Annotated in this window: 53 protein-coding genes, 1 other RNA gene and 4 pseudogenes (2 of these 58 running past the window's edge); 35 read left to right on the top strand and 23 right to left on the bottom strand. The window is 36.3% G+C overall.

Annotated elements, in window-relative coordinates; translation table 11 throughout:
* On the bottom strand, positions 1-476 hold the 5' end (the start) of the coding sequence (lnt, locus tag CQA43_RS01665; protein ID WP_115550940.1) for an apolipoprotein N-acyltransferase. It extends 856 nt beyond the left edge of the window; 476 of the gene's 1,332 nt are visible here — the first part of the coding sequence; it begins with the start codon at positions 474-476; its stop codon lies beyond the left edge, outside the window.
* 62 nt (positions 477-538) lie between these two features.
* Positions 539-1,042 (bottom strand): YajQ family cyclic di-GMP-binding protein, encoded by a 504-nt coding sequence (locus CQA43_RS01660; RefSeq protein ID WP_115550865.1) that lies wholly within the window; start codon positions 1,040-1,042, stop codon positions 539-541.
* A 123-nt stretch (positions 1,043-1,165) separates the two neighbouring features.
* On the opposite strand from CQA43_RS01660, the gene CQA43_RS01655 reads away from it, so the two are divergent.
* The 5 genes from CQA43_RS01655 to CQA43_RS01635 are packed head-to-tail and all read left to right on the top strand — an operon-like array spanning position 1,166 to position 5,846.
* Complete coding sequence (locus CQA43_RS01655) at positions 1,166-1,702, top strand: CvpA family protein (RefSeq protein WP_115550864.1); 537 nt, start codon at positions 1,166-1,168, stop codon at positions 1,700-1,702.
* Between the two features lie 14 nt (positions 1,703-1,716).
* On the top strand, positions 1,717-3,228 hold the full coding sequence (gene lysS / locus CQA43_RS01650) for a lysine--tRNA ligase (RefSeq protein ID WP_115550863.1): 1,512 nt from the start codon (positions 1,717-1,719) through the stop codon (positions 3,226-3,228).
* Entirely contained in the window at positions 3,225-4,475 is a 1,251-nt protein-coding gene (locus CQA43_RS01645; RefSeq protein WP_115550862.1) for a serine hydroxymethyltransferase, read from the top strand. The genes lysS and CQA43_RS01645 overlap by 4 nt, the downstream gene beginning before the upstream one ends.
* A 23-nt stretch (positions 4,476-4,498) precedes the next feature.
* A complete protein-coding gene (locus CQA43_RS01640) occupies positions 4,499-5,044 on the top strand; it encodes a DUF1882 domain-containing protein (protein ID WP_115550861.1) in 546 nt (181 codons plus the stop codon).
* Positions 5,045-5,054: 10 nt separating this feature from the next.
* Positions 5,055-5,846, top strand: coding sequence for an SPOR domain-containing protein (locus tag CQA43_RS01635; protein WP_245944182.1), 792 nt, complete (start codon positions 5,055-5,057; stop codon positions 5,844-5,846).
* A gap of 128 nt (positions 5,847-5,974) precedes the next feature.
* On the opposite strand, the gene CQA43_RS01630 is transcribed toward CQA43_RS01635, so the two are convergent.
* A complete protein-coding gene (locus CQA43_RS01630; RefSeq protein WP_115550860.1) occupies positions 5,975-6,259 on the bottom strand; it encodes a 4Fe-4S binding protein in 285 nt (94 codons plus the stop codon).
* Positions 6,260-6,430: 171 nt separating this feature from the next.
* Here CQA43_RS01630 and CQA43_RS01625 point away from each other — a divergent pair, with 171 nt between their 5' ends.
* From CQA43_RS01625 to CQA43_RS01610, 4 genes are read left to right on the top strand one after another with little or no spacing between them, the layout of a single operon-like run.
* Complete coding sequence (locus CQA43_RS01625; protein WP_115550859.1) at positions 6,431-7,357, top strand: radical SAM protein; 927 nt, start codon at positions 6,431-6,433, stop codon at positions 7,355-7,357.
* Positions 7,358-7,411: 54 nt separating this feature from the next.
* Positions 7,412-8,194, top strand: coding sequence for an ABC transporter substrate-binding protein (locus CQA43_RS01620; RefSeq protein WP_115550858.1), 783 nt, complete (start codon positions 7,412-7,414; stop codon positions 8,192-8,194).
* Between the two features lie 14 nt (positions 8,195-8,208).
* A complete protein-coding gene (locus CQA43_RS01615) occupies positions 8,209-8,907 on the top strand; it encodes an amino acid ABC transporter permease (RefSeq protein WP_115550857.1) in 699 nt (232 codons plus the stop codon).
* On the top strand, positions 8,894-9,727 hold the full coding sequence (locus CQA43_RS01610) for an amino acid ABC transporter ATP-binding protein (protein WP_115550856.1): 834 nt from the start codon (positions 8,894-8,896) through the stop codon (positions 9,725-9,727). The genes CQA43_RS01615 and CQA43_RS01610 overlap by 14 nt, the downstream gene beginning before the upstream one ends.
* A 205-nt stretch (positions 9,728-9,932) precedes the next feature.
* On the opposite strand, the gene CQA43_RS01605 is transcribed toward CQA43_RS01610, so the two are convergent.
* Positions 9,933-10,121, bottom strand: a complete 189-nt coding sequence (locus CQA43_RS01605; RefSeq protein WP_115550855.1) for an MGMT family protein — start codon at positions 10,119-10,121, stop codon at positions 9,933-9,935.
* Between the two features lie 158 nt (positions 10,122-10,279).
* On the opposite strand from CQA43_RS01605, the pseudogene CQA43_RS01600 reads away from it, so the two are divergent.
* From CQA43_RS01600 to CQA43_RS01585, 4 genes and pseudogenes are all read left to right on the top strand, one after another.
* A pseudogene (locus CQA43_RS01600) lies at positions 10,280-11,468 on the top strand (AAA family ATPase); the annotation flags it as partial.
* 337 nt (positions 11,469-11,805) lie between these two features.
* A complete protein-coding gene (locus CQA43_RS01595; RefSeq protein ID WP_115550854.1) occupies positions 11,806-12,024 on the top strand; it encodes a type II toxin-antitoxin system HicB family antitoxin in 219 nt (72 codons plus the stop codon).
* A pseudogene (locus tag CQA43_RS09595) lies at positions 12,017-12,220 on the top strand (type II toxin-antitoxin system HicA family toxin). The gene CQA43_RS01595 and the pseudogene CQA43_RS09595 overlap by 8 nt, the downstream one beginning before the upstream one ends.
* Positions 12,221-12,222: 2 nt before the next feature.
* Positions 12,223-12,640 (top strand): annotated as a pseudogene (locus tag CQA43_RS01585) (AAA family ATPase); the annotation flags it as partial.
* A gap of 10 nt (positions 12,641-12,650) precedes the next feature.
* Here CQA43_RS01585 and CQA43_RS01580 read toward each other — a convergent pair.
* Together CQA43_RS01580 and dnaJ are read right to left on the bottom strand one after the other, a co-directional pair.
* The gene (locus CQA43_RS01580; protein ID WP_115550853.1) at positions 12,651-13,994 is read right to left on the bottom strand and encodes an SLC13 family permease; all 1,344 of its coding nucleotides are present in this window, start codon (positions 13,992-13,994) and stop codon (positions 12,651-12,653) included.
* Positions 13,995-14,009: 15 nt separating this feature from the next.
* Entirely contained in the window at positions 14,010-15,125 is a 1,116-nt protein-coding gene (dnaJ, locus tag CQA43_RS01575) for a molecular chaperone DnaJ (protein WP_115550852.1), read from the bottom strand.
* 131 nt (positions 15,126-15,256) lie between these two features.
* Between dnaJ and CQA43_RS01570 the strand changes: the two genes are divergently transcribed.
* Both CQA43_RS01570 and CQA43_RS01560 read left to right on the top strand, forming a co-directional pair.
* The gene (locus tag CQA43_RS01570; protein ID WP_115550851.1) at positions 15,257-16,042 is read left to right on the top strand and encodes a TIGR02757 family protein; all 786 of its coding nucleotides are present in this window, start codon (positions 15,257-15,259) and stop codon (positions 16,040-16,042) included.
* 597 nt (positions 16,043-16,639) lie between these two features.
* Positions 16,640-18,379, top strand: coding sequence for a P-loop NTPase fold protein (locus CQA43_RS01560; RefSeq protein ID WP_115550849.1), 1,740 nt, complete (start codon positions 16,640-16,642; stop codon positions 18,377-18,379).
* 7 nt (positions 18,380-18,386) lie between these two features.
* Here CQA43_RS01560 and CQA43_RS01555 read toward each other — a convergent pair whose 3' ends face one another.
* From CQA43_RS01555 to CQA43_RS01545, 3 genes are all read right to left on the bottom strand, one after another.
* The gene (locus CQA43_RS01555) at positions 18,387-18,653 is read right to left on the bottom strand and encodes a type II toxin-antitoxin system RelE family toxin (RefSeq protein ID WP_115550848.1); all 267 of its coding nucleotides are present in this window, start codon (positions 18,651-18,653) and stop codon (positions 18,387-18,389) included.
* Complete coding sequence (locus CQA43_RS01550; RefSeq protein ID WP_181881589.1) at positions 18,650-18,925, bottom strand: type II toxin-antitoxin system RelB/DinJ family antitoxin; 276 nt, start codon at positions 18,923-18,925, stop codon at positions 18,650-18,652. The genes CQA43_RS01555 and CQA43_RS01550 overlap by 4 nt, the downstream gene beginning before the upstream one ends.
* Before the next feature lie 110 nt (positions 18,926-19,035).
* Positions 19,036-19,542: a hypothetical protein gene (locus CQA43_RS01545; RefSeq protein WP_115550846.1), complete on the bottom strand. Its 507-nt coding sequence runs from the start codon at positions 19,540-19,542 to the stop codon at positions 19,036-19,038.
* 169 nt (positions 19,543-19,711) lie between these two features.
* Here CQA43_RS01545 and CQA43_RS01540 point away from each other — a divergent pair, with 169 nt between their 5' ends.
* The 3 genes and pseudogenes from CQA43_RS01540 (at position 19,712) to CQA43_RS10000 (ending at position 22,475) form a co-directional block, all read left to right on the top strand.
* Positions 19,712-21,262 (top strand): Na+/H+ antiporter NhaC family protein, encoded by a 1,551-nt coding sequence (locus CQA43_RS01540; protein ID WP_115550845.1) that lies wholly within the window; start codon positions 19,712-19,714, stop codon positions 21,260-21,262.
* Between the two features lie 118 nt (positions 21,263-21,380).
* A pseudogene (locus CQA43_RS10005) lies at positions 21,381-22,019 on the top strand (methyl-accepting chemotaxis protein); the annotation flags it as partial.
* Positions 22,017-22,475: a CZB domain-containing protein gene (locus CQA43_RS10000; protein WP_407918770.1), complete on the top strand. Its 459-nt coding sequence runs from the start codon at positions 22,017-22,019 to the stop codon at positions 22,473-22,475. The pseudogene CQA43_RS10005 and the gene CQA43_RS10000, both read left to right, overlap by 3 nt.
* A gap of 369 nt (positions 22,476-22,844) precedes the next feature.
* Here CQA43_RS10000 and CQA43_RS01530 read toward each other — a convergent pair whose 3' ends face one another.
* The gene (locus CQA43_RS01530; protein WP_115550843.1) at positions 22,845-23,108 is read right to left on the bottom strand and encodes a HypC/HybG/HupF family hydrogenase formation chaperone; all 264 of its coding nucleotides are present in this window, start codon (positions 23,106-23,108) and stop codon (positions 22,845-22,847) included.
* A complete protein-coding gene (gene hypB, locus CQA43_RS01525; RefSeq protein ID WP_115550842.1) occupies positions 23,086-23,778 on the bottom strand; it encodes a hydrogenase nickel incorporation protein HypB in 693 nt (230 codons plus the stop codon). The genes CQA43_RS01530 and hypB overlap by 23 nt, the downstream gene beginning before the upstream one ends.
* Positions 23,779-23,908: 130 nt before the next feature.
* Between hypB and ribA the strand changes: the two genes are divergently transcribed.
* Complete coding sequence (gene ribA, locus CQA43_RS01520) at positions 23,909-24,499, top strand: GTP cyclohydrolase II (RefSeq protein ID WP_245944187.1); 591 nt, start codon at positions 23,909-23,911, stop codon at positions 24,497-24,499.
* Between the two features lie 11 nt (positions 24,500-24,510).
* The gene (locus CQA43_RS01515) at positions 24,511-25,737 is read left to right on the top strand and encodes a molybdopterin molybdotransferase MoeA (protein ID WP_115550840.1); all 1,227 of its coding nucleotides are present in this window, start codon (positions 24,511-24,513) and stop codon (positions 25,735-25,737) included.
* A gap of 217 nt (positions 25,738-25,954) precedes the next feature.
* Here the strand turns inward: CQA43_RS01515 and hypE are convergent, their stop codons facing one another.
* From hypE to CQA43_RS01495, 3 genes are all read right to left on the bottom strand, one after another.
* On the bottom strand, positions 25,955-26,983 hold the full coding sequence (gene hypE, locus CQA43_RS01505; RefSeq protein WP_220271591.1) for a hydrogenase expression/formation protein HypE: 1,029 nt from the start codon (positions 26,981-26,983) through the stop codon (positions 25,955-25,957).
* Between the two features lie 16 nt (positions 26,984-26,999).
* Positions 27,000-27,321: RNase P RNA component class A (rnpB, locus tag CQA43_RS01500), an RNA gene on the bottom strand.
* A gap of 52 nt (positions 27,322-27,373) precedes the next feature.
* A complete protein-coding gene (locus CQA43_RS01495) occupies positions 27,374-29,608 on the bottom strand; it encodes a capsular polysaccharide export protein, LipB/KpsS family (RefSeq protein WP_115550838.1) in 2,235 nt (744 codons plus the stop codon).
* A gap of 38 nt (positions 29,609-29,646) precedes the next feature.
* Here CQA43_RS01495 and CQA43_RS01490 point away from each other — a divergent pair, with 38 nt between their 5' ends.
* The 4 genes from CQA43_RS01490 to CQA43_RS01475 all read left to right on the top strand — a co-directional run bounded on the left by CQA43_RS01490 (position 29,647) and on the right by CQA43_RS01475 (position 33,646).
* Positions 29,647-30,150 carry a helix-turn-helix domain-containing protein gene (locus tag CQA43_RS01490; RefSeq protein WP_245944181.1) on the top strand — a complete coding sequence of 168 codons (504 nt, stop codon included), beginning with the start codon at positions 29,647-29,649 and terminating at the stop codon, positions 30,148-30,150.
* Positions 30,151-30,316: 166 nt separating this feature from the next.
* The gene (locus CQA43_RS01485) at positions 30,317-31,540 is read left to right on the top strand and encodes a glycosyltransferase family protein (protein ID WP_115550837.1); all 1,224 of its coding nucleotides are present in this window, start codon (positions 30,317-30,319) and stop codon (positions 31,538-31,540) included.
* Complete coding sequence (locus CQA43_RS01480; RefSeq protein WP_115550836.1) at positions 31,522-31,764, top strand: hypothetical protein; 243 nt, start codon at positions 31,522-31,524, stop codon at positions 31,762-31,764. Before CQA43_RS01485 ends, CQA43_RS01480 begins: the two co-directional genes overlap by 19 nt.
* Positions 31,712-33,646, top strand: coding sequence for a hypothetical protein (locus CQA43_RS01475; RefSeq protein WP_115550835.1), 1,935 nt, complete (start codon positions 31,712-31,714; stop codon positions 33,644-33,646). Before CQA43_RS01480 ends, CQA43_RS01475 begins: the two co-directional genes overlap by 53 nt.
* 2 nt (positions 33,647-33,648) lie before the next feature.
* On the opposite strand, the gene CQA43_RS01470 is transcribed toward CQA43_RS01475, so the two are convergent.
* The gene (locus tag CQA43_RS01470) at positions 33,649-33,948 is read right to left on the bottom strand and encodes a YciI family protein (RefSeq protein WP_115550834.1); all 300 of its coding nucleotides are present in this window, start codon (positions 33,946-33,948) and stop codon (positions 33,649-33,651) included.
* A 9-nt stretch (positions 33,949-33,957) separates the two neighbouring features.
* Positions 33,958-34,338 (bottom strand): histidine triad nucleotide-binding protein, encoded by a 381-nt coding sequence (locus tag CQA43_RS01465; protein WP_115550833.1) that lies wholly within the window; start codon positions 34,336-34,338, stop codon positions 33,958-33,960.
* A 123-nt stretch (positions 34,339-34,461) separates the two neighbouring features.
* Between CQA43_RS01465 and pheS the strand changes: the two genes are divergently transcribed.
* From pheS to CQA43_RS01410, 11 genes are all read left to right on the top strand, one after another.
* Complete coding sequence (gene pheS, locus CQA43_RS01460; RefSeq protein WP_115550832.1) at positions 34,462-35,457, top strand: phenylalanine--tRNA ligase subunit alpha; 996 nt, start codon at positions 34,462-34,464, stop codon at positions 35,455-35,457.
* Positions 35,454-37,826 (top strand): phenylalanine--tRNA ligase subunit beta, encoded by a 2,373-nt coding sequence (gene pheT / locus CQA43_RS01455; RefSeq protein ID WP_115550831.1) that lies wholly within the window; start codon positions 35,454-35,456, stop codon positions 37,824-37,826. The genes pheS and pheT overlap by 4 nt, the downstream gene beginning before the upstream one ends.
* Positions 37,823-39,124 (top strand): 3-phosphoshikimate 1-carboxyvinyltransferase, encoded by a 1,302-nt coding sequence (aroA, locus tag CQA43_RS01450; RefSeq protein WP_115550830.1) that lies wholly within the window; start codon positions 37,823-37,825, stop codon positions 39,122-39,124. The genes pheT and aroA overlap by 4 nt, the downstream gene beginning before the upstream one ends.
* On the top strand, positions 39,125-39,949 hold the full coding sequence (locus CQA43_RS01445) for a 4-hydroxy-3-methylbut-2-enyl diphosphate reductase (protein ID WP_115550829.1): 825 nt from the start codon (positions 39,125-39,127) through the stop codon (positions 39,947-39,949).
* Between the two features lie 65 nt (positions 39,950-40,014).
* Entirely contained in the window at positions 40,015-41,694 is a 1,680-nt protein-coding gene (locus CQA43_RS01440; protein ID WP_115550828.1) for a 30S ribosomal protein S1, read from the top strand.
* A gap of 18 nt (positions 41,695-41,712) precedes the next feature.
* Positions 41,713-42,198 (top strand): hypothetical protein, encoded by a 486-nt coding sequence (locus CQA43_RS01435; RefSeq protein WP_115550827.1) that lies wholly within the window; start codon positions 41,713-41,715, stop codon positions 42,196-42,198.
* Between the two features lie 14 nt (positions 42,199-42,212).
* Complete coding sequence (gene serA / locus CQA43_RS01430) at positions 42,213-43,796, top strand: phosphoglycerate dehydrogenase (RefSeq protein WP_115550826.1); 1,584 nt, start codon at positions 42,213-42,215, stop codon at positions 43,794-43,796.
* A 204-nt stretch (positions 43,797-44,000) separates the two neighbouring features.
* The gene (locus CQA43_RS01425) at positions 44,001-45,644 is read left to right on the top strand and encodes an L-lactate permease (protein ID WP_300806437.1); all 1,644 of its coding nucleotides are present in this window, start codon (positions 44,001-44,003) and stop codon (positions 45,642-45,644) included.
* A gap of 10 nt (positions 45,645-45,654) precedes the next feature.
* Complete coding sequence (locus CQA43_RS01420; RefSeq protein WP_115550824.1) at positions 45,655-46,392, top strand: (Fe-S)-binding protein; 738 nt, start codon at positions 45,655-45,657, stop codon at positions 46,390-46,392.
* A complete protein-coding gene (locus CQA43_RS01415) occupies positions 46,389-47,831 on the top strand; it encodes a LutB/LldF family L-lactate oxidation iron-sulfur protein (RefSeq protein WP_115550823.1) in 1,443 nt (480 codons plus the stop codon). Before CQA43_RS01420 ends, CQA43_RS01415 begins: the two co-directional genes overlap by 4 nt.
* Positions 47,824-48,483, top strand: a complete 660-nt coding sequence (locus tag CQA43_RS01410; protein ID WP_115550822.1) for a LutC/YkgG family protein — start codon at positions 47,824-47,826, stop codon at positions 48,481-48,483. The genes CQA43_RS01415 and CQA43_RS01410 overlap by 8 nt, the downstream gene beginning before the upstream one ends.
* Before the next feature lie 35 nt (positions 48,484-48,518).
* Here CQA43_RS01410 and CQA43_RS01405 read toward each other — a convergent pair whose 3' ends face one another.
* From CQA43_RS01405 to secA, 7 genes are all read right to left on the bottom strand, one after another.
* Complete coding sequence (locus CQA43_RS01405; protein ID WP_115550821.1) at positions 48,519-49,067, bottom strand: gamma carbonic anhydrase family protein; 549 nt, start codon at positions 49,065-49,067, stop codon at positions 48,519-48,521.
* 19 nt (positions 49,068-49,086) lie between these two features.
* Positions 49,087-51,966 (bottom strand): FAD-binding and (Fe-S)-binding domain-containing protein, encoded by a 2,880-nt coding sequence (locus tag CQA43_RS01400; RefSeq protein WP_115550820.1) that lies wholly within the window; start codon positions 51,964-51,966, stop codon positions 49,087-49,089.
* Between the two features lie 154 nt (positions 51,967-52,120).
* On the bottom strand, positions 52,121-52,483 hold the full coding sequence (locus CQA43_RS01395; protein ID WP_115550819.1) for a diacylglycerol kinase: 363 nt from the start codon (positions 52,481-52,483) through the stop codon (positions 52,121-52,123).
* Positions 52,483-54,060 (bottom strand): phosphoethanolamine transferase, encoded by a 1,578-nt coding sequence (locus CQA43_RS01390; RefSeq protein ID WP_115550818.1) that lies wholly within the window; start codon positions 54,058-54,060, stop codon positions 52,483-52,485. The genes CQA43_RS01395 and CQA43_RS01390 overlap by 1 nt, the downstream gene beginning before the upstream one ends.
* A gap of 243 nt (positions 54,061-54,303) precedes the next feature.
* Positions 54,304-55,065, bottom strand: coding sequence for an SPASM domain-containing protein (locus CQA43_RS01385; protein WP_245944180.1), 762 nt, complete (start codon positions 55,063-55,065; stop codon positions 54,304-54,306).
* Positions 55,066-55,161: 96 nt separating this feature from the next.
* On the bottom strand, positions 55,162-56,424 hold the full coding sequence (locus CQA43_RS01380) for an ABC transporter permease (RefSeq protein ID WP_115550816.1): 1,263 nt from the start codon (positions 56,422-56,424) through the stop codon (positions 55,162-55,164).
* Positions 56,425-57,671, bottom strand: partial view of a preprotein translocase subunit SecA gene (gene secA, locus CQA43_RS01375; protein WP_181881588.1) — the 3' portion only. Its footprint extends 1,315 nt past the window's final position; 1,247 of the gene's 2,562 nt are visible here — the last part of the coding sequence; its start codon lies off the right edge, out of view; the stop codon is at positions 56,425-56,427.

Below are 57,671 nucleotides of genomic sequence, written 5' to 3'. Positions count from 1 at the left end.
GATTCTAAAATAAACCAATTAAATCCAAAAGGATGCACAAAAGACGAAAGCGTGAGTGTAACGATGCGATAAATAGGATTTTGAAAAAAGCAAAAAAGATAAAAAAGCCCACCATAACACAAGGCAAATACAGCCCAAAGAAGCGGAATAAAAGAAGTTAAATCATAGAATTTAAAGCTAAAACCAACCCAATAAAACCACAAGATTCCAATCAGTGCTCCACAAATTAACGCTCCAAAACGGGAGAGTTTAAAATAAAGAAAGATTCCAGCTAGAGCGCAAAGTGTTGAGAAAATGGGTAGATTGAATCTTTCTAAAAAATGCTCTAAATAAATAAAAGCACTAAAGAATAGTGCGCATAAAACACCGAGTAAAAATACTTGCAGTTTATTTTGTGGAATCGTGGTGCTTAAAAATAATGTTTTTAAGAAATTTTTGGAATTGATATTTTGCTGCTTGCGTGATTGTGCAAGCATCTGATGTTTTTTTGAATTTTTGCTAGAGTGTTTCTGCTTTGTTGAAAGTTTTAATTGGAGTTTCAAGCAAAATTTCCAAAACTAAGTGAGACTTCCAATTCCATTTTACGCAAATGCGCGATGACCTTTTGTAGCTCTTCAATATCTTTTGCCTTGACGCGAATCTCATTTCCTAAAATTTGCGTGCTGACTTTGAATTTTTCATTTTTAATTGCTGCGTTAATTATCTTTGTGTTTTTATCGTCTAGTACATCGTTGAGCTGATAAGTTACTTTTGTGTTGCCGCCACTCGCGGATTCTGTGTTTTTTTCTTTTAAGACTTTCAAAGAGAGGTTGCGCTTAATGAGTTTAGAATCCAAAATGTCTTTGATTGTCTTTGCTTTGTTGGTGCTTGTGGCTAGAACAATTAAAGTTTTGTCTTTTTCGTTGAAATTTAATTCTTTTGCTTTGTCCTCTTTGAAATCAAAGCGGTTTTCAATCTCTTTCTTTGCCTGTTCTAGAGCGTTTTTAAACTCTTGAATCTCTATTTTTGCTGAAATATCAAAGCTATGTTCTTTGGCTGCCATTGTGATTCCTTGTATAAAAAATAATTAAAATTCGTTAAAATTTATTTTAACATAAAATATTTTTAGGTTTCTTTTGTGTAAAATAAACATTTTATTAAAAATTTTTATTTTAAGGCATATTAAATGAATGATTTTAATTGGTTTGATTTAATAGTGGGTGCTTTGATTTTGTTATTGGCGATTCGGGGGATTATCAATGGATTTGTGCGCGAATTTTTTGGTTTTGTAGGAATCGTGGGTGGCGTGTATGGTGCCTCTGTCTATGGAGATAATGTTGGAGAATGGATTAGTGCGAATCTTTATGCTTTTCAGAACCCCTCCGCAATTTCGTTGATTGGTTTTTTGGTTTTGTTGGCACTCATTTGGGGGCTTGCCTTGATTGTGGCTGAAATTATGCAGAAAATAGTTAATTTGAGCGCATTGGGAGGAGTGAATCGGATTTTGGGATTCTGTTTTGGCGCATTAAAAGTTTTTATGATTTTTGCGATTATAATTGCCACATTAACCAATATTCAATTTGCTAAAAGTTTCATTGAAAAATACACGCAAGGAAGTTATCTTTATCCAATGTTGCGTGATACGGGAGCTGTTGTGATTAAGCTTGATGTTGTGCAAAGCAACACGTCAAAAATAGAAGATTTGCAAAATAATATATTCTAAAATAAAGGAAAAAAATGTTTGAAAATGATGCTTATGTGCTAGGCAGAATCGCAAAAGCTAACACATTGCGTGAAATGGGCATTAATCCTTATGGTAATGGAATCTCAAAAGAATGGAATACGCAGAAGTTTTTAAAGAGCTATGATTTTCTTAAATCTTTACCAGAGGGTAAACAAAAAGATGAAAGCAAATCCGCACAAGTTGCTGGACGCATTAAGTTTATTAGACTAATGGGCAAAGCGGCTTTTATTAAGATAGAAGATGTAAGCGGAATCTTGCAAGTTTATTTGTCTAAAAACGAGTTGAGTGATTCTTTTGATATGTTTAAAAAATGCGTAGAAGTCGGAGACATTGTAATGGCAAAAGGGTTTCCTTTTGTAACAAAAACGGGTGAATTAAGCTTACATGCTTTGGATTTTAGGATTCTAACCAAAGCAATTAGTCCTTTGCCAGAGAAATATCACGGGTTGGTAGATATTGAATTGCGTTATCGTCAAAGATATTTAGACTTAATTATGAATAAAGAAGTGCGCGATAGTTTTGTATTGCGTTCTAAAATTGTTTCAAATGTGAGAAAATTCTTTGAACAAAAAGGATTTTTAGAAGTTGAAACACCGATGATGCACCCGATTCCGGGTGGTGCAAATGCTAAACCTTTTGTAACTTACCATAATGCCTTAAATGTGGAGCGATATTTGAGAATTGCTCCTGAATTATATCTCAAACGTTTAATTGTTGGTGGATTTGAAGCAATTTTTGAAATCAATCGTAATTTCCGCAATGAGGGAATGGACCACTCACACAATCCAGAATTTACAATGATTGAATTTTATTGGGCGTATAAGGATTATAAAGATTTGATTCAAATTACGCAAGAATTGTTTGCGTATTTGCTAGAATCCCTTTCCTTGCCCAAAGTTTTGGTATTTAATCATCAAGAGATTCATTTGGACGCTTTTAGGCAAATTACTTATTTAGACGCTTTAGTAGAGATTGGAGGGATTCCACGCGAAGTTGTGAATGAGGAGGAGAAATTGTATCTTTACCTCAAGGAGCATAATGTTCCTTTGGAATCCCAAACGGAGTTAGGTAAATTGCAAAGTGAAGCTTTTGACGCTTTTGTAGAGGAGAAATTAATCAATCCTACTTTTATTACAGATTTTCCTATTGCAATTAGCCCTCTTGCAAGACGTAACGATAAGAATCCGGAAATCGCGGATAGATTTGAGTTATTTATTGGAGGAAGCGAAATTGCCAATGGCTTTAGCGAATTAAATGACCCGCTAGATCAGCTAGAGAGATTTAAAGAACAAGTCAAAGCTAAGGAAGCAGGTGATGAAGAAGCACAATATATGGACGAGGATTATGTTACCGCCCTTTCTTATGGTATGCCTCCAACAGCAGGAGAAGGAATTGGAATTGACCGCTTGGTGATGTTATTGACAGGGAATACAACGATAAAAGATGTGATTTTATTTCCAGCATTAAAACCGCAAAAACCACAAAACAAAAAGGAAGAACAATGAGTTATGTTTTAGAAGAAAATGACCCAGAAATCTTAGGATTTATTAATCAGGAATTAGAACGCCAAAATACGCATTTGGAGATGATTGCGAGCGAAAATTTTACTTTTCCAAGCGTAATGGAAGCTATGGGAAGCGTGCTAACCAACAAATATGCCGAGGGTTATCCCTATAAAAGATATTATGGAGGATGTGAATTTGTAGATAAAATTGAAGAACTAGCCATTAATCGCGCTAAAAAGCTTTTTGATTGTGCGTTTGCAAATGTCCAACCTCACGCAGGTTCTCAAGCAAATTGTGCGGTGTATTCCGCACTTTTAAAGCCTTATGATAAAATCTTAGGTATGGATTTGAGCCACGGAGGGCATCTAACACACGGAGCAAAAGTCAGTCTCACAGGACAAATATATCAAAGCTTTTTTTATGGTGTGGAGCTTGATGGAAGAATCAATTACGATAAGGTAGCCGAAACTGCAAGGATTGTGAAACCGAATATGATTGTTTGTGGCTTTAGTGCCTATTCAAGAAAATTGGATTTTGCAAGATTTAAAGAAATTGCCGAGAGTGTAGGAGCGATTCTTATGGCAGATATTGCACATGTGGCTGGACTTGTTGTTGCAGGGGAGTATCCCAATCCTTTTCCTTATGCAGATGTGGTAACTACCACTACACATAAAACTTTGCGCGGACCGCGTGGAGGATTGATTTTAACCAACAATGAGGAGTATGCTAAGAAGATTGATAAGGCAGTTTTTCCCGGAATGCAGGGAGGACCACTTATGCATGTGATTGCAGGTAAGGCAGTAGGTTTTGGTGAGAATCTGAAACCTGAATGGAAAGAATATGCCAAACAAGTTAAATCCAATGCAAAAGTTTTAGCAAAAGTTTTAATGGAAAGAAATTTCAAAGTAGTAAGTGATGGCACAGATAATCATTTGATTTTGCTGTCTTTACTTGATAAAAAATATAGCGGAAAAGATGCAGATTTGGCATTGGGAAATGCTGGAATCACTGCGAATAAAAACACTGTTCCGGGTGAAATGCGTAGCCCATTTGTAACAAGTGGTGTGCGCCTTGGTTCGCCTGCATTGACTGCAAGAGGATTTAAAGAAGCAGAGTTTGAAATTGTAGCAAATAAAATTGCAGATATATTAGATGATATAACAAATACACAAAAACAAGAAAAAATCAAGAGTGAATTAAAGGAACTTGCGCTAAAATTTCCTATTTATAATAAGGCAATTTTTTAAGATTAACGAAAAGGAAGCAAGCAATGGTATCAGATATGGATTTGAAACTTATTAAAATGACTACCTCTCATTATTGGTTGAAATCACCAGGAATTGGGGAGAAAATGCAACATAATGGTAGAATCTTTTATGATAAATTTAAAAAGATTGATGAGCCAATTACGCGTAATTTGCTCCAAAGTCATTTTAAAAAAGAAATCATTATTGCACATTCTTTGATTAATGAGCGCGATAAAGTTGAAAATATTGTCTTTGATTATAATGGATTCAATGCAGAACGTTTTTGGCATCGTGCACAATTGCTTTTAAGAGAAGAAGGGTTTATTAATTTTACTGCTTATGAAACAAAAACACCGGGGCATTTGCATTTATATGTGCATAAAGGACATACGACTTTTCAAGAGGGTTGCCAAATTGCTAAAATGCTTGGTGCAAAGCTTTCTCAAAAAATGCCAACAGAGTGGAAAATGTTTCCTTCGCTTGATATTCCCAAAAATTTTAACATCTTGATTGTACCCTATAATGTTTATAAGAAAGAACGCGGTGCTTCGTGGTCTAAACATATGTAAAGGAGAGAATATGACAGAATTAGAATCACACAAAGACACAGCAAGAGATTTAGAATTGGACGATTTATTGATTAGCAACAATGAAGGCGATGAATTAAAAAGCGGAAGCAATAAGAAATTAATTTTATTAAGCGCGATTGGCGTTTTATTATTTGCAGTGATTGTATTGGCTGTTTATTTGTTTCAAGGAGATTCTCAAGAAATAAATAAACAAGAGATTGAAACACAGAAGCCATTGGAACGTTTAGAACCAAAAATGTCGCAAACCTCAAATGAAAATCAGCAAAATCAAAATACAGATTTTGGACAAGTGCCAATCCAAAATACTAGCAGTGATGACCAATTCCAAATGATTATTAATCAAATTAAAGCACAACAAAATCAAAATAATGCTTCTACACAAGCTTTGCCAACAGCTCCTAATTCAGCACCAAAAGTAGAATCCCAAAAACCTATACCACAGCCTACACAAATGACTTCAAAACCTGAAATCAAACAAGAGCCATCAAAAACAACTCCAAAAGAAAGTTTTAAAGATGTTAAAGTAAATAACCCTTCTTTGCAAGGCAGTGAGGCTGGTAAGGGATTCTATGTTCAAGTGGGCTCTTTTAGTAAATTCTCTCCCAATAAGCAGCTTTTAGGCTTGATTAATGAAAATAAATTAAGTTATCGTATGCAAAAATCTGGAGACAACAATCGCTTACTTATAGGTCCTTATACTACAAAACAAGAAGCACAAAATAAATTAAGCGAGATTCGTGCAAAAATCAATAAAGATGCTTTTATTAAAGAAATTAAATAACCTCTTTTTTTAACCAATGCAATTTTAGCATTGGTTTGTTTTCTGCTAAAATTTTTAAAAAAGTTAAAAGTTGATTTAAAAATGCTAATCCCCGCAAAAAAAGGGGATTTATTTTGTGAAAGAAAGAACTATTCAACAACAGGTGTGTGAGCACTTCTTTTGTCATCACTAATATCGTCTCTATGGGGTTGTGAAGCTACAACTGCGTCCCATACGATACAACCTTCTGTGGGGCATGCAGAGGCACAAGCAGGTTCGTCATTGTGTCCTACGCATTCTACACATTTTTCACTATGAACAAAATAGCAACCATCATCATTTGGATTATCATCATCATCTACGATAGCTTCTACCGGGCATTCGTCAATACACGCACCACAGGCGATGCAGATGTCAGTAATTTTAACAGACATTATTTCTCCTTAAAATTTATATTAGACAATGAGTATATATTAAACTTTATAAAATGGAGCTTTAAAAATAAGATTATATTGGATTAGAGTGGTAAAATTATGTTTGAATATGATTCTGTGCGTAAAATAGTGTAAAATATTGATTATTTTAAAGGATAAAGGTTTAAGTGTATGAATATTATTTTTGGTCCTGTTCATTCAAGACGCTTTGGGGAATCTCTTGGCGTAGATTTGTCTCCTGATATTAAACAATGCAATTATGATTGTTTGTATTGTGAATTAAAGGGCAAAAAAGCACAAGATTTTATGGAAAATTATTTGGAAGTAGAAGTGATTTTAAAGGAAATCCAAAAAGGCTTGGAACATTTTCCAAATATAGAATCCTTGACGATTACTGCTAATGGAGAGCCAACACTTTATCCACATTTGTATGAGTTGATGTTGCGTTTAGAAGACATTAAAGGCACAAAACAGACTTTACTCTTAACAAATGGTTCTTTATTGCATGACCCTATTGTTGCGCGTGCTTGCTTATTATTTGATAAAGTAAAATTTTCATTAGACGCAGTCAGCAAAGAGGTGTTTAAAAAGATTGACCGCCCAAGTAAAAGCGTAAATTTAGAGCAAATTTTACAAGGAATCTATCAGTTTGGTGCGGATTTTGGAGGCGAATTGTATGCAGAAATTTTATTTGTAGAGACGATCAATGATTCTTTAGACGAAGTTAAAAAAATGGCAAAATTTCTTGCTCCTATGCGATTAAAACGCGTTGATATTAGCACGATTGACCGCCCTGCTGCCTATCAAGTCAAGAGTGTTTCTCAAGAGAAATTGGAGTTATTTGGAAAAGTTTTTTTAGATTTTGGACTTCCAATTTTTATTCCCAAAAGAGCGGAACCCAAAGAACAAGTGCAATTAAATTTAAGTCGCGATGAAATCCTAAAAACAATCGCCTTGCGTCCTCAAAGCACGGAAGATGTTGCAACGTTATGGAATATCTATTCGCGTAAGATTCTACAAGATTTGTTGCAAAGCGGTCAAGTGGAGATTGTAGAAAATAATGCTACAAAGTTTTATCGCATTGGAATAAAAGCTTAAAAAATATGCGGAATTTTGCTATAATCCAAGCTTAATTTCGTTAAAGGAAAAGGTATGCAAAAGTTGATTTGGGCAAGTTTGTTGGCGATTTTGGCGGTGATTTTTGTGCAAGGTTGTAGCAAGAATGAAGAAAAGATTGTAATGGCTACTGCTGCAGAATTTCCGCCTTTTGAATATAAAGAGGGCAATGAATTTAAGGGCATTGATGTAGAGATTGCACAAGAGGTGGCAAAGATTTTGGGTAAAACTTTGGAAATTAAAGATATGGAATTTGATTCTGTTGTGAGTGCTGTAAGTAGTGCAAATGTAGATTTTGGTGCAAGTGGTTTGACGATTAATGAGGCGCGTTCAAAAGTTGTGGATTTTACTACCTCTTATTATAATGCAAATCAAGTTGTCATCATTAAAAATTCCGATTCTGAATTAAAAGCTGTGGGTGATAATGCAGCAGAACTCATTAAGGCAATCAACAAAAAGAATGGAATCAAGATTGGTGTGCAAACGGGAACAACAGGGGCATTTTATGCGCAAGGCGATAAAGATTGGGGTTTTGAGGGCTTTAAAAATGCTGAAGTTAAGGGATTCGTCAATGGTTCTTTGGCGGTAAGTGCGCTAGAAAATGGGCAGATTGATATTGTGATTATTGATGAAGCTCCCGCGCGTTTAATCTCCAAAAACTACGCAAACACAGAAGTTTTAAGCGCGTATTTGACGGAAGAGAGGTATGGAATTGCAGTAAAAAAAGGTAATCAAGAGCTTTTGGATTCCATTAATCAAGCACTTGAGAAAATGCGAACAGAGGGCGTGCTAGATAAAATTATTAAAAAGTATTATTAAAAGCCCAAGAATTTATGGATAAAATAGAAATTTTTTATAATCAACTCATTGTCAAAGGCGGTTACACGCTTGTTGTAGAGGGTTTGTTTGTTACGATTCTACTCGCAGTGTGTGGTTTGATGATTGGAATCTTTGTAGGCACAATGCTTGCGATTTTAATTACCAAAGAAGAGAAAAACACATTAGAATATTTGCTTGTGGGAATTGGAAAGCTGTATGTGGGATTCTTTCGTGGGACGCCGATTGTTGTGCAGCTTTTGTTCATCTATTTTGTAATTCTACCTCTTTTTGGTTTGGCGGGAAGCAGTGCTTTATTGGTTGCTATTGTGATTTTTGGTCTTAATAGTGGTGCGTATGTTAGTGAGATTATTCGCGGTGGAATCTTGAGCGTGGATAGCGGACAAAATGAGGCTGCAAGGGCACTTGGGCTTAATTCTAAACAAAGTATGCGTTTTATTGTTTTTCCGCAAGCCTTGAAAAATGCGTTGCCAAATTTAGGAAATGAGTTCGTCACGCTTCTTAAAGAAACTTCGGTAGCAAATTATGTTACCGTTCATGATTTAACCTATGCGTTTAAGACGATTGGTAGTGCAAGCTATGAATATATGATTCCATATTTTTTCTTGGCACTCTGCTATTTGGTGTTGGTAATGATTGCGAGCTTTGTTGTTAAGAAATACGAGGGGAAACTAAGAAAAAGTGATAAGCGTTAGAAATTTAGTTAAAAAATATTATGAAAGTAGCACAAAAGAGGACAAGAGTGAGAAAATTGTGCTTAATGGCTTGAATGTGGAATTTCAGCGAGGAGAGAAAGTTGTCATCGTTGGACCAAGCGGAAGTGGTAAAAGCACTTTTTTGCGCTGTTTAAACCTGCTTGAGATTCCAGATAGTGGAGAGATTTGGCTAGATAATCGGCGCATTTCTGAAATTAGTATTGATTTGTATCCGGAATTAGCAAATCTCAAAGGCAAGGCTTTAAATCTCGCCATAAAAGAATACGACAAAAAAGACCGACAAGACATTAATGAAGCGCGTGCCAAAATGGGTATGGTATTCCAACATTTTAATTTATTTAATAATTTAAATGTAATAGAAAATATTACTTTAGCTCCCATTAAGCTTAAAAAAATGAGTGTCGGGGAAGCAAAAGAAGTGGGTTTGGCTTTATTGCAACGTGTAGGATTGTATGATAAGGCATATGAATACCCTTCTCGCTTAAGTGGAGGACAAAAGCAGAGGGTTGCGATTGCACGTTCGCTCGCAATGAAGCCAGAAGTAATACTTTTTGATGAGCCCACAAGTGCGCTAGATCCTGAAATGGTGGGTGGCGTGCTAAGTTTAATGAAAAGCTTGGCTGATGAGGGAATGAGTATGGTGTGTGTTACGCACGAAATGGGTTTTGCCAAAGAGGTGGCAACAAGGGTTTTGTTTATGGAGGGTGGAAAAATCTTGGAGGATTCTCCCCCAATGGAATTTTTTGATTCTCCTAAAAATGAGCGTTTGCAGTATTTTTTAAGCCATATTCGGCGATAGAGGAAAGTTAAGCTTTTGCGTGTTCCTGCGAGGAGTTTAAGTAATTTATAATGTAGAATTCCAATTAAAAGATTCCATTAAGCATATATCTTTATCCTAAATTATGGATTTGCAGGGGCAGTGTTTATGCAATGCACTTCACGCATTGTAACTGCTCTCAAGAGCGACAACATTGTTTTCTTGCGAAATTTCGCAAGGATAAAAATTAGTCATTGTGTTGTTGTGATAGAGTTGTTCCATCTAATTCTAATAAAGTAGATTTTTGTGCTATTGCGCCATAGGTTTGGACTTCTCCATAGGGAATCTCACAAAGCTCTTCCCAAACCGATTTTTGAAATTCTGTTCCATAGGGCGATAGAGGCAAATCAAACTTTTTGCGTTGCAGAGCAAACATTCTTTTAATTTTCGTATGGCCTCAAGCGTTAAGGGGTTTGCATTGGATTGAGAGGAGTTTTGGGAATCCACAAAACAAACTTCTAAAATTGCCCTGCCATTGTCCTTAATGAGGATTTCACCCAAAGGACTTTGTAAGATTGCTTCAAAAATTTTCATCAGAATAATCAAAATGATGTGCAAAATTTCTTTAATATTTTAACAGATGTAGCAAAATCAAATAAACAAGCTATTTTATTACTCCACCATTTAGATAAAAAGGGTGAAAGTCTTATGGGTAGCTCTGTCATTATCAATGCTCCTAGACTTGTCTATAAGCTCTCATTTCAAAAAGGAGAAGATAAAAATTCTACAACTTATCGCTTACTTGAAGTATTAAAAGATAACAATAATATTAATGCCGGTGAGTTTCAAAAAACAATCAAAGTATTACAGAACTTTAGTATTGATGAACCTTTAATTAAAGATGTAAAAGTAGAAGATATTGACAATCATACTTTAGAAATTATCAATAAAAAAGATATTTCTGCTGTAAGTGTTAATGATTTAGCAGAGGGCTATGTAACCATGAATGAAAATAGGGGAGTTTTTTATTTAAGCTCACGAAAGCTTACAGATACTAATTTTTACAAAGCTTTTAAAGAAAATGACAATAAAATAGAATTTGAAATGGCAAGCTTTAATGGTTCATCTTATGCGATTACTCTTAAAAATTCTTTGCTTACACAAACACATAGAAATATCTTAGATGCTTTATTTTTATATATTTAAAAAAATGTGGATACAAGCGTTATTAAAAAATATCAAGAAAATTTTTGGGATATGGAAGTAAGGCTAGAGCCTTACAAGTTTTTAAGACAATATCTTAATAAATCTCCTAGTAATTATTCTTGGTTAAAACAAAAATTTACAGAAATTTCTCGCTTTGCTTATGATTTAGCCTTTACACAAAATATTGAAGATAAAGATAAAAAAACAATTATGCAAAGAGATAAAGGGATTTTAATGTTTGATTCTGTAGAGCGTATCACAAAAGAAAATGGCGTGATTGTATCTGTATTTGTATTGACAGTTCGTAGAGAATACATCAAAAGGCTTGAAACAGAATCTACACTTTCTTATGATGATGACTTGTCAAAAATACTCATTGATTTAAATTCTCTAGTCGCATAGGATTTAATTAGATTTTTAACAAGTTTTCCTGATAAGAAAATCCTTAGTTATAGTGAGTTTTGCGCAATTAAAGCTTATAGACTTTATAAAGAAAGAGATTGTTAAATTAAAAGATAAACTTATAGAATTTGGAATTAATGTTTATGGCAAAGGCGTAGAATTTGCAAATTATGATTTTATAATCAACCTTTTATAAATAAAAATCTTTATTTAAAAACCTTCATAAACAAAAAATTTAAAAGAAAGAATTAAAAAGCTTACAAAACTTAAAACCATCAAATTATTTTTTATCATTTTTTATTAAAACTTCTCTTTTGGAGTTATTTAAAATCGTTATTGTTACGATTTTTTATAAAAGTTCAAAAATTAAAAATTTTTGATTTACCGAATCTCCATTCGTAAGAATGGTGTTTTTTAAATTTTAAATTATATTAAATAATTTAAAATATTTAGAAACTATTCTATTTATGTCAAAACCTATTCTATTTAAGTCGATAAATTCTGTACATCAAATGCTATTGAATGTTATTATTGAAAAAGATCAAGATGGGTATTTTGCACGCATTTTAGAGCTTGAAGGTTGTGTTTCGCAAGGTAATACTTATGAAGAGGCTTTGTTTAATATAAAAGAAGCAGGGGAACTTTATTTAGAAAGCCTTAAAAGTGAAGAAAAAAGAACCATTGAAAATAAAATAACTTCAATTGTTCCTATGGTTTTAGCCAATGCCTGAATTTCCAAGAATGACTGCAAAAGAAGCAGAAAGGCTTTTATTGCAAAATGGTTTTTTGATTGATAGACAATAAGGTAGCCGTAGAATCTATAAAAAAGATTCTTACAGAATGGTTATTCCTCATCATAGTGGAGAGATTTTACATCCTAAAATCATAAAGCAACTTTTTGAAATTATTGAAATGAGCGAAGGATAAAAATGCCTAAACGCAATACTATTGATACAATTACACTAGGAATTTTTAGCGATGAAAATGTTTCTGTGATTTGTGAAGATACCATTAAATTAGAAAAAGGCTCTGTGGCTGTCTTAAGTGGCAATAGCGAGGTGGGTAAATCTTTTTTAGCCCTAAAAGTATGTGCTAATGCTATAAATGAGGGTTTAAAACCTTTTTTGGAGTATAGAAGACAAAAATCAAGCGATTTTAGAACGCATTAAAAATATAGAAAATTTTTACCCATTTAATAGCATAGAGCTTGAATTTTCTAATGAGCTTCCAAAAATTGATAAAGAACCTATGGATAGCTTAAAACAAGAACTTAATGAGTTAGCAGACTGCGATTTAATTGTTATTGATACTTTTAGTGCATTCTTCTCAATCTTAGGCTTTAAAGATCATTTTTTCTTTATATAAAACGCCAAACAAACCACGCAAAGATTAGAATTAAGACGATAGAAAATAAATTTACACACGCACCATATTTCATCATTTCTATCTGCCGAATATAACCTGTGCCATAAACAATCGCATTCGGAGGTGTGGCGACAGGTAACATATAGGCACAACTTGCACCAAATCCAATGACGAGAGGTAGCATTGCGTGTGGCATACCAAGAGCGTCTCCTACAACGCCAAAGATTGGCACTAATAAGGCAGAACTTGCAGTATTGCTTGTAAATTCTGTCAAGAAAATAATAAAAAGCGCAGTTACAAGGATAATCATAAGCCAATTACTATTCCCAAAAAGAGCGGTAACTCCGTTTGCCAACACTGCGCTTGCTCCGGAATCTTTGAGAATCACGCTTAAGGCAAGCCCTCCGCCAAAGAGCCATAAAACACCCCAATCGGTGTTGCTTTGAATCTCTTTCCAAGTTGCGACGCGGCTTATACCTATGGCAATCGCACAACTTAATGCGATAATGGAATCTAAATCTTTGATTCCGCCAAAGTATTCGCTTAATTTCGCGCTAAGAATCCAAGCAGTCGCAGTGAGTCCAAAAATAATTAAAGTAAGGATTTTTTTAAAATCCCATTCTGTTTTTTCTAATGCAAGATGAAAAGTTTGATTTAAATCAGGTTTAAGAAGTAAATATAGGATTCCAATCATACAAGGAAGCATAATGCACATAAAAGGAATCCCAAGTTTCATCCATTCTAAAAAGTTGATTCCAAGATAAGAAGCAGCAATGATATTGGGCGGGCTTCCTACCATTGTGCCAAAACCCCCAATTTCTGAACTATAAGCTACACCTAAAAGCACAAACAAAAAGGTTCCGCGATTCTTTGTAATGTCTAAATTAGATAAAATACCAAGAGCTAAGGGCAACATAATCGCTGCTGTTGCGGTGTTGCTAATCCACATAGAAAGCAATGTGCTCACACCAAAAAGCATAAGAATCGCAACAGACATTCTGCCTTTAGCAAGCAAGATAAGGCGATTAGCAAGTAATTTATCTAAGCCTTGAATATGCAATGCACTTGCTAAGGCGAATCCTCCAAAAAAAAGGAAAATTACGGGATTTGCAAAAGGTTTAAGAGCAGTTGTAACATCTTGTAAATCAAATATTACCGCAAGCAAAGGAACAATGAGAGCAGTAATCGTGGTATGCACTGCTTCGCTCACCCACAAAATCCCGACAAATGCCAAAATGCAAATACCAAGATTGGCTTCTTTGGTAAAAGGTAGCCAAGTAAAAAGCGCACTAAAGAGCAAAATATCTGCAATGAGAATCCATAAAGCTTTTTGCATTTATTTTTCTTTTATTTATTTAAACCAATTTTTGATTTTATCCACTAAGCCTTCTAAGCAATTAATTGGTTTGGATTCCTCATAACCAAACGACTGATGAAGTTCTAAGAGCAAATTACGTTGTTTTTCTTCTAGTTTGTCAGGATACAAAATATTCACTACTGCGATAAAATTGCCTTTTTTACCACTATTGACACTCTTTACACCTTCGCCATAAAAGACAAACTGCTGCTTATCCTTGACGCCGATAGGAATTTTGAGTTCTAATTCTTTTTCTTTGGTAAGTGTTGGAATCTTAATGCTGCCACCAAGCATTACAAGTGTAAAAAACACGGGAACTTCCAAATAAATATCATTGCGATGACGGATAAAATGCGTATCTTCTTGCACGAAGATTTCTACATACAAATCTCCCCGCGAACCATCTGGCATTTTATTTCCTCTCCCCTGCACGCGGATTTGGTTTTGATTATCTACACCCTCTGGGATTTTAATCTCAAATTTTTCTTTTTCCTCTTGATAACCTTTGCCTAAGCATTTTTCACATTTTTCTGCACTCGTTTCCCCGCTTCCGTGGCATTTGGAGCAAGTTTGGGCAAAGGTCATAAATCCTTGTGTAAAAGTCTCTCGCCCACTTCCTTTACATGTGCTACAAGTCGTTACCTTACCATCTTTTGCCCCACTTCCTTTACACGCGCTACAAGCGCTTTTGTAGCGGATTTCCACTTCTTTTTTGCAGCCAAAAATTGCTTCTTGGAAACTAAGCTCTAATTCAATCGCTAAATCACGCGAATATTTTTCATCTTTTTTGCGTCTTGAGCCAAATCCTCCAAATCCCCCTCCAAAAACAGAGTTGAAAATATCAAAAATACTTCCCTCCATATCTCCAAACCCAAATCCGCTGGATTCTAAACCTTTTTTTCCATAGGTATCGTAGATTTGACGCTTTTCTTTGTCGCTTAGGATTTGATAGGCTTCATTGACTTTTTTGAACATTTCTTCGGCATTTTCATTATCAGGATTCCTATCGGGGTGGTATTTTAATGCCATTTTGCGATAAGCTTTTTTGATTTCCTCTCCGCTTGCAGTGCGATTGACTTCTAAAATCTCATAATAATCAAATTCTTCCAAAAATACTCCTAATCATTTTATTGTTTTAGAAAATAAAAATTTTGCATTTTAGCGTAATTAACTTTAAAGAAGTAATTAAATAAAAGTTTTACTTTTTTTGTTAAGATTCTATTTTATTTTTAAGGAAAAATATGGAATCTAGGCTTACAAAACAGACTTTACAGAGACTTAAAGTCCCAAAGAATCCATCACAAAAATTTCTTTATCACCTTTTAGAAGAACAATATCAGCTTTTTAACTCACAAGAGGCGATTAATGAGGATTTACCCGACCCATTAGGAATAGCAAGACAATTTAAAAGCGATAAAGTCGCACTTTTTTGCGCTTTATTTGCTTATGGAAATGTGCAGTCTATTTTAAGATTCTTAAATTCTTGCAACCTAAACGCATTAGAAAATTTACAATCTTGCGATTCTGTTCTTTGCACTTCAAAAGTCTATCGTTTTCAGAATAATGCCGAGATTCAACGCTTCTTTGAAGCTCTTTTAGGCTTGGAATCCCTACAAGAGATTTTCTTGCAGGGTTATCGGAGTGATTCTATTTTTGGAGGGATTCGCTCACTTCAAAATGCAATTTATGCAAGAATAGAGGAGGTAACAGAGGGTTTGAAGTTTTTACTTGGGGTTGTGGATTCTTCTTCGCCGCTGAAGCGGTGGAATCTCTTTTTGCGTTGGATGGTGCGAAAGGATTGTGTGGATTTGGGCAAGTGGGAGAAAGTTAAGACAAGTGATTTGCTTTTGCCGCTAGATACGCATACCTTTAGAATCGCAAGGCGATTAGGGCTTTTGAAGCGAAAAACTTATGATTTCAAAGCAGTGTTAGAAATCACAACCAAGCTCAAGGAGTTTGACGCAAAAGACCCTGTGAAATATGACTTTGCTTTGTATCGTATCGGGCAGTTAGGATTGATAGAGTAGGGCGTCCTTGCGAGATTTTGTAAAGAATTGCAGTAATCCATAACTTTGCTATCGTCGTCATTGCGAGGAATGAGTGGAACGAATGACGAAGCAATCCATAATCTAAAATTGTCTTAAAGATTCCTTTGCAAAATTTACTTTTTGCAGAATTATAGATTGCTTCGGCTAAAGCCTCGCAATGACGCAGTGGGAAATGTCTTTGCGAGATTTTAGATTATAGATTGCTACGACTTCTAACGAAGTCTTGCGATGACATAATTGTATCCCACTGCAAGCAAATTTACAGCCTTTGGATTATTTGTGCTATTTGCCCTTTGCCTATGAAATCAATAAGGATAAATCGTCCTTTCTTAAAGAGGTTTCTAAAAATCGTTTATTATTGAATTTCTTATCGTGGTTGGAGGGCTTTAAGAGTTATAGAAAATTAAGAAAACTCTTGCGAGAGCCTAGAAACTTTTTCTTAGATTCCAAAAATCCTTTGCTTTATCCTTTTAAAATTTATTTTCAAAGGCGTTTTAAGGGGGTATAGATTTTCTGAAAATATAGTAGAATTTATGTTTTAAAATATAATTTCTATTAGATTAACAGGAGTGTTGTATGCCTAATGAAAATGGTAGAATTTCGGCTATTGCAGAATTTTTGATTGGGAATGAGAATGTTTGCTTGGTGATACGAGGTGCTTGGGGTGTAGGTAAAACTTACCTATGGAGAGAGGTTGAAAAGGAGATTGGAGAGAAACATAAAGAAAAGAAAGTTGTTTATATTGATTTATTTGGCAAGGAAAGTTACAAACAAATCCTAGAAGAAATAGTTTTAAAGGTTAATGGTAGCCATAATGAGATACTTGATAAAGTAACCAAACTCGCCTCTAATGCTATAAAACTTACAGGAGCGGTGAATATCAATCTTGATTCTATTTTTTCTATTTTTAAGAAAGAGGATTTTAAAAATATTATTGTTTGTTTTGATAACATAGAAAGAAAATCTAACAAGTTGCCACTAGATGAAATTTTGGGGCTTGTTAATTTGTTAAAAGAAGATAAGTTATGTAGTGTAGTTATGATTCTTAATAAAGACGAATTGGAAAAACAGGAATTAAACAATCAAAACAAACAAGAGGCGAATAATGATCCAAAACCAAGTGATAATGAATTAGAAAATCCTAGAAATTGGTATGAAATCCATAAAGAAAAAGTCATTGATTATGAAATTACTATTGAAAATAATGATGAAGTAGCGCGAAAAATCATTGAGAATAATTTAAAGTGGGATATTGAGAATACGAAGCAAGAGATTATAGATATTATTTTAGATTATTTTAAGCAAGAATTAAATGATAATTTAAGATTGCTAATAAAGCTTACACAGCATATTGATTATTTTAATAAGCATTGTTTCTCTAAGTGTTATGAGAACGACAAACGCAAAGAATTTCTTGGTGCTTTAGAATGGTATTATAAAGCAATGATAACCGAGATGAAGCGATATTATTCACCGCCAATGAAAGATGAAGAAAAATTTAGTGGCAGCTTTTTATACTGCAAAACATTTTTGAGTAATTTATTAAAGCTAGATGAAAAAGAATTGCAAACATTGCAAAAAGATTTTTCAGAAGCTATCAAAAATGAGACAAGGAGACTATTTGGTAAAAAATGGCAAGATTATTACTTTGGTAATTTGAGTGATAAGGAATATGCTAAAGGTATTCAAAATCTCTTGCAAAATACCAAAAATTATGTTTTTGGAAATGGCATACTATATCCCTATAATTATTATATTACCTTGCTTGAGCAATATAAACAAATAACAAAAGAGGAGCTACACTCTGAAAAAGACAAGATTATAAAGCAATTTATAGAGGTTTGGATTGAAAAAGAAAGTGGCGTTGATATTAATGATGATTTCATTGATATGGGTTTTGATATTATACGAGATTTAATTCACGAGGAAGAGAAATATAAACAATTTTATGAAGAATGTAAAAGCAAAAAATATGGCATAACAGATATTGACTCTTTCATAAAAAATAAATCCACAGAAGAAATAAGGGAAACTTTTTCATCTAAACATATAGTCAGATACAATAACTTCCCAATAGATAAAATAAGTGAGGTTTTTCAAAACAATAATGAATTCTGTAAAGAGTTTTTCAAATATTTTAGCAGTCATCTTTCCGACAATTCAATTAGTAAGTATGATTTAGAGAACTGCTTATTCCAAGCGTATAAAAAATTTTTAAATCAAGAGGAATATAAAGTCAAAAAAGAAGAAGTTAAAAAGGCTTTAGAGAAAAATCATTCCGATAGTCTTATTTTCCAGTTACTCAATGAGGAGTGAATTTTCCTCATTTTTTATATACTTCGCCGCGAGAATCCGCCTTGTAGGCATAGATAATCAAGATTTGATTTTCCCTTATTTCATAGAGAATCCTGTATTTGCCAACCCTTAGTCGGTAGTGGTTCTCATAACCTTGAAGCTTTTTGGTATCTTGTTGATTGTGGTAAGGATTTTGTGCAATATTTTCTAAAGCCTTGATGATTTTGGGAGCTAGCTCGCAATGCTTGAGCAAAAACTTTTCTACTTCTTTGCTATATTCTAATGCGCCACTCATAATCCGAGCTTTCGCTTCATTTCTTCGTGGCTTATTGTCTCGCCTCTTTCTAGCTCTTTTAATGCCTTTTTGTAGGCTTTTTCGTCCTCTTTTGTCCAAATCGTATCAGGGTCAATGCTACTCGTGATACTAAAGGGAATCTCGCCTGTTTTGAGCACTTTTGCTGCAAACATTCTAAAGGCTGTTCCCAAATCTAGCCCCATATCTTTGAGCATTGTCTCTAATATTTCTTTATCGTTGCTGTCCATTCTGAATTGCACAACTGAAGTCATTTTATATCCTTTCATTATTTTATAGGATATTGTAGCATAAATTTGGTATTTCCCCCCTCTGCAATAATATAAGATTCTACAAGATTTCTTGTTGCATTTCTTAAGGACGATTAAAATCCACCAAAATACCTTACCGCACTGATTTTTCTATCTACTTGATTAAGTAGATTCTTATTTTCTTGACTTAGATTTGTGTTTTGCAAGAGATTTTGTGTTTGTATAGAATCGAGGCTTGGATTGAATTTTTGTAAGACATCAAAGCCCATTTTTTCCTCTTTGTTTAAGATTCCGCTTTGTAGCATTGCGTCGCCCAAGTCTTTTAAATTCTCAAAATTGTTTTCAAATTTTGCGCTGAAGTTTTTAGCAAAATGTTGAAGATTCGTAAGTTCTGCGCTAACCTCAAAAGAATCTTGAATCTCGGTAATTGTGGTTTTATCGGTATTAGAATCCACATTAAGGAGACTAGAAATTGTGTCAATTCCTTGCGTGTTTTGCGTGCCAAAAAGCGAATTGGAATCCTTAGAATAACCCGAAATATTGTTGGATTTCGTATTTTGTTGCGTGTAGGATTGTTGGAGTATTCCCCACATAGATTGATTTTTGTCATTTACATTCATTGTTTTTTCCTTTTTGAAGGTATATTACTAGTGATTTAAGCAATTTTTATTCCATAAATTTTAGAATCTTATAATGACAACCAATCACGAGATTCTTAAGTATTTAATGTAAAACTAATGAAATTACAAATAATATACCACACTTTTTTCTTTTTGCGTTTTTAGGAGTATGGGAATGTATGCAGATTCAGTATTGAGTTTGGTTGTGCCTTTGTGTGTGATTGCGCTAGTATTTATTACGCGCAGGGTTGTGCTTTCGCTATTTGTTGGAATCTTTCTAGCTGGATTTATGTTAAGCAATTCGTTTTTTGGGGTTTTAGAATATGTCTTAAATGCCATTGGAGGGGTGTTTTACAGCGAGGGAGAAGTGCAATCTAATGCCTTGTATGTGTTTGGGTTTTTGATTTTGCTTGGGATTTTGACGCAGCTAATGCAATGTTCAGGTGGAATGAATGCCTTTGTGCATTGGGCAAGAGAACGCGTCAAAACTGCGGAAGGTTCGGAATTTGTTGCTTTTATTGCGGGAATTGTGATTTTTATTGATGATTATTTTAATGCACTCACCGTCGGGCAAATTGCACGCCCACTCAATGACGCGAATCATTCTACAAGGGAACGTTTGGCATATATTATTGATTCTACTTCCGCACCGATTTGTATTTTAATGCCAATTTCAAGTTGGGGGGCTTATATTTTGGGAATTATGGGTGGATTGGTGGAGAATACCTCAAGCTTTAGTGTGCTAGTGCAAAGCATTTGGGGGAATTATTATGCTTGGTTTGCCCTACTTGGAGTTTTTTTAACGATTCTTTGGCAAATTAATCTGCCCGTTATGCGCCATAATCAAGGAGTAGGGGTAGAAGAGTTTGACGAAATCAAGCCTCATAGCGGGGGGAGCATTTGGCTTTTGATTCTGCCCATTATTGCACTTATCTTTTTTGTGGGATTCTTTATTTTTTATAGTGGCTATCAAGTGTCGCAAAATCCAAATCTGATTGAAATGCTTGCAAATGCCCAAACGGGATTTTCACTTTTTTGGGGTGGAGTGTGTGCAATAGCTGTTTCTGTAGCTATTGCTTGGAATCGCATTAGTTTGCGCGAGTATGCTTTGATTATCAAAGACGGATTCTTGTCTATGTTGCCCGCAAATCTTATTTTAATTTTGGCGTGGGCGATTGGACCTGTGATTAAGAATGATTTGCAAACCGGCATTTATCTTGCCAATCTAAGCAGGGATTTTTTGGCAAGCGGTGTATTGTCGGCAAATGTCATTGCTCCTTTGGTATTGTTTTTAAGCGCAAGCTTTATTGCATTTTGCACCGGAACTAGCTGGGGAACATTTGCGATTATGTTGCCCATTGGTGCGAGCATAGCCACGATTAATAGCATAGATATGATGTTGAGCATTTCTGCTGTATTGGCTGGAGCAGTGTATGGAGACCATACTTCGCCAATTTCTGATACAACGATTCTTTCTGCTACAGGAGCAGGTTGCTCTGTGCAGAGCCATTTTATCACACAATTGCCCTATGCAACGACGGCTGCATTTGCTGCATTGATTAGCTTTGGTGTTGCAGGATTTTTTGAATCTCTTATTGTGGGATATTTGGTGGGTTTTGGAATGATGTTTGGGGCTTTTTATGGGTATAGGCGATATTTGAGCAAGCCATTGGATTTTCAAGAAAAGGAATCTACTTGTATAAAATCAAAGTTTAAATAGAGATTAATATTTTTTATAATTTTTTAATTTAATTAGTTATAAAATTTTAATTAAAGCTTTAAGGTTTTTCTAAAGATTTTCGTAAAATGAAAAATCAACTTAAAAGGTAGGAGAGAATATGTTTGGCAGTCAATACAAAGAACAATTGCATCGTGTTTTGGAGGAGAATAAGCTTTTAAAAGCGAAACTCCAAGAAGCAAAAGAACACAACGAGGAATTACACGCAAAACTTCAAGAATCTTCAGAAGAAGCACAAACAGATGACAAAAGCGGGACTTTTAAAAATATGACTTTGGCACTTGCAAATGGTTGTGGTAAAAATCTAAAAATTTTACAAGATGACTTTGCTAAAACAGTGGATTTATTGCGTTCTGCAAAATCTATTGCAGCAGACAATAAGAAAAATTCTGTTGAGATTCAAAATATTTTGGCAGAAGGCTTGTCTAATATGACTGCAAAACTTTCTGAATTTAATACAATGGTTACCCAAGTGCAAAACGACTTTACTGCGATTTCAAGTGTCATTGCATTAATTACAGATATTTCAGATCAAACCAATTTGCTTGCCCTCAATGCCGCTATTGAAGCAGCGCGTGCAGGAGAACACGGAAGAGGATTTGCTGTCGTAGCTGATGAGGTGCGCAAGCTCGCGGAACGCACGCAAAAAGCAACCAAAGAAATTGAAATGAATATCCAAGTTGTTCAACAAAATTTCTCTGAAGTGCAAACGAACTCTGATGAAATTATTAAAGAAATGGAGCAACTAGGCGCGCAAAACGAAGTATTGGAACACATCAACCAGTCTGCAGAACAAATCTATGTAGATACAGACAAAATTCTCACAATTACTTTTGTTGGTTTAATTAAGTTAGACCACTTGTTTTTCAAAATCAATGGGTATAGAGCAATTTTCAACGAGGATATGGAAGCGAAGTTTGCAGGACATCACGACTGCCGTTTGGGTAAATGGTATGATACAGGAACAGGCAAACAACTCTTCTCACAATATGCAAGTTATCCGAAAATTGAACCACCACATCAAGGAGTCCATGATAATATCATTGCAGGACACGCACTAATGTTACAGCACGGCAATGCACACGATTGCTTAGAGGAGATTTATAAATATTTCCAAGCTGCAGAATTGGCAAGTGATGATGTTGTGAAATATTTAGATGGGCTTTGTGAAGAAAAATTAGCCACTTTGGTATAGTTTAGAGGATTGTTGAATACACAAAAAGTGCAGAGGGGATTCTTTTTATACTTGTAAATTTCAAAGCAGAATCTTACAAATAGCACAATAGAAAATTGCAAGTGTGATTTGGGATTCGTCCTTGCGTCTTATCCTTTCGCATTACGAACGTAGCGAAGCAATCCATAATCTTGCAAAATTTAAATCTTAATATGGATTGCCACGAAAATTTTTAAATTTTTTCTCAAGAACAAAAATCCAATCTTATTTATGCCTACTATTCACACTAGTTTGCAGGTAAATTTTCTAGTGCAAATGTTTTACCGCGATTCCACAAATGGAATCCCAATATGCACTGAATTGTTGCAGCTTAGAATCTCATACAGCAAACTAGCGCATAGATTCTTTGAGTTCCCTTTCCTCTTCTTCAAGCGTTTTAATGATTTCTGTATAAGTTTCTAATGAAAGTTTGGCTTGTTCTTTGTCAATCTTACCCATAACATAGCCGATATGCAATAACACATAATCTCCGATATGGATTTCTTCGCTCATTAAATCCAAACTTGCCTCACGCGTTACACCCAATGTATCTAGCGTCGCAATATTGTTTATAGTATCAATTGCGACGACTTTAGAAGGTATGGCTAGACACATAATTTCTCTCCTTATTTTGTTGTAAAAATGTGCAAAATTTGCGTTGAGATTCTATATCTTTGGAGGAAATTAAAAACAATGGAATCTCTTTTTTGAGCTTTTTTAAATCCTCTTCTACTTGTGCAACTTTAAAATCAAATACTTCTATCAAATCTGCTTTAGAAAGGATTACCGCGTCAGCACATAAGAAAATTGTAGGATATTTTAAAACTTTGTCATCTCCCTCTGGAGTGGAAAGCAAGACGATATTCATATTTGCACCTAAGTCGTAGCTTGCTGGGCAAACAAGATTGCCGACATTTTCTATAAATAAAAAATCCTTGAACTCCCCCTGTGCGCGTAATTTTTCTAAAGATTCCTGCACCATTGCCGCTTCTAAGTGGCACGCATCGCCTGTGGTGATTTGGTGGGCATTGACTCCATAGGCTTGGAGACGCTCGGCATCACGATTGGTCTGCAAATCCCCCTCTATGACGCTAAATTCTAGCAATTTGTTTTTGGCAATATTTTCTAAAAGCGTTGTTTTGCCGCTACCAGGTGAGCTCATAAGGTTGAGGACAAAAAGATTTTCTTTTGCATAGATTTTTCGCAATTCCATTGCGACTTTGTCGTTTTTGGATAGAATCCTTTGTCCTATTTCTACGCTTTTGAGATTCTTTGGCGATTCCATTTTTAAGCCTTTTATTTTTGGTGCATTGTAGCCAAATTTATCCATAACAAAGTTAAATTTCAGAATCTTAAACCATTTTTGACGACAAATGCGTTATATTTGTGAGTTTAATTAAAATTTTTTAAAGAGAATTCAAATGGTAGAAATTTCAAAACAGGCAAATCTTCCCACGCAATTTGGGGATTTTATGATTCAATCTTTTAGAGAAAAAAAGCTTTTTAAAGGCGAATCCTATCTCTTGGAACATTTGGTGCTAAGGACGATAGAGATTCCAGAAAATCCCCTTGTGCGTGTGCATTCGGAATGTTTAACTGGAGATGTGTTTTCAAGTCTTAAATGTGATTGTGGTGGTGAGTTGCAAATGGCTTTGAAAAGAATTGCAAAAGAGCGGGGATTCTTAATCTATTTGCGCCAAGAAGGGCGTGGAATCGGGCTTTTTAATAAAGTCAATGCGTATGCTCTGCAAGATAGTGGCTTAGATACGATTGAAGCTAATCTTGCTTTGGGATTCCAAGAAGACGAGCGTGATTATGAGATAGTAAGATTTATTTTTGATTATTATCGCTTAAGTCAAATCCGCTTGCTGACAAATAATCCAGCCAAGATTTGCGCATTTAAATCTATGATTAAGCTTACGCGAGAGCCGATTATCGTAGAATGCAATGCGCATAATGCACATTATTTGGAAGTGAAAAAAACCAAAATGGGGCATTTGCTTTAATAAGGAAAAAGATGAAAGTTAAAATTGATTATGCGCAAGCGAGGGAGATTTTGGAATCCCAAACGATTGGAGCTTTGGGCGTGGAACGTGTTTTTTTGTATGAGGCTTTAGGGCGAATTTTGGCACGTGATGTTGTCGCAATACAAGATATGCCGCAATCCGCACGCTCCAATATGGACGGATATGCAATAAATTCTAAATTTTTGCAAGAAAATGCAACGCAAGAATTTAAAATCTTAGGGGAGAATCCAGCAGGGAATGCGCAGGATTCTGTTCTGCCTCTCCACCAACCCTTTGCGATTAAGACTTTTACGGGAGCGGAAATTCCACAAAATGCTGATATTTTAGCACCTATAGAGCAGGTAAAGGTAGAATCCGAAACTTTGCGTCTTTTGGAGATACCAAAAGTTGGACAATACATTTGTCAAAAAGGAGCAAATTATCGCAAAGGTGAGAAGCTAATCTCCAAAGGAGTGCGCCTCAATGCAAATCATATTGGGCTTTTGGCAAGCCTAAATTGTGTTTTTGTAGAGGTATTTACACGCGCGAAAGTCGGGATTTTGGTTATTGGAAATGAGTTGTTGGAGCTAGGGGAAAGTGCTAAAAATGGAGCAAATATTTACAATACTAATGGACATTTACTTGTTGCAAAAGTGCTAGAAAATGGTGGAATCCCAAAGCTTTATCCGATTTTAAAAGATACAAAAGAGCAGGTGGAGGAATGCGTGAATCTAGCACTTAGTGAGTGTGATTTAATCCTAAGCAGCGGGGGAGCAAGTGTGGGAGATTATGATTTTATTGCAGCAATTTGCAAGGAAAGAGAGAATGAAATGGTGTTTAAAGGTGTCAAAATCAAGCCCGGACAACATATTTCTTACGCACATTTTGGAGGCAAGCAGTTTTTTGGCTTGCCCGGCTTCCCAAACTCTACTTTAGTAACCTTTGAACTTTTTGCCAAAGAGATTCTTTGGCGTCTTAATGGGGGGTATTTTGTGCCTATTACTTTGGAGATTTTATTGCAGGAAAATGTTAGTAAAACCGATTCTCGCTTAGAATTTCGCGTGTGTAATGTGCGAAATGTTGGGGGCAAATGGAAAATAGATTTTGAGGGAAAAAAGGATTTTCAAAGCGCGATTTTAAATAACTTTTGTCCGCTAGATTCTGCATATAATGGGTTGTGCGTCTTAGATAGCGCAAAAAGTGTAGGAGAGATGGTGCGAGTGATTTTGCTTATATAATAATACTGCGTCATCACACTCTTTGCTTGCGTCTTTGTATTTTATTTTTCGTTATTATGAGTGTAGCGAAGCAATCCATAATCTTGCAAAATTTAAATCTTAATATGGATTGCCACAAATTTTTTAAATTTTCTCTCAAGGAAAAAAAGCCAATAAAACCTTGCAAGGAAGTAGTAGTAGAATCGCAAGCCATCAAGGGCTCAATTTACCGCAACCCTTAGCAGATTCTAGGCAGTAATTCTCCGCTTGGATAGTCTAAATATCTCCTTGCATTAAAGGGGGTTTTTAGCACAACTTTTGTCGCGTTTTCTGAAGTGGTGTAGCCGATGATTGCGGCATTTGGTGCGCCTTGTGAATGTAGAATCTCCAAAGCCTTTGTCGCGTCCTCTTTGGCAACACATAGCATGCACATTCCCTCATTTGCTAGATTGTAGGCTTCAAATCCCAATAATTCACAGATTCCGCGCACTTGTGAGAGGATTGGCAAATGCTCCTCCTCAATCTCTATGCCGATTTTTGAAGCGTTTGCCCATTCGTTTAGCACGCTTGCGATTCCGCCTCTTGTAGCGTCGCGTAAGGCGTATAATTGGAGTTTTGCCTCAAAGAGCGGTTCTAAAACAGGATAAAGCAAGGAGCAATCACTCTGTAAATCACTTTGTAGCCCGATTCCCTCACGATTGGAGTAAATCACTGCTCCGTGTGTGCCGATGTTGCCACTGACTAGAATCGCGCAATCTTGCGGAATCCCAAATGCACTTAAATTTAAATGGGGGTATAGAAACTCTCCTAGTGCGGTTGTGGTGATAAAAAGTTTATCCAAAGTGCCTTTGGGAAGCACTTTTGTATCCGCAGAGAGAAGCTTCGCACCACTTTGTTTTAGGGTGTTTGCAAAAGATTCTACAATGCGTTTCAAATCCGCAATCAAGAATCCCTCTTCAATCATAAAACTTGCGCTCAAATAACGCGCCTTTGCGCCCATCATCGCGACATCATTGCAGCTTCCACATACGCAGAGTTTGCCAATATCTCCACCATTAAAAAACAAGGGCGAGACGACATAGCCATCGGTACTAAGGGCGAATTTTTCTGTATTTTGGCTTAAACTTCCAATCCCTGCGTCTTCACCTCCACCCATTACACAGCCTTCTAACAAGGGATAAAAAAGCTCTGTAATAAGATTTTGTGATTCTACGCCACCGCTTCCGTGACTTAGCAAAATAGAATCTGAAATTTGTAAATATCGCATAAAAATCCTTTGCCTAGTTTTAGGTGTAGCGATAAGCCGAGTTCTGTTTATGTGGCTATTTATCTGGATTTTGCCTTGCAGCAAAATTCTAGCAAAAGGTTTAGAGATTTGGGATACTAACCATACCTTTCTTGCTGCGGATTGGGCTTGCAAAGTCAAAGTGTATTACTACACTTTCGGTAGGCTCTTACCCCACCTTTTCACCCTTGCCACGATTGCGGCGGTTTGTTTTCTGTTGCGCTTTCCCTTAGATTACTCTAGCCATTCTTTAAATGGAATCCTATCCCAATGCAGCTCGGACTTTCCTCTCTTTTTGGAGCAACCACTTGCTACACCTAGCCGTGATTGTAGCAGAAATGGCATAAAAAGAGTTTTAACTGCGAAGCCCTTTTAGGGTTGTGGCAATCTATGCGACAAAGAAACAAGCTTTTTTATTGGGATAAACAAAGGATTTTTGGAATCTAAGAAAAAGTTTCTAGGCTCTCGCAAGAGTTTCCTTAATTTCCGATAACTCTTAAAGCCCTCCAGCCAAGATAAGAAAGCCAAAAACAACCCGCTTTTAGATTTCTTTTGCAAGAACGAATTCTTGTCTTGATTGATTTCATGGGCAAAGGGCAAATAACACAAGGAATCCAAAGTGTAATTTTGCCTCTCAAACCGCTTGCCCTGCAAGAATTTCTGCCCTCCAAGATTCATTTGATAAAAATAAAATTCGGTTGTCCTCCTAAAGAGATTTCCATCTTGACGTTTCAAAAGCACAGATTCTCCCAAAAGATAGGAATAAAAATCCTCCCGCAAATAGCGGATAAACGCAAGCATTTTTGCCTCATTCACTTCAAAGCCATTTTGCAAAACGCTATCAATCTGTGCCTTTAGTTCCTCTTTGGATTGTGCTTGTAGATTCAAACCATCAAAAGCATAGAAAGCTCTAGCACAAACAATCGCGGGCTTTTTGGCAATCATCGCATACATTCCCACGCCAGAGTTTAGCAAAACGCACATTTCGCTTAAATCAATAAGCGAGAGAAAATTGCAATTATCGGGCGCAAAAATTAAGTTTTTATAAAGCTTCTTGTCTAAATCACCTCCCAAAGGGTGCTTTTTGCAAACAAACACAACATTTTCTTTGAAATATTCCCCCGCAAGCTCGTTTAGGGTTTCTAAAAATTCCTCATAGCTAAAATAGGGCGAAAAATGCAGAATCGCTGTGTCGCATTCCACTTGCAAGGGGACGAAAATCACTCTTTTGTGCCGAATTCCAAGCGTTCTTTTAAGCTCATCTTGTGCGATAATGTCATTTTTATCTTCCAAAAATACATTAGATTGCAAAAGTCCCTTAATGTATTGCAAGGTGGAATCCTTTTGCGCAGAAGTGATTTCGTGATTCCAAAGATTCTCATCGTAATTGTTAGAATCGCACAAAAATCCGCTATCATCAAAAAACCAAGCATCAGGAAACGCTCCTCGCTCAAAAACATAAAAAGGGATTTGATTTTCTCGCATAAACTGATAGATTTGTGCGATTTGTTCCCTTGCGTAAGGATTCAAGCATAAAAAGCGCGTGATTGCGTGCTTTTGCTTAAAGTCTAAGAATCTCTGCGCGTTAAACTCCTCCTCATCAAAAAACATTCGCTCCTCTGCGGCAATTGGTTCTCCCAAAAACACGCAGGGCTTTTGCAAAATTCTGTAATTATTGGATTTCTCGCTATACAAAATACAGACTTTTTCTCTCGCCTTTGCGCAGATGAGCGGGTCTAAACTACTTTTTCGGTTTAGATTGCTCAAAAAAAGCTTTTTATTTTTATTGATTGCATTTGCGCTTAGATAACCATTTTGATTGGGGCGTTCGTGGTAGAGATGAACAAGAGAGATTCCATAAAACATTGCCTCTAAGCCTACCAAAGCATACCAAGCGCGGAATCCTCTGAAGTCCTTTAGATTCCAATTTCGCGCAAAATATTTCAACTCTTTGGGCATTATCTCAAAAGTTGCACAATGCCTTAAAAGCCGAGAGAGAAAGTCAAAATCCTCATAGCCAAATCCGACAAAATCCCCATATCCTCCAAGTTCCAAAAAAGTATAGGTGTTTAGCACGATAGAGCTTGAAGTGGGCGTGAGGAAGTCAAGAGTTGTTTTGTCGTTAAATACGATACTAGATTGGATTTCCTCCTCTTTTAGCTCACCACTGATAAACTTTTGCGTGCCAAGCTCGTTTAAAAAGGCACAAGGAAGCACGAGAAAACTCGCAGGATTCTCTACGATTCCTTTGGTCTGTATGAGTTTTAGGATTTTGTCCAAAGTAGAATCCAAAAACACATAATCCACATCTAGCACCATCATCGTAGGAGTTTGCACGAAGCGTGCTCCATAATTCCTACAAGAAGCTAAAGAAAATGCCCCATTTTCTTGCTGCCTAGTATCTTTATAATAACGATGCCCTTGCGATTCTATCAAGTCTTTCAGCTCAAAAGAATCCTGCAAGGAGCACGAGGAATAACCCTCTACAAAAAGATATTGCACTTTTTCATCGCTTTTTAAATGTTTTGCTTTGTAGATTACTCTTTTTGCGATAAAGTCTCGCTCTGTGCTTAAGCCATAAGGAATAATAATACTTAAAATTTGCATTTTTAGCCTCTAGTTATCTTGGTTTGTTTGGCGCAATTATGAACTTTGCGTTTATAGGTAACTTAGAATTTGTTTATATCTTTACAATAATCCAAAGCTTTAAAATTGCAATTTTGATGTTAAGAGTTGTGATGAAAGTTGTAGATAGAATCAATGAAATCTTGAAAGAAAAGAACATAAGTAAAAGAGAATTGGCGAATCGCCTCGTAGATTTTGGGCTAAAATCTAGCAAAACAGGGGAGACGCCGAGCCTCTCAAGCTTGTATGCTTATCTGAATGGTAATATTGAGATTAAAGCGGATATGATTCCTTATATCGCCGACGCTTTAGGGGTGTATGAGCAGGAGTTTTTCTCGGATTCCAAACAGGCTTTGAAGATTATGGCAAAGATTTATCAGGGGAAAGTGGATTATAGCAAATACGAAAAGATTATAGAGTTGTTAGAATACCTTTCGCCCAAGACGCTTGCCGTGCTAGAGGAATTGCTCACACAGAATAAGAAAAAGATTCAAGAACTAAACGAGATGATGCAGAGATTGTAGAATCTTGTTTGGGTGGTGAATCGCGGGTGGGATTCTTACATTTGGATTGCTTCGGGCAAGCCCTAGCAATGACGGAGGATAGATTGCTTCGCCTCGAAGGACGAAGTAAAAGTGGATTGGCAAGGGTTCATAGAGAAGCAGTGTAAAATAAATTTAAGGAGAGGGAATGCAAAAATACAAATTCGGAATTCTTTTGGCGGCAACAAAAGATAGTGCCTTTACGATTGGGACGCTTTTATTAAATATTTTGCACAAAATACCAAACCAAATTGATGTCTTTTATATCGTGCAAGATGGGTTTTGCGATTTGGATAAGAGGATTATGCAAGAGATTGTAGAATTTCGCGGGGGGGGGGGGGTAAATTTAGTGTTTGTTGATTTTACTTTTGAGGATTTTAGTGCAGAGGTTAAGAAATACAATCCTAACTTCTATATAGACAAGACAAATCCTATTCTAAGCCGCTATACGCATATGAGTTATGCGAGGTTTGAGGCTTTGAAGTTTCTTTGTGAGTGTGAAAAAATCGTATATTTGGATTTTGATATGCTACTTTTGCGTGGTATTGAGGAGTTAGCGCAAGGGGATTTTGATGTGGCTTGTTTTAGAGGAAGTGCGAGCTTGTCGCAAGGAATGGGTGCATTATGCCCCCCGCAATTTAAAGAAGTAAAAAACTATTCTACCGGGATTATTGTCTTTGGTTCTATGGCACTTGTAGAAATGTATGCGTTTGTGTATCGCTTCATTGCAGAGCATTGTGAGGATTATTTCACGCAGGCAAAGCTCGGAGACCAAGCACTCTTTAGCCTTTATTTGCTGACAAATCCGCTAAAGATTTACGAGTTAGGGGACAAATATTATGGAAATGTGAGCTGGGTAAAAAGCAAAGAATCCTCTATTATTCACGCGTGGGGACAACATAATCGCTTTTGGAATAATAAGCTTTGTGCGTTAGCTTGGGGGCAATGGTGGGTTTATTATCATTGCTGGTTAGAGCTTGGTGGGAGCGCATATAATAGAGGTTGGAAAGCAAAGTTAGAAGTGCCATTAAGTGGTGGTGAGGTGTGGCAGTATTTTGAGAGGATTGCTTGGGCAAAGCAAATAATGGAGATTCCTATGGAATCTTATGAATTGATTGTGCAAGTAGATTTTAAAAACAAATTAAAATTTACTTTTGCTGGGATTGATAAAAGTATTTTTTTACAAGTCTATTCCAAGAGCATTTATACTTTTGTTTTGGAGTTTTGCCACAAAGAGAATGTGATAACAAGCAAAACAATCAATAGAAAGGATTTAAATAGTTTTTTGCCACAATTCATTGAGAGTCAAATGCGCAATATTGGATTTGTGAGAAATTCAAATAAGGAGGAGAAATGTGTTTTGCAAAATTAAAAGCAAAAGTTAAAACAATTTTGTTTGATAGGATAGGTTGCGGATTTGCTATAGGCGATGAAGCTGTAATTACGAAAATACAAGGAGAAAAAATGAAACCTTTTGATGGAAATGAGAAAATTATTTATGAAAAAGATAGCTTTAAAATGGTAAAACAGAAAAGGAAGAATGATGATTTTCAAATATCGGGATTTGGAAGAGATTTCAAAAATATTACAATTTAATCAAGAATCTAATGTGTGGGAAGTAGAGTTTGAGTCTTGTGTTGATTTGGAATATTCGAAAATTTATTTAGAGCCAAAGGAAATTTGGGTGAATCCTTGCAGGGTTGTTTTGGAATTTTTCATAGAGGGGGTTAAGGCTTTTGAAAAAGTTTGTGAGGTTTATAATAAGGAATTTTTAGATTTTGAAATAGGTAAAAAAATAAAAACAATTAAAATTTATATGCAAAATTATGAATATTTTTCTATTTGTAAATTGCAAGCTTATACTAGAAAATATAAAGGCTTACTTGTCAGTATCACAGATGATGGGATTGGCGTTAGAATAATGAATATGCTAGTGAGTATGTATCTTGCAAATTTAAGTGGATATAAGTTTGGATTTGTGTGGAGAAGCGATATAAACGCTTGTGGGACAGATGATTTGAGAAACAATCTGGGTAAAAGTTATCATTATGATATTTTGTTGCCACAAATTGAGAGTGAGGAATATCTTTTTGATTCAAAATTCATTTCACAGCATTCTTATACAAAGCAAATTAAAAGAGAAAGCAAACATTTAGCAAGGAATATCCCGCTTTCTAAGTTAAAAGATAGTTTGCCATTTGAGGGGAGCTTTGGGTGGAGTTATCAAGATAGTGGAATGCATATTTCTGGTGTAGATAAAAGTTATTTGCAGGAATTGCCTAAACTCTATTCACAGATTCCATTTAGCTCACATATTGTGGAGATTATGGAAATGGCAAAAATTGCGGTGCAAGCTTTGCAGGATTTTGTTGCTTTGCATTGGCGGGGAGGAGATGCGCTCTATAGTTATTTTATTAGAAGTCGCGGGAATCATTACAAAAAAGTAATGCCTATTGAAATTGCTTTTTTTATCATAAAAACCTATTTACCTAAAGGCAATCTTATTGTGTTTTCAGATGATATTGCTTCTATGCAAAGTCTGCTAGAATACGCAAAGGAGATTCCGACAAATTTTAAGCTTTGTAGTATTGTTGAGTTCTTGCCTGAAAACTTAAATGATGTAGATAGAATCTTTTTTGAGATTACCTTTATGTCCAAAGCTAAAGAGATATTTTCTGCTGGTAGTCATTTTTCTTACTTGGCTAGTGTGATAGGAAAAGGCAGGGAGCAAAACTTCACTTATAAATTTTTTGATGAAAAAATGCAAGTTGAGATTATTTTGCAATATTTAGAAAAAATCAAAATCCACCCCATAGCACAAGCTTTTTCTTATTTGCACCTTTATATATTGAAAAGAGGGGAGAGAGACTTTAAGTTTTTGGGGGATATGGCTTATAGGGCAATGAATTTAGACGAGAAAAACTCACTTTATAAAATAGCTTTTTTGGATTCTTTAATAAAGCAAGAAAGATTTAAAGAGGCAGATGAATTGTTGGCAAATATAGAGAAAAAGGGTGAGTTTTATAAAGTCTTTTGTGAGTGTGTTTTATCAAGATTTCAAGATATAGCGCAAGATATTTTTAAGAATGCTTATAGGGGTTCAAACATTATGAAAATGGCGGACGCAATAGCGCAACCTTGTGGGAGAAATTTGGAAAAAGGAGCGGTGGAGAGAGTAAGAGGGCAATTAAGCTATAAACTAGGAGAGGCTTATTTACAAAGCAATCTTTTTAATATGCCTTTTAGACTTTTAACTATAAAAAAAGAACACAAAATCCTTAAGAAACTACAAAAGAAAATGATAGAAAGAGGAGAGATGAATCCTCCAAAGCCATTGCATAGTTTTGCGGATTATTTTGAGGCTTTGCAAATGCAAAATGAGAAAGAGTTTAGAATCGGGCAACTCATCATTGAAGCGGATAAAAGTTTTTTAAAATTTGGTTTTCTCACTCTTTATTTTAAATGCAAGGGTTTTTAAATTTACGAATCTAAAAACTCCTTTAAAAACCCTTGGTGTAACACCGGAGTAAATTCTAAAACTTGATGGGTTGCAACAGAATTTAACGCATAGGGGTCGTTTTTGAAAAACTCCTCTGCTGCTTCTTTGGAATCAAATGTGCCAACCACGATTCCGCCTACTTTTGGATTTTGTGGTCCGCTTGCTAAGAGGTTTTTGCTCTCATAGCCTTTTTGTAAAAAGGCGCGGTGAGCGGGTAAAATCGTTTCAATTTCACTCATTGACTTAGTATAGGTGATTAAAATAACAAATAAATTTTTCATTTTGCTTCCTTACATTCCTTTTTTGACGTCTTCTAGTCGTTGCGCATCGGAAATATTTTGCGCAAGATTATCCCAACGCAGTTTCGCACCTCCTAAAATATGAAAATGCAAGTAAGGCACTTCTTGTCCCCCATCTACGCCTACATTGCTAATGATACGATAGCCGCTTTTGTCTAGGTCTAAAGTGCGTGCAACTTCTTGGATAAAGCTCGTAAAGCCTACCATTTCATTGGGATTGAGTTCCTGAAAATCTTTTGCGAATTTTTTTGGAATCACGAGCACATGCACAGGTGCTTTGGGAGCAATGTCGTGAAATGCTAAAAAATCGTTATTTTCTAAGACTTTGTTGCAAGGGATTTCACCTTTGATGATTTTTTCAAATACGCTCATTTTAAAACCTTTGAAATAAATTTTTGAAATTTTACCTTATTTTATCTATGGATTTTAAGAAAAGTAAATAAAAATTTACAATACAATCTCAAAATTATTTTATCAAAAAAGATTGGGAATGAGATGACAGAAATATTTTCTAAGATTAATCAAGCGCAAACAACCGCAGAACTAGAGGAAATCCGTGTTTTGGTAATGGGCAAAAAGGGAAGTTTAACTGCGCGATTTGCTACACTGAAGTCTTGCAAGGAATCTGAAAAAAAGGCATTGGCGAAAGAATTGAATTCAATCAAAATAGAGTTTGAAAAGGCTTTAGCAGACAAAAAAGAACAACTTACATTAAAAGAGCTTGAAGCAAAACTCAATGCAGAAAAAATTGATGTTTCGCTCTTTTCCCCAAGCTCTCAAAAAGGCGCAAATCACCCCGTTATGCTAATGTTAGATAGAATCGTGGAATATTTTGTGGGAATGAATTTTTCGCTAAATGTTGGACCTTTGGTAGAGGACGATTTTCATAATTTTGAGGCTCTTAATTTGCCTAAATATCACCCTGCGCGCAATATGCAAGATACTTTTTATTTCAAAGATGGCAAGTTGCTTCGCACGCACACATCGCCCGTGCAGGTGCGAACGATGGAATCCCAAAAGCCACCGATTCGTATGATTTGTCCCGGAAGTGTTTTTAGGTGCGATTATGATTTGACGCATACACCGATGTTTCATCAAGTAGAGGGTTTGGTTGTAGAGGAGGGGAGAGATTCGGTGAGCTTTGCGAATCTCAAATTTGTTTTGGAGGATTTTTTGAAATATATGTTTGGAGATGTGAAAGTGCGATTCCGTTCAAGTTTCTTTCCTTTTACAGAGCCAAGTGCGGAAGTGGATATGAGTTGCATTTTTTGCAAGGGTTCGGGGTGTCGTGTATGTTCCCATACGGGTTGGTTAGAAGTGTTGGGTTGTGGGGTAGTAGATAATAATGTTTTTAAGGCAGTAGGTTATGAAAATGTCAGTGGATATGCCTTTGGTTTAGGTGTGGAAAGGTTTGCAATGCTGATGTTTGGAGTGCCAGATTTAAGAGCATTTTTTGAAAGTGATTTAAGAATTTTGGAGCAGTTTAAATGATTTTTACACGCAGTATTTTAAGTCAAGTTTTACCAATAGAAGAAATTTCAGGCGAGGAGATTTGCAAAGTCTTAAACAAAATAGGGTTAGAAGTAGAATCGTTTCAAAAAAATATTGCACCAAAAAAGGTTGTTGTTGGTAAAATTCTTGAATGTCAAAAACACCCAGACGCGACAAAACTCAATGTTTGTCAAGTTGCGATTGGAGGAGAAGAGGGGGCGTATGAGACGCGTCAAATCGTTTGTGGCGCACCCAATGCAAGAGCAGATATTTATGTAGCAGTCGCGTTAGAGGGAGCAGAATTACCACAAGTCAAGATTCAAAAAGCTATTCTTAGAGGGGTAGAAAGTTGCGGTATGTTATGTTCTACGACAGAACTTGGATTCCCAAAAGTAAATGACGGAATCGTAGAGCTAGACACAAGTATTGGAGAATTGATTATTGGTAAGGAATTAAGAGAATATCCTTATTTCAATGAAGAAGTTTATGAGATTTCTATCACGCCTAATCGTGGCGATTGTATGAGTTTGCTCGGTATTGCTAGAGACTTGAGTGCAGCATTTAAACTTGAGTGCAAAGCCTTGTGTCCTATGCCAAAAATATCAGAGAATGTTCCCGGAATCGGACGCGTGTTGCAAGTGATTGCAAGCGATAAACATAGAACCTCTTTACTTTTTAAAGTGATTGAGGCAAAACCTTTTTTACTTCCTTTGGGAGCAGTTTTGTTCTTGGCTTATAATGACGTATTAACAGAGGATTGGTTAGGCAATGCTTTGCGCTTTAGTATGCTTTTTAGCGGTGTGCTTTTGAATGCTTATCCGCAAGATTTGCGCCAACTGACGAGTAAAAACGGCAAAGTAGTGTTGAATCTCAAGCAAGACGAACAAGGTTTTGAAAGCATTTATCAAGAGGATAGAAAACTTTCTGTCATTGGGATTAATGGATATACAGAAAACCTTTCGCGTAAAGTTAATCTAAATGAGGAGGGACGAGAATTTATTATCTTAGAGGCAAGTTATATTCCTCCAGAGGTGATTGCGCAAAAAGCAATGGAATCCAAACCAAAAGTAGATGAGAGGATTTTTACTTTTTCTTCGCGCGGAAGTAATACGGATTTGAATCTTGGTTTGTCGGTGCTTTCCAATTTATTATTGAATGGCGACGCTGTGCTTTATAATGATACACAAGAGGTTTTGGAAGTCCAATCTAAAACGCCTATTACGGTAGAGATTCCATTGTTGTCGCGTGTCATTGGCGTGGAATTAGATAAATTACAAGTTGTAAATATTTTAAGAGCCTTAGAGTTTAAGGTGGAAATTTCAAGTAATGAGAATTTGATTGTTGCAACCCCACCAGTTTTTCGTCACGATGTTGTAGGATTCCAAGATATTGCAGAGGAGATTATTCGTTTCTATGGGATTGATAATATCCCAAGCCAGCCTCTAAGTTTCATTCAACAAGAGCAGACAAACGACGCTTTGAGGTTTTATCGTTTCCGACGCAATCTTTCTAAAAAGGCGGTGAGTGTAGGGTTTAACGAAGTGGTGCATTTTGTATTTGAAAATAAAGAAAAATTGCAAGCTTATGGTTTTTCTGTGTTGGAAAATCAATTAGAGTTAATAAACCCTATCACGCAGGATTTAAATACATTGCGTAGCACTCTATTGCTAGGGCTTTTGCGTGCAGCAGAACAGAATCGTAACAATGGGTTTGGAGCAATCAGTTTAAGCGAAGTGGGCGTGGTATATGATAAATGGCGCAATCAGAGCGATAAAATGGCATTTTTACAAAGCGGATTTTTAAGCGAAGAACGTTATCCAAACGCAAAGGGCATTAAGGGCGATTATTTTGAGTTTTGTGATAGAATCGCACGCGTGATTGGAGAGTTTAGTTTGGAATCGTTTAAGAGTGAGATAGGTTTATTCCATTCGGGACAATGCGCAAGGATTCTGCAAAATGGTAAGGAGATTGGAATTCTAGCGACCTTGCACCCTCAAGTTGCCTTAGATTTAGGATTGGATTCTACTTATTTGTGCGAAATTTCTTTAGAATCCTTAAAAGATACTTTGCCACAAGTCAAAATGTATTCTAAATTCCAAAAAACACAACGCGATTTAAGTGTGGTATTGGACAAAGAGATTCCATATTTTAAGCTAAGAATGGCGATTGATAAGCTTAAGATTCCTCATCTTGTTGGATTTTATCCTTTGGATATTTACCAAGATGACAAGCTAGGAGACAAATTGAGTTTAACGATTCGTTTTGAATTGCAATCAGAGATGAAAACCTTAGAGGAAAAAGACATTACCGAAGCGATTTATCAAATCTTAGAAATGCTTAAGACAGAATTCAATGTGGAGTTGCGATGAAATTAGAAGTTTATCCAGCAAGAGAATTTACGCTGCAAACCGATAAAATTGCAGGGGATAAATCTATCTCACATCGTTGTGCTATGTTTGCGCTTTTGAGTGATAAGCCGAGTTTTGTGCGCAATTATTTGGAGGGCGAAGACACATTAGATACTTTAGAAATTGCGAAAAAGTTAGGCTTGAAAGTTCAAAAAGAGCGGGGAGGAATCCGCTTGATTCCACCTGCAAAGATTGTGGAGCCAGATACGATTCTGTATTGTGGCAATGCAGGCACAGCGATTCGGCTTTATTTAGGGCTTCTTTGCGCACAAAAAGGAATCTTTGTTTTAAGTGGAGATGAATATTTAAATAGGCGTCCAATGAAGCGCGTAACCGAGCCTTTACGAAGTATAGGAGCTCAAATTATTGGAAGGGAGAATGGAAATTTTGCTCCTTTGGTTGTAGTAGGCAATGAAAAGTTAAAAAGCTTTGATTATACAAGCAAGATTCCAAGTGCGCAAGTCAAATCCGCAATGATTTTAAGCGCGCTTTTCGCGCAAGGAGATTGTGTTTATCGTGAGCCAGAGCTTAGCCGCGACCATAGCGAGAAAATTTTGCAAGGAATGGGCGCGTCCATAGAATCTAAAAGCTTAGAAAATGGAATGATAGAAATCAAGATTCAGCCATTAACACACAAGTTGAATCCCTTAGAAATAGAGATTCCAGCAGACCCTTCAAGTGCGTTTTTTTTCGCGCTTGGGATTGCGATTATTCCCAAAGCACGCGGAATCTTACACAATGTTTTGTTGAATAAGACGCGCATTGAAGCCTTTAAGGTTTTGGAACAAATGGGAGTAGAGATTCAATATACTTTAACTTCTAAAACTTATGAAAACATTGGGGATATTGAAGTGATTGCGCCGACTACATTAAAGGCGGTGGAATTGAGCCAAAAGATTGCGTGGTTGATTGATGAGATTCCAGCAATCGCTATTGCGATGGCGTGCGCACAAGGTGTCAGTCGTGTAAGAAATGCGAAAGAATTAAGAGTAAAAGAAACAGATAGAATCTCAGCGGTGGTAGAGAATCTTAAGGCTTGTGGGATTGATGCAAGAGAGTTAGAAGATGGATTTGAAATTGTTGGGGGAACATTGCAAAAGGCGTGTGTGAAAAGCTTTGGAGACCATAGAATCGCGATGAGCTTTGCAATCGCGGGACTTGTCTGCGGAATGGAGATTGAAAATGCAGAATATATTAATGTTTCTTTTCCTAATTTCTTAGAGATTTTAGAATCTATCACAACGATTAAAAGATATTAAATGCGTGTCAAATTGGCTAAAAATTACGGATTTTGCTTTGGTGTGCGGCGCGCAATTAAACTTGCAGAAAGTAAGTCAAATGGTATTACGCTTGGTCCATTGATTCACAATGCAAAGGAGATTAATCGTCTCAAAGAAGATTTTAATGTTGTTGTGAATGAAAATATTGAGGAGATTCCACAAAATGCTGAAGTAATTATCCGCACACACGGAATCCCAAAGCAAGATTTGCAAAGATTAAAAGAAAAAACTTCCAAAATCACGGACGCGACTTGCCCTTTTGTAACTAAGCCACAAGCAATTTGTGAGAAAATGAGTGCGCAGGGTTATCAGATTGTTATTTTTGGTGATATAAAACACCCTGAAGTAAAAGGCGTAATGAGTTATTGTGAAAATAATCCTTTGGTGGTGGAAAATTTAGAAGCGTTAAAAGCACTAAAACTTACGGAAAAAGTAGCACTTATTTCACAAACGACAAAAAATATTGAATTATTTTTGGAAATCGCTAATTATTTGATTCGGAATTGTTCGGAATGCAGAGTGTTTAATACAATTTGTAATGCAACATTTGACAATCAAGATTCTGCGCGTAATCTCGCAAAAGAAGTAGATGTAATGGTGATTGTCGGTGGAAAAAATTCGTCTAACACGAAGCAGCTTTATAATATTTCCAAAGAGCATTGCCAAGATTGTTATTTGATTGAGGATTTTTCGGAATTAAATGCACAATGGTTTAAGGATAAAAAATTGTGTGGTGTGAGTGCGGGAGCTTCTACACCAAATTGGATTATTGATAAAGTTGTAAAAACAATTGAAAATTATTAATTTTATACTTTTAAAAGGCAAATTTTAATAAAATTGAAAGATTTTATTTTTTAAAAAGGGCGCAGATGGCTGTTGGAATTAACACACACGAGTTGGAAAAGATAGTGATTGACGAAAATGAAGATTTTGCTTCAATGTTTGAACAATTTGAAAAAAAAGAGAGTGAAAGCGTTTCACAAGGTGAGATTGTAGCAATCAAAGATAATCAAGTGATTATTGCGGTTTGCGGAGAGAAGAAAGAGGGAGTCATTTCAATAGACGAAATTAAAGATGCAAAGGGTGAGCTACTCTTCAAAGAGGGAGATTTTTTGCCGATTGTGATTGTAGGCAAACGCAATGAACAGCCTATTGTCTCCCATAAAAAAGCAATTCGCAGAGAAAAAATGCGTCAATACATTAAAGACTTAGGTGAAGACTATAAGGATAAAGTGGTAGAAGGTGTTGTAATCAAGAGAAATAAGGGTGGATACGTTGTAGAGAATAATGGGATTGAGTTTTTTATGCCTAAATTTGCAGCTGCTTTTAAAGAGGGCAGTAAGATTGAGGGCAAAAAGATTAAAGCTTGTATTATTAATATAAAACCCGAAGAAGATAGTATTGTAATTTCACGCAAACGTTTGTTTGAGATTGAAAACACTGTTAAGAAAGATGTAATTGATAATCTTTTGAAACAAGATGGGATTTTGCAGGGCAAAGTTAAGAAGATTACAAGTTTTGGAATGTTTGTAGATATTGATGGCGTAGAGGGTTTGGTGCATTATACAGAAATTAGCTACAAAGGTCCTGTGAATCCTTCAAAACTCTATAAAGAGGAAGATATTGTTCCCGTGAAAGTTTTAAGCTACGACAAGGATAAAAGACGTTTAGCTTTGTCTATCAAGGCAACGACAGACGACCCTTGGAAAGAGATTGAGAATGAATTAGAAGTGGGCGATGCGATTAAAGTAACGGTAAGCAATATTGAACCCTATGGTGTTTTTGTGGATTTAGGCAATGATATTGAGGGATTCTTGCATATTTCTGAAATTTCCTGGAATAAAAACATTCAAAATCCTGAAGAATTTTTAAAAGCGGGACAAGAAATTGATGTAGAAGTGATTGAAATTGATACAAAAGATAGACGCTTAAGAGTTTCTTTGAAAAAACTTTTGGACAAGCCTTTTGAGCAATTTGCTAAGAAGCATAAAGAGGGGGAAATCCTTAAAGGAGTTGTCGCAACTTTAACAGATTTTGGAGCATTTATTAAGTTGGATAGTATTGATGGTTTATTGCACAATGAGGACGCTTATTGGAATAAAAATGAAAAATGCAAAGATTTAATGAGAGTTGGCGAAACCATTGAAGTAAAAATCGCAAAAATTGATAGAGAAAAAGAACGCATTTCTTTAACGCGCAAAGGCTTAATTGCCTCACCAGTAGAAGAGTTTGCAAAAAAATATTCTATGGATGATGCGGTAGTAGGGTCCGTGAGAGATATTAAGGATTTTGGCGTCTTTATTAAGATTGATGATGAAATGGACGCACTCATTCGCAATGAAGATTTGTTCCCGCTTAAAAAAGAAGAAATCAAAGTGGGCGATAAAATCAATGGTGTAGTTTCTTTGATTGACGCAGAAAATAATAGAATCCGCGTTTCTGTGCGCAGATTAGAGAGACAAAAAGAAAAAGCAAATCTTAAAAATTTTAATAGTAACACAAACGATAAAATGACACTAGGGGATATTATAAAAGACCAAATCCAATAGTCTTAGAATGGAAATAATATGCAAGTAAGAGTTTTGATTGGAATTTTTTCTTTCTTAACTTGTATATTATTGTTTGTTTTGATTCGTAATTACATTGATGCAATGAATGTCTATTCTTTGCCAAAAGTTAATCCTTATGAGCTTGCGCAATTTGATGATAATAAGACGAAACCACTTGAAATGCCAGATTGGCTTGATAGATTATCGGGACAAGATGAACGTGAGTTTATTTATCCAGCTTCAGAGTTGCAGGTTAAATTACTTTTTGCAGATGAGCTTAAACAAAGTTCTAAAGAAATTTTTAGAGTTTCTGTGGGAGTTATTAACGATTATCAATTTTTTTGTATCAATCAAGTCTTAGGAGCATACAATATAGAATATTCTTATTATAAAATTGGTGAGAGTATTTCTCTTGTGGTTGCAACAGAAGATGAAAATTATCTCCGTAGTGTTTTGGAAAAACTAAGACATTACGAAATTAATTATACTTTATCTAAATCTTAAAATGGAGAGTTTTAATGGCAAAATATACGATTGTTGTGTGTGATCATATTCATCAAAGTGGTTTGGATTTGTTGTCAAAAGACATAGAAGTAGAAATGTTGAATTTGGCGAGTTTGCCTAAAGAGGAATTAAAAAAAGAGTTGTATAGAGCAGATGTGGCAATTACTAGGAGTTCAACAGATGTGGATATGAACTTTTTGGAATCTGCAACAAAATTGCGTGCGGTTGTGCGTGCAGGAGTGGGGGTAGATAATGTAGATATTGAAAATTCTAGCAAAAAAGGTGTAGTAGTAATGAATGTTCCAACTGCAAATACCATTGCTGCAGTAGAGCTGACTTGCGCTCATATTTTAAATACGATTCGTAGGTTTCCTGAAGCCAATGCACAACTAAAAGTGGAGCGTAAATGGAAGCGAGAAGATTGGTATGGAACAGAATTGAAAGATAAAAAACTCGGAATCATTGGTTTTGGGAATATTGGTAGTAGGGTAGGCAAACGTATGAAAGCTTTTGAAATGGAAGTGATTGCTTATGACCCTTATATTAATCCAACCAAAGCCACAGATTTGGGTATTGGATACACAAGAAACTTTGATGAGATTCTAAGCTGTGATATTATCACGATTCATACGCCAAAAAACAAAGAAACCATTAATATTATTAATAAAGAGCAAATTACCAAAATGAAAGATGGTGTGATTTTGATTAACTGCGCACGTGGAGGTTTGTATAACGAAGAAGCACTTTATGAGGCATTAGAATCGGGCAAAATTAGGTTTGCAGGGATTGATGTTTTTGCCAAAGAACCGGGGAATTCAAATAAATTATTAGATTTAAAAAATATTTATGTAACGCCGCATATTGGTGCAAATACTTTAGAATCTCAAGAAAAAATTGCTATCCAAGCAGCGGAAGCTGCTCTTGAGGCTGCACGCGGTTCAAGTTTCCCCAATGCACTGAATTTGCCCATCAAAGAAAATGAATTACCAAGCTTTATGAAAGCCTATTTAGAGCTTGTGCAAAAAATGGCATTTTTTGCGATTCAAATCAATAAAGATGAAGTGCGTTCCATTACTTTAGAAGCGGAGGGAGAGATTAGAGATTATCTTGCTTCGCTTTCCACCTTTGCATTAGTTGGAATCCTTAATGCAACGATTGGCGATAAAGTCAATTATGTCAATGCACCTTATGTTGCTAAAGAAAGAGGCATTGAAGTGAAACTAGAAGGAAAAGAATCGCAAAGTGCCTATAAAAATCAAATTAAGCTGACTTTACTTACTCAAAATGGTGAATTTAGTGTCAGCGGAGCCGTCTTTAACGAATCTACGCCAAAAATTGTCAATATTAATAATTTTGCATTAGATATTGAACCAAAGGGAAAGATGATTTTATTTAGAAATGATGATACTCCCGGTGTTATTGGATTTGTTGGCACGACTTTGGCAAAACATAATATCAATATTGCCGATTTTCGTTTGGGACGTTACAAAAAAGAAGCATTGGCTTTGATTGTGGTAGATGATGTTGTTTCTCAAGAAGTATTGAATGAGCTTGCGAGCTTAGAAGCATGTATTTCTATCAAATATGCAATCTTGTAATCTTTAGGAATCTTTAAGGATTCCTTCTCCTGCATTCGTTTTAGTAAAATACTCTAATAAATCCTGCTTTATAAAAATTAAAGAAAAATGTTACTTTTTTGCTTAAATTTAAGAACTTAATTCTTTCAAAACAAATTATTTAATTATTCTTAAAATAAAATTTGAATAAACTAATCAAGTTAAATTAAATTTTTGGAGGAATGTATGTGGCAACAAATAACTGATCCGCTAGGGAATATATTTTTAAGTGCGGCGGTGGCTTTTATTCCAATTTTATGTTTTTTGTTATGTTTGCTAACTTTTAAACTTAAAGGTTATCAAGCGGGATTTATTACCGTGATTGTTGCAAGTGCAGTGGCTTTTTTTGTCTATGGAATGCCTTTTTCTTTGATTGGTGCGTCCTTTGTGCAAGGTTTTGCGCAAGGAATGTGGCCTATCGCGTGGATTATTATCGCCGCCATTTTTCTCTATAAGCTTTCAGTGAAATCTGGTTCTTTTGAAGTGATTAAACAAAGCGTGATGAGCATTACGCCCGATCATAGAATCCAAGTTATTTTGATTGGTTTTTGCTTTGGTTCTTTTCTTGAAGGTGCGATTGGGTTTGGGGGACCTGTTGCAATTACTGCCGCGCTTTTAGTTGGGCTTGGATTGAAGCCTCTTTATGCCGCAGGACTTTGTTTGATTGCAAATACCGCTCCCGTTGCATTTGGTGCAGTTGGGATTCCAATTATTGCAATGTGCAATCTTGTAGGTGTTGATCAACACGCTGTTTCTGCTATGGTTGGGCGAATGCTTGTCCCGTTAAGTCTCACTGTGCCATTTTTTATCGTTTTTTTGATGGACGGATTCAAAGGAGTAAAAGAGACTTTCCCCGCAATTTTCGTTGCAGCGGTTTCTTTTACTGGAACGCAATTCTTGAGTTCAAACTTTCTAGGTGCAGAGTTGCCTGATATTGTATCTGCTATTGTTTCTTTAGCTTGCACTACTTTATTTTTGAAAGTTTGGAAGCCTAGCAATATCTTTAGATTAGATAATGAGACAAATTTTTCAAATAATACCCAATTGGAGTTGGGTGTTGTCGTGAAAGCTTGGATGCCCTTTATTTTGTTGATTATTTGTATTGTAATTTGGACACAACCTTGGTTTAAGGCATTATTTGCTAAAGGAGCAATTTTTGATTATACGCAAGTAACGATTGCATTTAATAATATTCAAGGTGGAATCTTAGATGAAAATGGCAAAGCAATTTCTTTAAGTTTGCCTATTAATTTTGTGGCACTCCAAGCAGGGACTGCAATTTTATTGGCAGCATTTTTAACCATTTGGACATTAAAAATCAAAGCAAGTGATGTGGGGGAATGCTTTTGGGATACTTTGAAAGAAATGGCGATTCCTTGCATTACAATTGGACTTGTGGTTGCCTTTGCCTTTATTGCTAAAAATTCGGCAATGAGTGCAACACTTGGTTTGGCGTTTGCACAAACCGGCGATGCCTTTGCTTTCTTTAGTCCTGTGATTGGTTGGATTGGCGTTTTCCTAACCGGAAGTGATACGAGTGCAAACCTTCTTTTTGGTCCTCTTCAACAAGTAACAGCCGGAGAATTAGGTGTAGGAGAGGCATTATTTTTGGCAGCAAACTCCGTAGGCGGTGTTGTAGGTAAAATGATTTCTCCTCAATCCATTGCCATTGCTTGCGCGGCAGTAGGTTTAGTCGGCAAAGAATCTGAATTGTTTAAATTCACATTGAAATATTCTATTGGCTTTATTTTGTTGATTGGAATTTGGACATTTATTATCGCATTTTTCTTAAATGGTATCATTCCAGAAATAGTGCCGCTCGTAAAATAAGGTAAAAACAATGAGAAAAGTATATTTTTTTGCAACTTGTTTAGGCGCAGCTGCAATGCAAGAAGTTGTGCTAAGTGCAATCAAGCTCCTTCGTCGTGAAGGAGTAGAGGTAATCTTTAAAAAGAATCAAACTTGTTGTGCGCAACCTTCTTTTAATTCCGGATATTTTAAGGAAAGCAAAGAGGTTGCACTTTATAATATCCAGCAATTTAAGGAAGATTATCCTATCGTCGTGCCAAGTGGCTCTTGTGCAGGAATGATGAGCCACGATTATTTGGAGCTATTCAAGGGAGATTCTAATTTTGACTTGGTGAAGCGGTTTAGCCAACGCGTGATAGAGCTAAGCCAATATTTAGATGAAGTTTTAAATGTGGATTATCAAGATAAAGGAGAGAATGTTAAGGTAACTTGGCATTCAAATTGTCATGCTTTAAGGATTCAACAAAGTGTGGAAGCAAGTAAAAATCTACTAAAGCGGCTCAAGAATGTAGAACTAATCCCTTTGGAGTTTGAAGAGGAATGTTGTGGATTTGGTGGAACATTTTCTGTCAAGGAGCCTGAAATTTCCAATGCTATGGCAATGCAAAAAATCAAAGACATAGAAGCAACAGGCGCAAAATATGTTGTAAGTGGAGATGGAGGTTGTCTTTTAAATATTCAAGGCACAATGAGCAAGCTAGGAATAAATACCAAAGGTATTCATCTTTATGAATTTTTATTGAAACGATTAGAGGGGGTGAGCTTATGAGTGTAGAACATAGAATCGCACACGAGGAAATAGTACATACGAAGTTAAACGATTCTCAAATGAGAGAAAATTTGAATGTTGCTATGCACACACTACAAAGAAATCGTCTAAAAATCATTGAGGATAAATTTGAAAATTGGCAAGGATTGCGAGACAAAGCAATGCAAGCAAAAAATAATGCCTTGATGAGCTTAGAAGAAAGATTGTTGGAGTTTGAAAAAAATGCTATCAAAAATGGCATACAAGTGCATTGGGCTTCAAGTAGTGAGGACGCTTGCGAAATTATTTATGAATTAATGAAAGAAAAAAATATTCGCAAGATTCTTAAGGGCAAATCTATGGCGAGTGAGGAAATCGGTTTAAACCATTTCTTGGAGAAAAAGGGAATTAGTGCCATTGAAACAGATTTGGGGGAGCTTATTTTGCAACTTAATGGCGAAACTCCCGTGCATATTGTTGTGCCAGCAATTCACCGCAATCGCTATGAAGTAGGTAAGATTTTTGAGGAAAAGTTGGGTGCTAGTTTGGAATCCGAGCCTGAAAAACTCAATGCAATTGCGAGAAAACACTTAAGAGATGAGTTTGAAGGCTTGCAAATGGGTTTAAGCGGTGTAAATTTTGCAATGTCTAAAGAGGGTGCATTTTGGCTGATTGAAAATGAGGGAAATGGGAGAATGTGCACCACAGCTCCAGAAATTCACGTAGCAATTTGTGGGATTGAAAAGGTAATGGAAACCTTTGAAGACGCAGCAACAATGGTGCATTTGCTTACTCCCTCCGCAACAGGACAATTTATACCAACTTATAATAACATCATCACTTCCCCAAGAAAAAATGGCGATTTAGATGGACCAAAAGAAGTGCATATTGTCTTGTTTGATCATCATAGAAGTGATATGCTCTCACATTCCGATTATTATGAGGCATTGCGTTGTATTCGTTGTGGAGCGTGTATGAATTTCTGTCCTGTTTATGATAAGATTGGAGGACATACCTATCAAACGATTTATCCCGGACCTATTGGAGAAGTAATTAGCCCGAATCTTTTCGGGATTGATTTAACAGGAGATATTTTGAGCTTTTGCTCACTCTGTGGAAGATGTAGTGAAGTTTGCCCTGTAAAAATTCCGCTTGCGGATTTGATTAGAAAGTTAAGGGCAAATAAAGTAGGAGAAGGAAAAAACCCTCCTTTGGGTGCAAGTATGTTGAAGCTTAACAAATGTGAATCTTTGAGTATGCAAGGTTTTGCTAAAGTTGCAACCAATGGCACATTGTGGAGATTATCACTTGGCAATGCACATTATTTCAATGGTGCTTTGCATCGTTTTAAAGATTCTTTACCTGTGATTAAAAAATGGAGCGCATTCAAGGAATTGCCACAAATCAAAGGTAATCTTTATCAACAGATTCAAAAGTTGCAAGGGGTGCATTATGACTAATAGGATTGAGAGTATTTCACAAAGAAGCAAAAAACAGATTCTAGAGAGATTAAAGAGAGCTCATAAAGTGCCAGAATTTGAACGCAAGCCTAGTATCGACCCTGTGGTGCATATACAAAGAAGCGGAGAAATGCTAGAGGAAATGAAACGCAAAATGACGGACAATAAATATATTGTAGAGGAATGCGATAGTAATAATTTGGAAAATAAAATCAATGAAATTGTCAAAAGTTATGGCTATCAAAAAATGATTTATTCTGAAAATTTGGGCTTGGATTTAAATAAAATTGAAGCGACACAGAAAATATGCTTCAATCAAGAAATTGAGAATCTAAGGGAAGATGTGTTTCATAGTGATTTTTCTGTCATTCGTGCGAGAGTGGGTGTGAGCTCGCATGGCGTCGCTCTCGTGCATTCTTCCAAAACTCAACCGAGAATGCTCTCTCTAGCACCGACACTTTGTATTATGTTGTTAAAAAAGGAAAATATTGTAGGAAGTTTGGCGGAGGCTTTGAATCTTGTAAAAGCTGAAAACGCAGTTTTGCCTAGCAATATTTTATTTATTGCCGGTCCCTCACGCACTGCTGATATTGAACTCATCACAGTTTTTGGCGTGCATGGCTCACAAAAAGTGCATATTATTTTATATTAAAGTTTGGGATTCTGCTTGTGGAATCCCAAATGTATTTAGCATAAATTAGCCAAGAAATCATTTTTGAAGCGAACATAATTTTGTGCCGATTCTTTGATAAGGGCTATTTCCTCTTCTTTTAATTCTCTAACAAGTTTTGCGGGATTTCCCAAAATAAGTGAGCGTGGAGGAAATTTTTTGCCTTTTGTTACAACACTCCCAGCCCCTACGATGCTATTTTCACTGATACAAACATCGTCCATAACGCACGAGTGCATACCGATTAGACAGCAAGATTCAATCTTGCAAGCGTGAATAATGCAATTATGCCCAATCGTAACATCATCTCCAATGATGACAGGGAAGCCCGCGTCTATTCTTTCGCCTTTATCATCAAAGAGTCTGTGCCAAATGTGCAAAGTAGTCAAGTCTTGAATATTTGTGCGTTTGCCAATTTTGATAAAGTTTTCATCTCCTCTTAACACGCAATTAAACCATATACTAGAATCTTCCCCGATTTCTACCTCACCGATAATCTTAGCTCCTTCTGCAATGAATACATTGGGGGAGATTTTTGGACTTTTTCCTTTAAAATTTAATAACATTTTCTCTCCTTTGTTAGTTTTAATAGAGTTTTGTTTTCTGACTTACTTCATCAAGCAAATAAATAATGTGTTGCCAAGCTAAGTTTGTTGTCTCACTCAAGCCTATCTCGCAGGTGCTAGAGCTAGCATAGAATCGCTTGATATTTTTTTGCAAAAAATAATCTTTCAAACTCTCTAGCGCATTTTGATTGAGCGTGGGATTGATAAAGCCTTTGTTTCCGGCAAAGCCACAGCAATAAGTTGGAGTGTGTTCTGCAACTTCCGCTTGCGTGCAAGCTTGCGCAATATATTTGATAGAATCCGCATAACCCTCCTTTTTGCACGCGCAGACTGCATAGATTCCAATTGGTTCATTTAGCGGAATAATCTTTATATTTGGTAGAATTATTTTTTGCACAAATACACTCATATCCAAAACTTTTAAATGTTTGTATGCATCATATTCCCTTAGTTTTTCTAAAATTTCGCTACTGCAGGCACTATGGTCGCATACAATAGGAATCTCTCCATTTTGCGATTCTATCAATAGATTTTGCAGGAGGTTTTGAATGGGATTGATTTTTGGATTTTTTTGTGTATAATCCTTAAAAGCCTTGCCACAGCACATTTTGGAGAGATTTTTAGGGAAAATTACCTCAATGTTTGCCTTGTTACAAAGACTAATAAAAACCTCTTGAATTGGGCGTAAGTCTCTTGCTAAATGAGAGGGCGCAAAAATACGATTTAAACAAGAGCTGAAATATAAAACTTTGTTTTGAGAATATATCTTTTTGTTACCAAAAAATGAAAAAGAATTTGCAGTGGGCATATATTTTGGTATATAGGGAGTTTTAAATTTTTTATTCCATTGGAGGCTTAAATTTTTGATTGTATCTCTAGAAAGCACTTTTGTGGCAAATTGCGCTAGATGAACGCCTACTTTTGCTGTATAGACTGCTTTGTCTATGTGTTGCGAGATTTTTGCGGAGAGATTTTGGCTTAATGCACTAGAATGATTATTCTTGTGTGTGGTTGCTATTTTTGCGGTATTAATGCTAAGCGGACACATTGTGGCGCACATAGAGCAAGTTGCGCAAGTCTCCACGACATATTCCTCAAACTTTGCTTCAAGTGCGCAGAGTTGTTCTTGTTCTTGTGAGGTTTTATGTTGAATTTCTTTTAAGCGCGCAATCTCTCTAAGCACCGCGATTCTTTGTCTTGGTGTGAGGGTTAAGTTTTTGCTTGGGCAGACTTTTTCGCAGAACCCGCATTCCATACAGGCATTCAAATAATCCTCTATGGCATTGGCTGGTTTTAGATTTTGAATGTGTATGTTAGGATTTCCGCAAATAATAACATCGGGGTTGAAGAGATTTTTTTCATCAAAAATTTTTTTGATTCTTTGGTTAATAGCATAAGCTTTTTCTCCCCATTCTAGCTCTACAAAGGGTGCCATCATTCTCCCTGTGCCGTGTTCTGCTTTGGTGCTACCTTTAAGGCTTACAACCATTTGCGCTAATGCGTCCATAAAACCTGCAAAATTTGCACATTCTTTTTTATCACTCAAGATAGGCGTGATGATAAAATGCACATTGCCGCTTAAAGCGTGCCCAAAAATAATGCCATCAAAATCATATTGCTTGAAAAGTTTTGTAATGTTTTCAATACCTTGTGCGAAATGAGGAATCTCAAAGCAAATATCTTCCGTGATTACCGTGCTTCCACTTCGTTTAGTCGCGGCTGAAATGGGTAACAAACCTTTACGGACTTTCCACCATTGTTCTTGTTCTTTAGCTTCAAAGCTAAAATGCAATCCAAAAAGCGTAGGAATAGAATCCAAATGTTCTTTTATTGTTTGAATGTTTTTTTCCAATATAGAGAATGTATTGGATTCTAGTTGAATCAAAAGTGCGCAGTTTCCCTCTTGGACTTTTTGTAAATCTTGTGGCATACCCTCTATATGACGCACAGCTTTTAAACAAGCATAATCCATAATCTCTGCTGCACTCACAATAGTATCATTAGCAGCTAAGACTTGAATTGCCCTTGCGGCTTGTGCTAGAGATTCATAAAAGATTAATGCGCACGCTTTGTGTTTAAAATCCTCTTGGGTAAAATATTCCACACGTGAAACAAAGCCTAATGTGCCTTCTGCTCCAATAAAGATGTGATTTAGAATGTCTTTAATTTCCTTAAAATCAATGAGCGCATTCAGGCTATAACCTGTGGTATTTTTTATCTTGAATTTGCGCACAATCTCTTGACATAAAGTAGCATCTTCTAGCATTTCTTGACGCAAAGCAAGGAGATTTTCCGCTAATGCTTTGTGGATTTGCAAGAAATCTTGTATATTTTTTTCATCTGAAGTATCCAAGATGTAGCCATCGTTTAAAATTACACGAATGGATTTGATTGTATGGTAACTATTCTGCTTGACACCGCAACACATTCCGCTAGAATTGTTAGAAAAGATTCCACCAATACTTGCATTGTTAATCGTTGCTGGGTCTGGTCCTATTTTTTTGCCCAATGGTTTTAATACAAGGTTTGCTTCCGAGCCAATTACTCCGCAATCACACCAAATGGAATCTTGCGTTAGATGAATGGTCTGCCATTTGTGAATACAAACCACCAATACACTATCGCTACAAGCTTGTCCGCTTAAACTTGTGCCTGAACCTCTAAAGGTAAGCGGAATATTGTATTGTTGGCTTAAGGTGATGATTTTTTGAACCTCTGTTTCATTGATGGGCTTTAGCACAAGTTGTGGAATATAGCGGTAGCACGAAGCGTCTATACCATAGGCGAATCTTTCTAAATAATCTTCAAAGATTCTGTAATATTTAACATTGTCTTTTGTGTCAAACAAAAACTCTTTGCATTCTCTAGTAAAACCTTGATAATCTCTATTGTTTTGCATTCTTTTCCCATTAGTTTAATGATAAACATTTTACATTTTTTATTGTGTAATGGTTGGATAATTTTCTATATTTTATATTTTTTAACGATGAATCGTTTAAAATGTTTAAAATTTACCCACTCTTGTTTTTTTGGGATTCTTTTCTGAAGTAATTCTATTCCTCTATCCATAGTTTTCCTAAGAAAATTCCCCAGCTAAGAAGCGCAAAGAGGACACTAAAAAATACTGCCGCAGAGGCGCAATCCTTTGCAATTTTTGCTTTTGGGTCAAAAGACTCTGTAACCAAATCCACATTAGCTTCAATGGCGGTATTAATCGCCTCTGCAATCAAAATCATAAACAGCACAAAGGCTAAGAATAAATGCTCCAAGATGGAAAGTGGCAAAAAACAATCCAAAATCAATGCAGGAATGATGATGCAAAGTTCTATGCGGAAGCTTTTTTCATTCTTAAAGAGGGCGCAAACCCCTTGAAGTGCAAATTTTGTGTTTGCAAAAAAGGAATAGTCGGGTTTCATTATGGATTCTCCTTCAAAGAAGTGCTAAAAATATCATAAGATTCCTTATAAAGAGGACTTGCTACTCCAAAAAATCCTAATATTGAATGTGTGAGATTATCGTGGGAGAGTTTAAAGTTGCCATATTGCTTAAGACGCGCGTTAATGGTTGCGTTGTTGTGATATGCAATGCTTGGAATATGGATTTGCTCCTGTGGGGCTAGGGCATAGGGCATTCCGTGCAAATAGATTCCGTTTTCTCCTAAGCTTTCTCCGTGGTCAGAGAGATATAGCACCGCTGTTGTATAGTTATTCACTTCCGCGGCAATATCAATGAGTTCCCCTATAATCCAATCGGTGTAATAAAGCGTATTGTCATAGGTATTAAGAATCTCCTCCTGTGTGCATTTGCTTAGCTCGTTTGTATCGCAAGTGGGCGTAAAGCGGCGAAAATTATCCGGGTATCTTTTGTAATATGCAGGTCCGTGTGAGCCTTGCAAATGCAGGACATAAAGATTATTTCCCTCTAATGTCGGCAAACCTTTGATAAACTCCTCAAATAGCACCACATCATAACCCCCATCAAATTGCTTGACTTTACTTAATCGCTTACAAACCCCTTGACAAGAACCATAATTATTATCTAGCCAAACAACATTCACGCCGATATTTTGCAAAACATCTAAAACATTTTCTTGAAATTCAGAGGTTTTAAAGTCTTTGCGTGGATTGAAGCTAAACATACAAGGCACACTAATCGCAGTAGAAGTGCCACAAGAGTAGAAATTATTAAAATAGGTAATATCCTTTTGTTCTGTATATTCATTTACAGGATTGCGCGTATAAGAGCCAAGTGAGTAATTTGCCGCTCTAGCGGTTTCTCCCACAACTAAAATAAGCAATTTTTTCTCTTGAGGATTCTTGAGTTTTGCATTCTCGGACAAGATCAAAAAGGTTGGTTGTTTGGAAAAATCTTGTTTGAAATATTTGAAGGCAGAGTAGAATTGATAGAATGGAATGTTATAAACCCTTGCTTGTAGATTGCTCCTAAAGTAAGGAATCAAGGTTTTTGTTTGGATTAAAAAGAATCCAAAGGCTAAGACTAAACCAAAGGAGAGTAAAAGGAGTTTGTGCTTTAAGTGTGCTTTGAATCCAAAATATTCAATCTTGCAACTAAGAATCAGGAGTGCAGGGAGGATTCCAAGAAAAACCACAAACAAAAGAAGTTTTGCATTCAATAAATCGCCCACCTCCTTAGCGTCTGTTTTTACAACATTTCTTATCATATCCGAATCTACGATAATGCCATAGTTAGATATAAAAAAGACACTTAAACAGGTGGATAGAATGATAAGAATACTTAGGGGCTTGCTTAAATAGGGTAGAAAGACGAGAGAAAAAATGCTTAAGACTAGCCCAAAGAAAATTAGAGGCAGTGAGAGGAATAAAAGCGGATTGTCCTTAAAGTCTATATTGCCATAAAGACAGGAGAAAAGATTGAAATTCATCAAGACGACAAAGAGGCTAACTCCTAAAACAAAGTAGGTCCAAGAGACTTTCGGGGGGGGGGGGATTTTCAAGAATGTAAGAGAGCGCATAGAATGCCTTCTTTGTGTGATTTAAGGTTGCGAAGTATAGCGGAATAAAAGTTAATGGAGTATTAATGGAGCAAAAAATGAAATCTTGCCTTAGAGATTTTATTTGCTTTATGCTTGGTTATGGATTGCCACGAAACACTGCATGTTTCTCGCAATGACACAATGATTACCCCTCCGTCATTGCGAGGGAGCGTAGCGGACGAAGCAATCTATAATGTGGCATACCTTGCGCTTCCTGCTTTGTTATTGCTGTGTGGGTTGTGGCAGATAAGAGCAGTTTTGACACAGAGATTCTATGCGTTTCCCTTCTTTAAAGCCAAGAATGAGGGATTCTATGCGCGGTGTGTGTAGAATCTCGTTTAAACTTTGGGAGTTAAGATTGCCTAGAGGAATCTCTCCTTTGGTGTCAAAGCAGCAAGGCACAACAACGCCATTACAGAGGATTCCTAATTGCTCACTCGCACCATAGCAGAATCCCTCTTTGTGTTGCGGTGGTGCTTTTTCGTCCGCCCATTGAAAAAAGGGCGCACCCACAAGATGAATCTTGTAAGCAAGGCGCGTTTTGGTGGGGGCAATCAAATCAAGGTGAAAGAAGTCCTGTAATGCTTGATAGATTTCTGTATTTTTGCTAGGTGCGCTTAAGGTTGCATTTAGATTCCAAAGGCGCAGGTTAATGAATTTCTCGCTTTGAAGGTGTTGGTGTGTTGCGCAAAAGTCTAAAATGGGTGTGAGATAGGAATCCAAATTTACTTTGTTTTTTTGGTAAAGTGCGCTTGTTAGGGAGAAGTTGATTTGGTGGATATTGGGGTGGTTTAGCAGTAGGGCGGTATTTTGGGGTGTTAAGTAAAATCCGCTTGTCGTGATTTCAATCCTTAAATCTTGAGCGGAATCCAAATAACTTTTAAGATTGTGGAGCGTTAAGGGGTCACCTAAAATATGCAGGGCGCAAAGCTTGGTGTAAGGTTGAATCTCTCTAATAATCTTGCTAAAAAGGTTTAAAGGCATAGTGTCTTTTGCCTTCATCGGTGTGCAAAAACTGCAATTTAATCCGCAAAAATTTGTGATTTCAATAAAAATTTTTTTGAATCGCATTTCTTAAAATTATTCATTGCGCAAAACTTGCAAGGGGTCAATTTGTGTTGCTTTTTTTGCAGGATAATAAGAAGAGGAAAAAACGATTCCAAAAGAACCAATGAGAATTAGTCCCAAGTCCATTAAAGACAATTCCAAAGGTAATTTGTCGCTACCATAAACATCTGCTGGTAATGAAATAATGGGAAAGGAAGAAAGTAATATAAGAATGATAGCTGCCAAGATTCCACCGACAAGAATCCCACTAATGCCAATAAAATTTCCCAAATACAAAAAAGTCTTTTTAATTTCGGTTGCACTTACACCCATTGTGAGAAGCAAGGCAATTTCTTTGCGCCGACTCATTACAGTCATCAAAAGCGAACTAATAATATTGAGCGAAGCGACAAGAATAATCAACATAAGCACGATAAAGAGTGCGCGTTTTTCTAGAGCAAGAGCTGCGAAGAAATTGCCATTTTGCTCCCACCAACCCACGAAATGAATTTGTGGATAATGTTTTTGTAGGGCAAGAATGTCTTTGCGTGCATCGTCAGAATAAATATGGATTCCATCATAAACATTATAAGGCAGTTCTTTGATTGTTTGTAGGGATTCTAAATTGGTGTAAATATAACCCTTATCATAGGCAATCAATCCAGAATCAAAAATACCTGCAACATTAAAATGTTTCATTGTGGGAGTAAGGCTCATTGCTGTGGGAGTTAAATGCGTAAAAATTAAGAGAAGCTTAGAGTTTAACTGCAAGCCATATTGTTGTTGCAGGGTTTTGCCTACAATAATGTCAAATGTATTCGCCTCATAAGGCAAGCCAAAATTTTGTTGATGGGCTTTTTGTGTCTTTTCAAACGCCGTTTGGAAAATGGGATTAAGCTTGCTTTCGCGCTCAAAATCCACACCAAATATCATTGCGCCTTCCATTCTTGCTCCTCTTTTGGAGATTGCCTGCATTTGCACAAAGGGACTGAATCTTAGATGTTTAAAGCGTGATTCCATTTCCTCTAGCACAGAAGAGTTTATTGCTTCAAATCCGCTACTTATGGCAGTAATAGGATAATTCATAATGAATAATTTGCGCTCAAATTCCTTATCAAATCCATTCATCAATGCCATTGCAACAATTAGCACCATCACACCAATACATACACCCAAAAAAGCTAAAATTGCGGTAACAGAAATAAAAGGTTGCGCCTTATTGAATCGCAAATAGCGACGCACCAAAAAAGAAATCAGTTTAGCATTCTGTGTGGGAGCAGTAGGTGAAGATTGCATTTAGGATTCCTTATGTTTTGCTAATGCGCCGCTTTTAGGTCCGCTTTTGCCACAACAATCTTTATATTTTTTGCCGCTTCCGCAAGGGCAAGGTTCATTGCGCACCGGTTTTGTTTTTGTATTACCAAAAGTTGCGCCTTCGGTAGAATTGGTTAGTTTTTGACGCGCTAATTCCGCTTCTTTTTCATTTTCTTTAACTGCGGGTTTTAACTGCACTTTTTGAAGCATTTTAATTGCAGTGTATTTAATCTGTGCGGCAAGCTCTAAGAAAAGATTGTAACTTTCTTTTTTGTATTCTACAAGCGGGTCTTTTTGGTTATATCCACGAAGCCCAATTCCTGTTTTGAGATTGTCCATTACATAAAGATGTTCGCGCCACAAGTTGTCTAATGTTTGTAAATAGACGAGTTTTTCAATCTCATTACGCGTTTTTTCGTCTAATATCTGCATTTTTTCTTCATAATCGTGGGATAAAATTTCTTCAATATAGCCTTCAAAGTTGTGATTTATTTTGTAATATTCTTTTAAAGAGTCTTGATTTAAAAGTGCATTAAAATCTTCTTGCGCTTGGGCACAAAGTAGTCCTAAGTCATCTTCCTCGCTAAAAACTTCGCATTTTTGTAAAAGCATTGCAATAGCTTCTTGGCGATTCTCAATGATTTTGTGCGAAATATTGTGGTTGGGGTCTAGCATTTCATCTCGGACGCGATAGATTGCCTTTCTCTGTTCGTTTGCAACATCATCGTATTCTAGTAAATGTTTTCTTGCCTCAAAGTGCATACTTTCTACTTTTTTCTGTGCGTTTTCAACCGAACGCGTAACGAGATGAGATTCTATGTGTTCGCCCTCATCTAATCCTAGTTTGTCCATAATATTTTTAATCTTATCACTTCCGAAAATCCTTAATAATGGGTCTTCAAGGCTTAGGTAAAATTGGCTTGTTCCCGGGTCGCCTTGTCGCCCACTGCGTCCTCTTAGTTGATTGTCAATCCTGCGTGATTCGTGCCTCTCTGTTCCGATGATATAAAGTCCGCCAAGTGAGCGCACTTCATCGTTGATTTTAATATCTACGCCACGCCCAGCCATATTAGTAGCGATTGTTACAGCCCCTTTTCTGCCCGCGTCTTTGATGATTTCGGCTTCTTTAGCGTGCTGTTTGGCATTTAGCACAGAATGCGGAATTCTCTCTTTTTGGAGCAATTCGTGGATTTTTTCGCTTTTTTCTATGGAAGCTGTCCCTACAAGAA

The sequence above is a fragment of the Helicobacter ganmani genome, from assembly GCF_003364315.1.
In the GTDB taxonomy this organism is placed as follows: domain Bacteria; phylum Campylobacterota; class Campylobacteria; order Campylobacterales; family Helicobacteraceae; genus Helicobacter_D; species Helicobacter_D ganmani.
The sequence above is the reverse complement of the archived record's forward strand: the minus strand, read 5'-3'. Positions and strand labels throughout refer to the sequence as shown.

Excerpts from the sequence above, each read along its gene's own strand:
- CQA43_RS01660 (WP_115550865.1), bottom strand. The coding sequence starts at position 1,042 with ATGGCAGCCAAAGAACATAGCTTTGATATTTCAGCAAAAATAGAGATT.
- CQA43_RS01655 (WP_115550864.1), top strand. The coding sequence starts at position 1,166 with ATGAATGATTTTAATTGGTTTGATTTAATAGTGGGTGCTTTGATTTTG.
- lysS (WP_115550863.1), top strand. The coding sequence starts at position 1,717 with ATGTTTGAAAATGATGCTTATGTGCTAGGCAGAATCGCAAAAGCTAAC.
- CQA43_RS01645 (WP_115550862.1), top strand. The coding sequence starts at position 3,225 with ATGAGTTATGTTTTAGAAGAAAATGACCCAGAAATCTTAGGATTTATT.
- CQA43_RS01640 (WP_115550861.1), top strand. The coding sequence starts at position 4,499 with ATGGTATCAGATATGGATTTGAAACTTATTAAAATGACTACCTCTCAT.
- CQA43_RS01635 (WP_245944182.1), top strand. The coding sequence starts at position 5,055 with ATGACAGAATTAGAATCACACAAAGACACAGCAAGAGATTTAGAATTG.
- CQA43_RS01630 (WP_115550860.1), bottom strand. The coding sequence starts at position 6,259 with ATGTCTGTTAAAATTACTGACATCTGCATCGCCTGTGGTGCGTGTATT.
- CQA43_RS01625 (WP_115550859.1), top strand. The coding sequence starts at position 6,431 with ATGAATATTATTTTTGGTCCTGTTCATTCAAGACGCTTTGGGGAATCT.
- CQA43_RS01620 (WP_115550858.1), top strand. The coding sequence starts at position 7,412 with ATGCAAAAGTTGATTTGGGCAAGTTTGTTGGCGATTTTGGCGGTGATT.
- CQA43_RS01615 (WP_115550857.1), top strand. The coding sequence starts at position 8,209 with ATGGATAAAATAGAAATTTTTTATAATCAACTCATTGTCAAAGGCGGT.
- CQA43_RS01605 (WP_115550855.1), bottom strand. The coding sequence starts at position 10,121 with ATGTTTGCTCTGCAACGCAAAAAGTTTGATTTGCCTCTATCGCCCTAT.
- CQA43_RS01595 (WP_115550854.1), top strand. The coding sequence starts at position 11,806 with ATGCTATTGAATGTTATTATTGAAAAAGATCAAGATGGGTATTTTGCA.
- CQA43_RS01580 (WP_115550853.1), bottom strand. The coding sequence starts at position 13,994 with ATGCAAAAAGCTTTATGGATTCTCATTGCAGATATTTTGCTCTTTAGT.
- CQA43_RS01570 (WP_115550851.1), top strand. The coding sequence starts at position 15,257 with ATGGAATCTAGGCTTACAAAACAGACTTTACAGAGACTTAAAGTCCCA.
- CQA43_RS01560 (WP_115550849.1), top strand. The coding sequence starts at position 16,640 with ATGCCTAATGAAAATGGTAGAATTTCGGCTATTGCAGAATTTTTGATT.
- CQA43_RS01555 (WP_115550848.1), bottom strand. The coding sequence starts at position 18,653 with ATGAGTGGCGCATTAGAATATAGCAAAGAAGTAGAAAAGTTTTTGCTC.
- CQA43_RS01550 (WP_181881589.1), bottom strand. The coding sequence starts at position 18,925 with ATGACTTCAGTTGTGCAATTCAGAATGGACAGCAACGATAAAGAAATA.
- CQA43_RS01545 (WP_115550846.1), bottom strand. The coding sequence starts at position 19,542 with ATGAATGTAAATGACAAAAATCAATCTATGTGGGGAATACTCCAACAA.
- CQA43_RS01540 (WP_115550845.1), top strand. The coding sequence starts at position 19,712 with ATGGGAATGTATGCAGATTCAGTATTGAGTTTGGTTGTGCCTTTGTGT.
- CQA43_RS10000 (WP_407918770.1), top strand. The coding sequence starts at position 22,017 with ATGGAGCAACTAGGCGCGCAAAACGAAGTATTGGAACACATCAACCAG.
- CQA43_RS01530 (WP_115550843.1), bottom strand. The coding sequence starts at position 23,108 with ATGTGTCTAGCCATACCTTCTAAAGTCGTCGCAATTGATACTATAAAC.
- hypB (WP_115550842.1), bottom strand. The coding sequence starts at position 23,778 with ATGGAATCGCCAAAGAATCTCAAAAGCGTAGAAATAGGACAAAGGATT.
- CQA43_RS01515 (WP_115550840.1), top strand. The coding sequence starts at position 24,511 with ATGAAAGTTAAAATTGATTATGCGCAAGCGAGGGAGATTTTGGAATCC.
- hypE (WP_220271591.1), bottom strand. The coding sequence starts at position 26,983 with ATGCGATATTTACAAATTTCAGATTCTATTTTGCTAAGTCACGGAAGC.
- CQA43_RS01495 (WP_115550838.1), bottom strand. The coding sequence starts at position 29,608 with ATGCAAATTTTAAGTATTATTATTCCTTATGGCTTAAGCACAGAGCGA.
- CQA43_RS01490 (WP_245944181.1), top strand. The coding sequence starts at position 29,647 with ATGAACTTTGCGTTTATAGGTAACTTAGAATTTGTTTATATCTTTACA.
- CQA43_RS01485 (WP_115550837.1), top strand. The coding sequence starts at position 30,317 with ATGCAAAAATACAAATTCGGAATTCTTTTGGCGGCAACAAAAGATAGT.
- CQA43_RS01480 (WP_115550836.1), top strand. The coding sequence starts at position 31,522 with ATGTGTTTTGCAAAATTAAAAGCAAAAGTTAAAACAATTTTGTTTGAT.
- CQA43_RS01475 (WP_115550835.1), top strand. The coding sequence starts at position 31,712 with ATGATTTTCAAATATCGGGATTTGGAAGAGATTTCAAAAATATTACAA.
- CQA43_RS01470 (WP_115550834.1), bottom strand. The coding sequence starts at position 33,948 with ATGAAAAATTTATTTGTTATTTTAATCACCTATACTAAGTCAATGAGT.
- CQA43_RS01465 (WP_115550833.1), bottom strand. The coding sequence starts at position 34,338 with ATGAGCGTATTTGAAAAAATCATCAAAGGTGAAATCCCTTGCAACAAA.
- pheS (WP_115550832.1), top strand. The coding sequence starts at position 34,462 with ATGACAGAAATATTTTCTAAGATTAATCAAGCGCAAACAACCGCAGAA.
- pheT (WP_115550831.1), top strand. The coding sequence starts at position 35,454 with ATGATTTTTACACGCAGTATTTTAAGTCAAGTTTTACCAATAGAAGAA.
- aroA (WP_115550830.1), top strand. The coding sequence starts at position 37,823 with ATGAAATTAGAAGTTTATCCAGCAAGAGAATTTACGCTGCAAACCGAT.
- CQA43_RS01445 (WP_115550829.1), top strand. The coding sequence starts at position 39,125 with ATGCGTGTCAAATTGGCTAAAAATTACGGATTTTGCTTTGGTGTGCGG.
- CQA43_RS01440 (WP_115550828.1), top strand. The coding sequence starts at position 40,015 with ATGGCTGTTGGAATTAACACACACGAGTTGGAAAAGATAGTGATTGAC.
- CQA43_RS01435 (WP_115550827.1), top strand. The coding sequence starts at position 41,713 with ATGCAAGTAAGAGTTTTGATTGGAATTTTTTCTTTCTTAACTTGTATA.
- serA (WP_115550826.1), top strand. The coding sequence starts at position 42,213 with ATGGCAAAATATACGATTGTTGTGTGTGATCATATTCATCAAAGTGGT.
- CQA43_RS01425 (WP_300806437.1), top strand. The coding sequence starts at position 44,001 with ATGTGGCAACAAATAACTGATCCGCTAGGGAATATATTTTTAAGTGCG.
- CQA43_RS01420 (WP_115550824.1), top strand. The coding sequence starts at position 45,655 with ATGAGAAAAGTATATTTTTTTGCAACTTGTTTAGGCGCAGCTGCAATG.
- CQA43_RS01415 (WP_115550823.1), top strand. The coding sequence starts at position 46,389 with ATGAGTGTAGAACATAGAATCGCACACGAGGAAATAGTACATACGAAG.
- CQA43_RS01410 (WP_115550822.1), top strand. The coding sequence starts at position 47,824 with ATGACTAATAGGATTGAGAGTATTTCACAAAGAAGCAAAAAACAGATT.
- CQA43_RS01405 (WP_115550821.1), bottom strand. The coding sequence starts at position 49,067 with ATGTTATTAAATTTTAAAGGAAAAAGTCCAAAAATCTCCCCCAATGTA.
- CQA43_RS01400 (WP_115550820.1), bottom strand. The coding sequence starts at position 51,966 with ATGCAAAACAATAGAGATTATCAAGGTTTTACTAGAGAATGCAAAGAG.
- CQA43_RS01395 (WP_115550819.1), bottom strand. The coding sequence starts at position 52,483 with ATGAAACCCGACTATTCCTTTTTTGCAAACACAAAATTTGCACTTCAA.
- CQA43_RS01390 (WP_115550818.1), bottom strand. The coding sequence starts at position 54,060 with ATGCGCTCTCTTACATTCTTGAAAATCCCCCCCCCCCCGAAAGTCTCT.
- CQA43_RS01385 (WP_245944180.1), bottom strand. The coding sequence starts at position 55,065 with ATGCCTTTAAACCTTTTTAGCAAGATTATTAGAGAGATTCAACCTTAC.
- CQA43_RS01380 (WP_115550816.1), bottom strand. The coding sequence starts at position 56,424 with ATGCAATCTTCACCTACTGCTCCCACACAGAATGCTAAACTGATTTCT.